This window comes from Glaciibacter superstes DSM 21135, assembly GCF_000421145.1.
Classification (GTDB): Bacteria; Actinomycetota; Actinomycetes; order Actinomycetales; family Microbacteriaceae; genus Cryobacterium; species Cryobacterium superstes.
This window is the reverse complement of sequence record NZ_ATWH01000015.1, coordinates 1-57671: the sequence shown is the minus strand read 5'-3', so window position 1 is coordinate 57671 and position 57671 is coordinate 1. Positions and strand designations below refer to the sequence as shown.

At 63.0% G+C, this 57671-nt stretch carries 51 protein-coding genes (1 of these 51 running past the window's edge); 14 read left to right on the top strand and 37 right to left on the bottom strand.

Annotated elements, in window-relative coordinates; genetic code table 11:
• The 3 genes from K323_RS27440 to K323_RS0119610 form a co-directional block, all read left to right on the top strand.
• Nucleotides 1-284 carry the 3' portion of a DUF4395 domain-containing protein gene (locus tag K323_RS27440; protein WP_022886969.1) on the top strand. The gene continues 208 nt to the left of window position 1, outside the view, so the window shows 284 of its 492 coding nt (coding positions 209-492); the start codon falls outside the window, past its left edge; it ends in the stop codon at nt 282-284.
• Nucleotides 285-374: 90 nt separating this feature from the next.
• On the top strand, nt 375-800 hold the full coding sequence (locus tag K323_RS0119615) for an OsmC family peroxiredoxin (RefSeq protein WP_022886968.1): 426 nt from the start codon (nt 375-377) through the stop codon (nt 798-800).
• Nucleotides 801-816: 16 nt separating this feature from the next.
• Nucleotides 817-1710 carry a TIGR01777 family oxidoreductase gene (locus tag K323_RS0119610; protein ID WP_022886967.1) on the top strand — a complete coding sequence of 298 codons (894 nt, stop codon included), beginning with the start codon at nt 817-819 and terminating at the stop codon, nt 1708-1710.
• Here K323_RS0119610 and K323_RS0119605 read toward each other — a convergent pair.
• Nucleotides 1707-2147, bottom strand: a complete 441-nt coding sequence (locus tag K323_RS0119605) for a hypothetical protein (protein ID WP_022886966.1) — start codon at nt 2145-2147, stop codon at nt 1707-1709. The genes K323_RS0119610 and K323_RS0119605 overlap by 4 nt on opposite strands.
• A complete protein-coding gene (dapB, locus tag K323_RS27435) occupies nt 2144-2911 on the bottom strand; it encodes a 4-hydroxy-tetrahydrodipicolinate reductase (protein WP_022886965.1) in 768 nt (255 codons plus the stop codon). The genes K323_RS0119605 and dapB overlap by 4 nt, the downstream gene beginning before the upstream one ends.
• A 56-nt stretch (nt 2912-2967) precedes the next feature.
• On the opposite strand from dapB, the gene K323_RS0119595 reads away from it, so the two are divergent.
• On the top strand, nt 2968-3567 hold the full coding sequence (locus K323_RS0119595; protein WP_022886964.1) for a GNAT family N-acetyltransferase: 600 nt from the start codon (nt 2968-2970) through the stop codon (nt 3565-3567).
• Nucleotides 3568-3586: 19 nt separating this feature from the next.
• Here the strand turns inward: K323_RS0119595 and K323_RS0119590 are convergent, their stop codons facing one another.
• Together K323_RS0119590 and K323_RS0119585 are read right to left on the bottom strand one after the other, a co-directional pair.
• Nucleotides 3587-4189, bottom strand: a complete 603-nt coding sequence (locus K323_RS0119590; protein ID WP_022886963.1) for a histidine phosphatase family protein — start codon at nt 4187-4189, stop codon at nt 3587-3589.
• Between the two features lie 47 nt (nt 4190-4236).
• Entirely contained in the window at nt 4237-5592 is a 1356-nt protein-coding gene (locus K323_RS0119585) for a M16 family metallopeptidase (RefSeq protein WP_022886962.1), read from the bottom strand.
• A 300-nt stretch (nt 5593-5892) separates the two neighbouring features.
• On the opposite strand from K323_RS0119585, the gene K323_RS0119580 reads away from it, so the two are divergent.
• Complete coding sequence (locus K323_RS0119580) at nt 5893-6483, top strand: TetR/AcrR family transcriptional regulator (protein WP_022886961.1); 591 nt, start codon at nt 5893-5895, stop codon at nt 6481-6483.
• Nucleotides 6484-6495: 12 nt separating this feature from the next.
• On the opposite strand, the gene K323_RS0119575 is transcribed toward K323_RS0119580, so the two are convergent.
• Complete coding sequence (locus K323_RS0119575; protein WP_022886960.1) at nt 6496-7503, bottom strand: aldo/keto reductase; 1008 nt, start codon at nt 7501-7503, stop codon at nt 6496-6498.
• Nucleotides 7504-7671: 168 nt separating this feature from the next.
• Here K323_RS0119575 and K323_RS0119570 point away from each other — a divergent pair, with 168 nt between their 5' ends.
• Nucleotides 7672-8172, top strand: a complete 501-nt coding sequence (locus tag K323_RS0119570; RefSeq protein WP_022886959.1) for a glutathione peroxidase — start codon at nt 7672-7674, stop codon at nt 8170-8172.
• A 129-nt stretch (nt 8173-8301) separates the two neighbouring features.
• Here K323_RS0119570 and K323_RS0119565 read toward each other — a convergent pair whose 3' ends face one another.
• From K323_RS0119565 to K323_RS0119535, 7 genes are read right to left on the bottom strand one after another with little or no spacing between them, the layout of a single operon-like run.
• The gene (locus tag K323_RS0119565; protein ID WP_022886958.1) at nt 8302-9108 is read right to left on the bottom strand and encodes an HpcH/HpaI aldolase/citrate lyase family protein; all 807 of its coding nucleotides are present in this window, start codon (nt 9106-9108) and stop codon (nt 8302-8304) included.
• Nucleotides 9105-9638, bottom strand: a complete 534-nt coding sequence (locus K323_RS0119560; protein WP_022886957.1) for a MaoC family dehydratase — start codon at nt 9636-9638, stop codon at nt 9105-9107. Before K323_RS0119560 ends, K323_RS0119565 begins: the two co-directional genes overlap by 4 nt.
• Nucleotides 9635-10285, bottom strand: a complete 651-nt coding sequence (locus K323_RS0119555; protein ID WP_022886956.1) for a CoA transferase subunit B — start codon at nt 10283-10285, stop codon at nt 9635-9637. Before K323_RS0119555 ends, K323_RS0119560 begins: the two co-directional genes overlap by 4 nt.
• 2 nt (nt 10286-10287) lie before the next feature.
• Nucleotides 10288-11049, bottom strand: a complete 762-nt coding sequence (locus tag K323_RS0119550) for a CoA transferase subunit A (RefSeq protein ID WP_026851879.1) — start codon at nt 11047-11049, stop codon at nt 10288-10290.
• A 49-nt stretch (nt 11050-11098) separates the two neighbouring features.
• Nucleotides 11099-12370: an acyl-CoA dehydrogenase family protein gene (locus K323_RS0119545; RefSeq protein WP_022886954.1), complete on the bottom strand. Its 1272-nt coding sequence runs from the start codon at nt 12368-12370 to the stop codon at nt 11099-11101.
• Nucleotides 12367-14460, bottom strand: a complete 2094-nt coding sequence (locus tag K323_RS0119540; protein WP_022886953.1) for an acetyl-CoA carboxylase biotin carboxylase subunit — start codon at nt 14458-14460, stop codon at nt 12367-12369. The genes K323_RS0119545 and K323_RS0119540 overlap by 4 nt, the downstream gene beginning before the upstream one ends.
• Before the next feature lie 8 nt (nt 14461-14468).
• Nucleotides 14469-16076 carry a carboxyl transferase domain-containing protein gene (locus K323_RS0119535; protein WP_022886952.1) on the bottom strand — a complete coding sequence of 536 codons (1608 nt, stop codon included), beginning with the start codon at nt 16074-16076 and terminating at the stop codon, nt 14469-14471.
• Nucleotides 16077-16176: 100 nt separating this feature from the next.
• On the opposite strand from K323_RS0119535, the gene K323_RS0119530 reads away from it, so the two are divergent.
• Both K323_RS0119530 and K323_RS0119525 read left to right on the top strand, forming a co-directional pair.
• Complete coding sequence (locus tag K323_RS0119530; RefSeq protein ID WP_022886951.1) at nt 16177-16788, top strand: SACE_7040 family transcriptional regulator; 612 nt, start codon at nt 16177-16179, stop codon at nt 16786-16788.
• Nucleotides 16789-16973: 185 nt separating this feature from the next.
• Nucleotides 16974-17222 (top strand): SCO4226 family nickel-binding protein, encoded by a 249-nt coding sequence (locus tag K323_RS0119525; protein ID WP_022886950.1) that lies wholly within the window; start codon nt 16974-16976, stop codon nt 17220-17222.
• A gap of 62 nt (nt 17223-17284) precedes the next feature.
• Here K323_RS0119525 and K323_RS0119520 read toward each other — a convergent pair whose 3' ends face one another.
• The 5 genes from K323_RS0119520 to pdhA form a co-directional block, all read right to left on the bottom strand.
• On the bottom strand, nt 17285-18106 hold the full coding sequence (locus K323_RS0119520; protein ID WP_022886949.1) for an MBL fold metallo-hydrolase: 822 nt from the start codon (nt 18104-18106) through the stop codon (nt 17285-17287).
• Between the two features lie 30 nt (nt 18107-18136).
• Complete coding sequence (locus K323_RS27430) at nt 18137-18472, bottom strand: 4a-hydroxytetrahydrobiopterin dehydratase (RefSeq protein ID WP_022886948.1); 336 nt, start codon at nt 18470-18472, stop codon at nt 18137-18139.
• Between the two features lie 77 nt (nt 18473-18549).
• Nucleotides 18550-19962 carry a dihydrolipoamide acetyltransferase family protein gene (locus tag K323_RS0119510; RefSeq protein ID WP_026851876.1) on the bottom strand — a complete coding sequence of 471 codons (1413 nt, stop codon included), beginning with the start codon at nt 19960-19962 and terminating at the stop codon, nt 18550-18552.
• Between the two features lie 2 nt (nt 19963-19964).
• Entirely contained in the window at nt 19965-20936 is a 972-nt protein-coding gene (locus K323_RS0119505; protein ID WP_022886946.1) for an alpha-ketoacid dehydrogenase subunit beta, read from the bottom strand.
• Nucleotides 20933-22105: a pyruvate dehydrogenase (acetyl-transferring) E1 component subunit alpha gene (gene pdhA, locus K323_RS27425; RefSeq protein WP_245571031.1), complete on the bottom strand. Its 1173-nt coding sequence runs from the start codon at nt 22103-22105 to the stop codon at nt 20933-20935. Before pdhA ends, K323_RS0119505 begins: the two co-directional genes overlap by 4 nt.
• A gap of 149 nt (nt 22106-22254) precedes the next feature.
• On the opposite strand from pdhA, the gene K323_RS0119495 reads away from it, so the two are divergent.
• On the top strand, nt 22255-22728 hold the full coding sequence (locus K323_RS0119495; protein WP_022886944.1) for an Lrp/AsnC family transcriptional regulator: 474 nt from the start codon (nt 22255-22257) through the stop codon (nt 22726-22728).
• 17 nt (nt 22729-22745) lie between these two features.
• Here the strand turns inward: K323_RS0119495 and K323_RS0119490 are convergent, their stop codons facing one another.
• The 4 genes from K323_RS0119490 to K323_RS0119475 form a co-directional block, all read right to left on the bottom strand.
• A complete protein-coding gene (locus tag K323_RS0119490) occupies nt 22746-24410 on the bottom strand; it encodes a SulP family inorganic anion transporter (protein ID WP_026851875.1) in 1665 nt (554 codons plus the stop codon).
• On the bottom strand, nt 24407-24763 hold the full coding sequence (locus K323_RS27420) for an ArsR/SmtB family transcription factor (protein ID WP_022886941.1): 357 nt from the start codon (nt 24761-24763) through the stop codon (nt 24407-24409). Before K323_RS27420 ends, K323_RS0119490 begins: the two co-directional genes overlap by 4 nt.
• A gap of 168 nt (nt 24764-24931) precedes the next feature.
• Nucleotides 24932-27223 carry a polyribonucleotide nucleotidyltransferase gene (locus K323_RS0119480; protein WP_022886940.1) on the bottom strand — a complete coding sequence of 764 codons (2292 nt, stop codon included), beginning with the start codon at nt 27221-27223 and terminating at the stop codon, nt 24932-24934.
• Nucleotides 27224-27612: 389 nt separating this feature from the next.
• On the bottom strand, nt 27613-28923 hold the full coding sequence (locus K323_RS0119475) for a citrate synthase (protein ID WP_022886939.1): 1311 nt from the start codon (nt 28921-28923) through the stop codon (nt 27613-27615).
• Nucleotides 28924-29093: 170 nt separating this feature from the next.
• Between K323_RS0119475 and K323_RS29925 the strand changes: the two genes are divergently transcribed.
• Nucleotides 29094-29273: a hypothetical protein gene (locus K323_RS29925; protein ID WP_211219878.1), complete on the top strand. Its 180-nt coding sequence runs from the start codon at nt 29094-29096 to the stop codon at nt 29271-29273.
• Between the two features lie 23 nt (nt 29274-29296).
• Here the strand turns inward: K323_RS29925 and K323_RS0119465 are convergent, their stop codons facing one another.
• From K323_RS0119465 to K323_RS29115, 5 genes are all read right to left on the bottom strand, one after another.
• Nucleotides 29297-29740, bottom strand: coding sequence for an SRPBCC family protein (locus K323_RS0119465; protein ID WP_022886937.1), 444 nt, complete (start codon nt 29738-29740; stop codon nt 29297-29299).
• A gap of 58 nt (nt 29741-29798) precedes the next feature.
• The gene (gene dapC / locus K323_RS0119460) at nt 29799-30899 is read right to left on the bottom strand and encodes a succinyldiaminopimelate transaminase (RefSeq protein ID WP_022886936.1); all 1101 of its coding nucleotides are present in this window, start codon (nt 30897-30899) and stop codon (nt 29799-29801) included.
• Nucleotides 30900-30902: 3 nt separating this feature from the next.
• A complete protein-coding gene (fdxA, locus tag K323_RS0119455) occupies nt 30903-31226 on the bottom strand; it encodes a ferredoxin (RefSeq protein ID WP_022886935.1) in 324 nt (107 codons plus the stop codon).
• A 79-nt stretch (nt 31227-31305) separates the two neighbouring features.
• Complete coding sequence (locus K323_RS29120; protein WP_022886934.1) at nt 31306-32298, bottom strand: hypothetical protein; 993 nt, start codon at nt 32296-32298, stop codon at nt 31306-31308.
• Nucleotides 32299-32336: 38 nt separating this feature from the next.
• Nucleotides 32337-33116, bottom strand: a complete 780-nt coding sequence (locus K323_RS29115; RefSeq protein WP_022886933.1) for a M23 family metallopeptidase — start codon at nt 33114-33116, stop codon at nt 32337-32339.
• Nucleotides 33117-33336: 220 nt separating this feature from the next.
• Between K323_RS29115 and K323_RS0119440 the strand changes: the two genes are divergently transcribed.
• On the top strand, nt 33337-33795 hold the full coding sequence (locus tag K323_RS0119440) for a PRC-barrel domain-containing protein (RefSeq protein ID WP_022886932.1): 459 nt from the start codon (nt 33337-33339) through the stop codon (nt 33793-33795).
• Nucleotides 33796-33824: 29 nt separating this feature from the next.
• Here the strand turns inward: K323_RS0119440 and K323_RS0119435 are convergent, their stop codons facing one another.
• Genes K323_RS0119435 through K323_RS0119425 form a run of 3 tightly spaced genes read right to left on the bottom strand, consistent with a single transcriptional unit; the run spans nt 33825 to nt 36642 of the window.
• Entirely contained in the window at nt 33825-34130 is a 306-nt protein-coding gene (locus K323_RS0119435) for a metal-sensitive transcriptional regulator (protein WP_026851873.1), read from the bottom strand.
• Nucleotides 34131-34183: 53 nt separating this feature from the next.
• Entirely contained in the window at nt 34184-36433 is a 2250-nt protein-coding gene (locus K323_RS0119430; RefSeq protein ID WP_022886930.1) for a heavy metal translocating P-type ATPase, read from the bottom strand.
• Entirely contained in the window at nt 36430-36642 is a 213-nt protein-coding gene (locus K323_RS0119425; RefSeq protein WP_022886929.1) for a heavy-metal-associated domain-containing protein, read from the bottom strand. The genes K323_RS0119430 and K323_RS0119425 overlap by 4 nt, the downstream gene beginning before the upstream one ends.
• A gap of 239 nt (nt 36643-36881) precedes the next feature.
• On the opposite strand from K323_RS0119425, the gene efeU reads away from it, so the two are divergent.
• The 3 genes from efeU to efeB are packed head-to-tail and all read left to right on the top strand — an operon-like array spanning nt 36882 to nt 40244.
• Nucleotides 36882-37742: an iron uptake transporter permease EfeU gene (gene efeU / locus K323_RS0119420; RefSeq protein ID WP_022886928.1), complete on the top strand. Its 861-nt coding sequence runs from the start codon at nt 36882-36884 to the stop codon at nt 37740-37742.
• A gap of 31 nt (nt 37743-37773) precedes the next feature.
• Nucleotides 37774-38943 carry an iron uptake system protein EfeO gene (efeO, locus tag K323_RS0119415; RefSeq protein WP_022886927.1) on the top strand — a complete coding sequence of 390 codons (1170 nt, stop codon included), beginning with the start codon at nt 37774-37776 and terminating at the stop codon, nt 38941-38943.
• Nucleotides 38944-38957: 14 nt separating this feature from the next.
• Nucleotides 38958-40244 (top strand): iron uptake transporter deferrochelatase/peroxidase subunit, encoded by a 1287-nt coding sequence (efeB, locus tag K323_RS0119410; protein ID WP_026851872.1) that lies wholly within the window; start codon nt 38958-38960, stop codon nt 40242-40244.
• An 8-nt stretch (nt 40245-40252) separates the two neighbouring features.
• On the opposite strand, the gene K323_RS27405 is transcribed toward efeB, so the two are convergent.
• From K323_RS27405 to K323_RS0119365, 8 genes are all read right to left on the bottom strand, one after another.
• Complete coding sequence (locus K323_RS27405) at nt 40253-40702, bottom strand: hypothetical protein (RefSeq protein WP_022886925.1); 450 nt, start codon at nt 40700-40702, stop codon at nt 40253-40255.
• 78 nt (nt 40703-40780) lie between these two features.
• Complete coding sequence (typA, locus tag K323_RS0119400; protein WP_022886924.1) at nt 40781-42691, bottom strand: translational GTPase TypA; 1911 nt, start codon at nt 42689-42691, stop codon at nt 40781-40783.
• Between the two features lie 178 nt (nt 42692-42869).
• Nucleotides 42870-43877: a 2,3-diaminopropionate biosynthesis protein SbnB gene (sbnB, locus tag K323_RS27400; protein WP_033373706.1), complete on the bottom strand. Its 1008-nt coding sequence runs from the start codon at nt 43875-43877 to the stop codon at nt 42870-42872.
• 67 nt (nt 43878-43944) lie between these two features.
• Nucleotides 43945-44973, bottom strand: a complete 1029-nt coding sequence (sbnA, locus tag K323_RS27395) for a 2,3-diaminopropionate biosynthesis protein SbnA (RefSeq protein ID WP_022886921.1) — start codon at nt 44971-44973, stop codon at nt 43945-43947.
• 68 nt (nt 44974-45041) lie between these two features.
• The gene (locus K323_RS27390) at nt 45042-45932 is read right to left on the bottom strand and encodes a threonine ammonia-lyase (RefSeq protein WP_022886920.1); all 891 of its coding nucleotides are present in this window, start codon (nt 45930-45932) and stop codon (nt 45042-45044) included.
• Nucleotides 45933-45945: 13 nt separating this feature from the next.
• Nucleotides 45946-51000 (bottom strand): non-ribosomal peptide synthetase, encoded by a 5055-nt coding sequence (locus K323_RS0119375; RefSeq protein WP_022886919.1) that lies wholly within the window; start codon nt 50998-51000, stop codon nt 45946-45948.
• Nucleotides 51001-51060: 60 nt separating this feature from the next.
• Nucleotides 51061-51975, bottom strand: a complete 915-nt coding sequence (locus K323_RS0119370) for an ornithine carbamoyltransferase (protein WP_022886918.1) — start codon at nt 51973-51975, stop codon at nt 51061-51063.
• Between the two features lie 119 nt (nt 51976-52094).
• A complete protein-coding gene (locus K323_RS0119365; RefSeq protein ID WP_281170179.1) occupies nt 52095-57668 on the bottom strand; it encodes an amino acid adenylation domain-containing protein in 5574 nt (1857 codons plus the stop codon).
• Nucleotides 57669-57671 lie beyond the last annotated feature (3 nt).

Sequence of the window (57671 nt, the reverse complement as noted above, 5' to 3'; positions counted from 1 at the left end):
ACGGCTGGCTCTTTGCACGGCTGGTTCGCCCACGACTTGCACCGCCCACAGAACTCGAGGATGCCGCCCCGCCCACGTTCGCGCAGGGTGTGGGCCTCTTCGTGACGTTCGTCGGTGTTGTGCTGGGGCTCGTGGGGCTTCCGGTTGCCGTCGTGATCGCGGCCACCGCTGCGTTCCTGGCCGCGTTCCTCAACTCGGTGTTCGGCTACTGCCTCGGCTGCCAGTTGTACCTGCTGCTGGTGCGCGCCCGTGTTCTCGGCCGGGGTCGCACCATCGCCGCGTGATCGTGGGCTCCCTGCACCTTCCCAGTGACCACCCCTAGCCAAAACAGGAGCGCTAGCTAGGCTTGAACCCTCAACTCAGGAGGGCTCATCATGGCACTGACCAGCGAAGCAACCACCGTTTGGAACGGCGATCTCGCCACCGGAAGCGGCACCACAACGCTCGACTCGTCGAAGTCAGCGGAGTTCAGCGTCAACTGGAAAGCCCGCACGGAGGGCGACTCCGGCGTGACAAACCCGGAAGAACTTCTCGGCGCCGCACACGCCACCTGCTACTCGATGTCGCTCTCTCTCGCGCTCAGTGAAGGCGGGCACAAGCCGGAGAGTATCCAGACCACCGCGGCGGTCACGTTCGCCGCCGGCACCGGTGTTGTCGGCAGTCACCTGCTTGTCAGTGCGAACGTGCCGGGAATCACGGAGGAGGAGTTCCTCGCTTTTGCGAATGACGCGAAACTGAACTGCCCGATCTCGAAGGCGCTGGCCGGCATCCCGATCACCCTCGAGGCCGAGCTCGCCTGAGACTGCCCGGCCCCCGATGCGCGTTCTGATTGCCGGCGCTTCCGGACTGATCGGCACGGAGCTGCGCCGCCAGCTCGCTGCGGCGGGCCATACTCCGCTGCGGCTGGTGCGCCGACCGGCGGTGACAAGCGACGAATTCCGCTGGGATCCGTCGACCCTCGGCATCGAATTGGCGGTGATCGACAGCGTCGATGCCGTGGTGAACCTCTCCGGGGCATCGCTGGCGCGGCTGCCGTGGACCCCTGGCTACCGGCGCACGATCCTGCGCTCACGGGTGCACGCGACCCGCACGCTGACGGATGCCATCGGTCGCGCCGCGACGCCGCCGGCGGTTTTGCTCAATGCGTCCGCCGTCGGCTTCTACGGCGACCGCCCGGGAGCGGAGCTCACGGAGGGCTCACCGTCCGGCACCGGATTCCTCGCCACGCTGGTGCGAACCTGGGAGCGTGAGGCCACGCGCGCCGCCGATGTGACGCGTGTTGTGAGCTTCAGAACCGGACTCGTGCTCGCCCGCACCGGCGCCCTTGCGCCGCTTCTGCCGATCACGCAGCTCGGCTTGGCCGGACCGCTTGGCGCCGGCGCTCAGCATTGGCCGTGGATCGGCCTGCACGATGAGGCTGCGGCGATCATGCACCTGCTGGAATCGACGCTGTCCGGTCCGGTCAACCTCGTCGGACCGACGCCGGCGACCGCCGCCGAGGTGATGAAGGACCTCGCGGATGCGCTGCACAGGCCGTTCTGGCTGCCGGTTCCGAAGGTCGTGCTCACGCTGGCTCTGCAGGATGCCGCGCGAGATCTTCTGTTGTCAGACCAGAGAGTGAGCTCGGCCGCGCTGCAGACCGACGGGTTCGAGTTCACGCATCGGACCGCACGCGAGGCGATCGATGCCATGCTCCACTCCGACGGCTAGGCGGCGCGCTCCAGGTCGATGGCGCGGCGGATCGCACCGCGGGCGCGGCGACGGTCACCGGATGCGTCGTAGGCCAGGCCCAGCCTGAACCAGGCGCGCCAGTCGTCTGGCGCGGCATCCACCTCGGACTTGTACTTCGGAAAATCCGCGTCTGCTGCATCGCGAAGCGGCCGACCGCTCGCCCGCACCGGCAGTTCCTCTACCGGCAGCGCCCCCTCCGCCTCAAGCAGGCGCACCAGTCGCTCAGAGCGGATTCCGAACAGAATCTCGCGAACCAGCGCCCACACGCCGATCAGCGGGAGCACCAGCAACGCCACCCCGATAACGATCCCGACCGGCTCACCGCTCTGCACGAACAACACCGCACGCCAGCCGACCAGCACCAGGTACAGCAAGAGCAGCACGGCCATCACGACAACGGCGGTGCGACCCTTCATTCGGCGCCAGCCGAGCCGGCGAGACCGCGATCAAGGCCGAGGTCGATGAGCTGGTCGAGTCCGACGGTCACACCGGTCACCGTTCTGGCCGCGTCGAGCGCCAGCAGGATGCCGCGTTCATAGGCGTCCGCGGAGATCGTGGTGTGCGTGATCGTGAGCGTCTCCCCCGCCCCGCCGAGGTGCACGTCCTGCCGCGCAGACACCCCCTCGAGCCGCAGGCTGTGCACCGGGATACTAGAAACCTGCTGTCCACGTGCGCGCTGGTCGGTGTGCGGCGCCGCCACCGGGCCGCGTTCGCCCCTGGCCGCTCCGATGAGTTCAGCGGTGCGCACGGCGGTTCCAGACGGCGAATCCACCTTGCTGGCGTGATGCGTCTCAACGATCTCGATGGAATCGAAGAATTTCGAAGCCAGCGCGGCAAAGGCACTGCCGAGCACCGATCCCACCGAGAAGTTGGGGATGATGACAACCCCGGTGTTGTCCCTCCCGTCGACCTGCCTGGCCAGGGCATCGATGCGGTCCTGCGACCACCCAGATGTACCCACCAGAACCCGGATGCCGTTTTCGACGGCAAATTCAACCACGCGCTCCGTGACGCCCGGCATGGTCACGTCGACCGCGACATCCGCCCCCAGCATCTCGCTGAGCTCGCTCGAGGAATCGAGCGACGCAACAAGTTCGTAGCCATCGGCCTCTTCGACCAGCCGCGAAATGAGGCGCCCCATCTTGCCTGTTGCGCCGACGACGGCCACGCGTGTAGTCATGCTGCCAATCTATCAATCGCCTGCGTCACGCTCGGCACGGGTCGTAGTCTGGAGGCATGCCAGAGACCGTGCCCGACATCCTTCCCGAGTTCACGACCGTGTCGGTGACGGATGCCGGTGCGCTCACCCTGCTGACGCAGTATTTCAGCGATCGCGAGACCTCGTTTCCCAGCGTGCAGGGGGCCTACCGCACCACATTTCCCTCGCCAGAGCAGTTTCTGCCGCCACTCGGTGTCTTCTTGCTGGTGAGCGCATCGCGAAGCAGCGCCTCACACAGCAGGGCCTCACACAGCAGCGCCTCACACAGAAGCGCGGCCGAAAGCGGCGAGTCGACGGATGGACGATCTGACGCAGACGGCAGCACATTCGTCGGCTGCGGCGGCATCCGGCGGATCGAGGATTCTTCGTCTGGTGTTCGGTTTGAGGTCAAGCACCTGTTCCTCCAGGCCCAGACGCGCGGACGACGATGGGGACGCCTGCTGCTTGCCGAGCTCGAGCGCCGCGCCGCAGAGTTCGGTGCAGACGAGGTGGTGCTCGATACCAACGCCAGCCTTGAAGCGGCGGGGGCCCTTTACCAGCGGGCCGGCTACGAGAACGTCGAACCGTTCAACGACAACCCGAATGCGACGAACTGGTATCGCAAACGGCTGAACTGAAAAGCGCCGCAGCACAACGCTAAACGAGCAGTTGCTCCGGAAGCCCGGTGCGCAACTCGACCGGGAGGTGCCCGAGGTCGTTGTGGGTGAGCAGCGTCCACGGTCGACCTGGCTTCTGCTGCAGCACAGTGAGCCCACAGTTCGCCTGGTTGATACTCACCCAGCGCCAGTCGGGAGCACCGAGAGCTTCGCGCACGAACCAGGCGATCACAAAGTTGTGCGTGATCAACAGGTCATGGCGCTCACCGCGGCGAGACTGCAGAAATTCGGCCGTCGCATCCGCCATCTGGGCACTGCCGGCCTCAATCTCCGCCTCCGTCACCGAACCGAAGAACGGGTCGTAGGCTGACGGGGTCTCTGGCGCCTTGCCGGAGGGAACACAGTCGAACAGCAGCGGAGAAGGCTCCGGTGTGAGCGCGGGCAGCCGGTCGGCGATGATGGCCGCCGTCTCCGCCGCACGCTGCAACGGCGAATGCCAGGCTCCGGTGAACGGAACTCCGCCGAGTCGCTCTGCTAGCAGCTGCGCCTGCCGTTTGCCGCGTCCGGAGAGCGGGCCGTCTGGCATGCCGTGTTCAGCATCCTGCTGCTCGCCGTGACGCACGAGGTAAATATAATGGGGCATCGTTGTCCCTTTCGGTGTGATGCGGAGGGGCTGGGGCGAAGGTGCGGCTACGGTCGAACGCCACTCGGGAGAATGCCCGAGAATGCGTCGGCCGGCAGCGCCCCGACGGCCGAGACCGAAATCGGCCCGGTGAGGTAGTCGGCGGCAAGCGCCTGCACGTCGTCTGGCGTGACCAGGGCAAGCCGTCGCAGGGATTCGTCGAGGTCGACGAATTCCCCCAGCGTGATCTCTGAACGGCCGAGGCGCGACATCCGGGTGTCTGAGTCTTCAAGCGCAAGGGCGGATGCCCCGGAGAGCTGTCCGGACGCCCTCCGCATCTCCTCTGGAGTGACTCCGTGCCGAGCGAGTCGGTGCAACTCCGAGAGCATCAACTCGGCGACCTGGCCGGCCTTCGCCGGTGTGCAGCCGGCGTACATGCCGAAGAGTCCCGCATCGGAATAGCCGGGCGCAAAGGAATAGACAGAATAGGCGAGGCCGCGTTTCTCGCGCACTTCCTGGAACAGGCGCGATGACATGCCGCCACCGAAGATCGAGTTGAGCACGCTCGCGGTGACCCTGCGATCATCTGTTGCCACCAAGCCGGGCATGCCGATCAGCATGTTGACCTGTTCGAGCGGGCGCAGGGCGATGCTGAGCGCCTCTCCCTGGGTGATCTGGGCCGCCCCGCCGGTACGCCGCTCGACCGGGGTCGCGAGCGTCTCCGGGTCCCAGCCTGCCTGCGCGAGGGAGCGGGTGACCTGCGCAACCAGGACGTCATGGTCAACAGCGCCGGCGACGGTGATCACGAGGTCTTGCGGCCGGTAGTTTGCCTGGAAGTGCTCCCACACAGCTGCGCGCGACGCACTGCGAATCGCTTCAGGGCTGCCACCGATGGCGCGGCCGAGCGGATGCTCGCCAAGCACGGCTTCAAAGAAGCGTTCGTTTGCAACGTCTGCCGGGTCGTCGTCCGCCATCGCCAGCTCTTCGAGAATGACACCCCGCTCGGTCTCGAATTCGTCAGGGTCGAGCAGCGAAGAGGTCACCATGTCGGTGAGCACGTCAACGGCCATGGCCAGGTCGCGGTCCTGCACCTTGGCGTAATAGCAGGTGTACTCCTTGGCCGTCATGGCGTTGTGCTCGCCGCCGACGGAATCGAACGCAATCGCAATGTCGAGTGCCGACCGCGTCGGGGTTCCCTTGAACAGCAGGTGTTCGAGAAAGTGGGTGGAGCCGAAGTGCCCCGGCAGTTCGTCGCGCGAACCGACCGCGACCCAATAGCCGATGGTCAGGCTCCGCGAACCGGGTACGTGCTCGCTCAGGATTCTCACCCCACTCGGGAGCACGCTCCGCCTGACCAACGCATCGCCCGCTGCCCGGAAAGACAGTTCGGCCAGGTCCAGGGGAAACTCAACTGCGCCGTCCATGTCACCCACAACCTTACGACACGCCCTCGTGCCGAGTCGCATCCGACATGAGGACAACAGACTGGTCTGTCTATTTCTGTGCTACAGTCTGGATGTTGGAATCGATGCCCACCCCCAAAACATCGATTCCGGTGTTCGGCTCACCGACGCATCCGTGCGTCACAGAGTCACTAATTCCCCATCCGGCCCGAACCCGGAAGAAGTCACATTCTGAGAGTCCCGACTCTCTGGGAGTCACAAAACAGGGTGTCCCTAGCACCCTCTGCACCGGGACCTGGGTCCCACAAAGGAGTTGGCCGGATGGTCGAGCTGAAGGATTCGACTATCCGGCCAACAACTCACGCAAAAGTGCGCATCCTCGACACGGCCAACGAGTTGTTCTACAACGAAGGCGTGCACACCGTCGGCGTCGACCGGATCATCGGAGAGTCGCACGTCACCAAAGCGACCTTCTACAAGTACTACCGGTCGAAGGACGCTCTGATCGTCGCCTACCTGCAGCGTCGAGACAGGCGCGCGCGCGACTATCTCTCGGCATTGAACGTGGACCATGACACCCCTGAGCAGCGCCTGCGGGCGTTGATCGGAGGCATCTCACACGAGATCATGTCGTCCGACTTCCATGGCTGCCCCTTCATCAACGCCGCCGCCCAGTTCACGGACCCGGCGCATCCGGTTCGCACCGCCGTGACTGAACACCGCGACTGGTATGTCGCTTCGGTTGAGGGCCTCTTCCGCGGGCTCGGCCATCCCCACCCAGGCGACGCCGCAGACGACTTCTTTCTCGCGCGCGACGGTGCGTTCGGCAGCGCCCACCTCGGAGATCCCGTCGCCGCCCACGCTGCCCTCCTGCGCGCACTGCAGCGCATTCTCGACGAAGCAACACACTGAGAGAAACGAACCTCACACCAGCGAGACGCGGTCGAGTTCAATCAGTTCAGCCCGAGAGAGACGGATGCCGGCGGCAGCCACCAGCGCTTCGACCTGTTCCGGGCTGCTTGCGCCGGTCACCGGAGCCACAACGGTGCTGCGGGCCAATAGCCAGGCGAGGGCGATGGTGGCCGGTACGACCCGGTGATCGGATGCGACTCGCTCGACGGCACGCAATACTCGCAGCGCCTTGCGATTCAGATAGATCGCGGCTCTGGCACCTCGTGCCGTCGCCGATGTGTCGGACTTCGACCGGTACTTGCCGCCGAGGAACCCGTGCGCGAGGGCGAAGTAGGGCATCATCGCGAGTCCTTGCGCCTGCGTGACGAGCGCAAGGGACGATTCGAACTCCGCTCTTCTCACCAGGTTGTAATGGCTCTGCAGCGCGACAAAGCGCGGTAGTCCATTGGCGGCGAGTACCCGTGCCTCCATCAGGCGCTCCGCCGTGAAGTTCGAGGCGGCGAGGTAGCGCACTTGGCCGCTGCGCAGGAGAACGTCGACGGCGCCCAGGCTCTCCTCGAGCGGAACTGCCGCGTCGTCGAGATGAAAGTACAACAGGTCGATGTAGTCGGTCTGCAGCCGTTGGAGCGACGCCTGCACCGCCCCGATGATGCTGCGCGGGCTGAGCCCTGGATTGTCAAGGTTGCGGCCGATCTTGGTGGCGATGACGACGTCGGCTCGTGCGTGACGGGAGTGCAGCCAGCCGCCGATGATCGTTTCGCTGCGACCGGCCGCGTAACTGTCTGCAGTATCGATGAAGTTGCCGCCGAGTTCACGGTGTCGGTCGAGAATGCGTGTGCTGGTATCGCCGTCTGCCGTCCAGCCGAAGACGCTCCCACCCAAGGCCAGTGGATGCACACGCAGATCGGTGTCGGGTATCAGTCGGCGTGCGCTGGACTCACGCGGCGACAGCAGTTCGGGTGCCGGCGCGGTGTTCTGCACGGCGACGGGCGCCGGACCGGGAGCAACCAGGGGTTCCACGTGGTCCTCCCTCCTCCGTTCTCCAGAGGATATGCCCGACCACCGAAACTCGGCGGCGAACCGCCGAAGCGACGCCAAAATGCATCCGAAACGCCGCACCGATCGGGGATTCGAAGACAGATCCGTCGTTCGCAGCGCGCATGTAGGGCGCGGGCATAGATTCGTACTATGACCGACCTCTATGACATTCCACTCACCATGATCGACGGGACGGAGACCACCTTCGGCGAGTTCCGTGGAAAAACAGTTCTGGTGGTGAATGTGGCATCAAAATGCGGCTTCACTCCCCAGTACGCCGGGTTGCAGGCGCTGTTCGAAAAATATCAGGACGACGGTTTTGTTGTACTCGGTCTCCCGTGCAACCAGTTCATGAACCAGGAACCGGGCACGGACAACGAGATCGAGTCCTTCTGCCAGGTGAACTTCGGCGTGACCTTCCCTCTGACCGCGAAGGTCGACGTGCGGGGAAAGCACCAGCATCCGCTCTACGCCGAGTTGACGAAGTTCAAGCACGGCGTGCTGCCAGGGCTGGTGAAGTGGAATTTCGAGAAGTTCCTGGTGGGCGCCGGCGGGAATGTCGTCGAGCGATTCGCGTCGAAAGTCGAACCGGGCTCTGAAGAGATCGCGAGCGCCGTCGAGCGCGCCCTCGCCACGGCGCGCACGGCCTGAGCCCAACCCGGTCCTCGGGCTGAGACCCGACGACGCGCCACTTACGCGCGCATGCACCACGCACGCATGGCGCATCCGCGCGCGAATGGCGCGTGGGAGGTGTGTGCGTGCGAAACGGCGACGCGTGGGTCAGCGGGCAGCGCGGCGGAGAACAGCTTCGGCGTGGCGCAACACCGGGCCGTCGACCATGCGCCCCCGATACTGGAAGACGCCGCGCTCGGTGGCAGCGGCAGCCAGGAGCGCCTCAGCGTGAGCGACCTCGTCGTCTGCCGGGCGATACGCGTCACGGATGACCGCCACCTGGCTGGGGTGGATGCAGGCGGTGGCCGCGAAGCCACTCGCCACCGCGTCCTGGGCTTCCTCTGCCAGAGCTGCAGAATCGCCGATGTCGAGGAACACGCTGTCAATCGCCGCCTTCCCTGCGGCGCCCGCGGCCAGGAGCACCGACGACCTCGCGTGCCGGGCAACCTCCCGATACCGGCCGTCTGGGAACCTGCTGGAACTACCGCCGAGCGACGCGACCAGGTCTTCTGCTCCCCACATCAGAGCGACCACGTTCGGCGCGGCCGCGATCAACGGCGCGGCGAGCACCCCCGCCGCGCTCTCGCAGAGACCGATGACGCCGAAGCCGTCGAGGGCCGATGCCTGCTCCGCACCCTCGATCTTCGGCAGCATGACGGTGCGATATGACGTCTGCCGCAGCGCGGCCAGGTCGAGCCCGAAGTCATCGGTATCGGCGGCGTTGACCCGCACGATGGTGCGCGCCGGATCGAGTCGGCTGGCGACCAGTGCCTCCCTGGCACCGTCGCGGGCCGGCGGCGAAACGGCGTCTTCGAGGTCGATGATCACCGCGTCGGCGCGTTCAGCGGCCTTCGCGTAACGCTCCGGCCGATCGGCGGGGCAGAAGAGGAGGGCCGGGCCCATCGCGAAGGTCACGACTTGCCCTCGTGCGCGCTCTGGCACCACACCAGCGTCGATCGGGCGGCCCTCGCCACAATCACACCATCCTGATTGCGGCCGGTGTGCGCGAGGGTGACGATGCCCTGGCCGGGCCGCGACTCCGATAGCCGCTTCTCGGTCACGAGCGTCTCAGAGTAGAGGGTGTCGCCGTGATAGAGCGGGTGCGGGAACGACACCTCCGTGAACCCGAGATTGGCCACGATGGTGCCCTGGGTGAGCTGGGCGACGGATGCCCCGACGAGCGTCGACAGGGTGAACATCGAGTTCACCAGGCGCTGCCCGAATGGTTGTCCAGCAGACCAGGCTGCGTCGAGGTGCAGGCTCTGCGTGTTCATGGTGAGCGTGGTGAACAGCACGTTGTCTGCCTCGGTGACGGTGCGCCCAGGGCGGTGCAGGTAGGTGGTGCCCGGTTCGAATTCCTCGAAGTAGAGGCCGCGCTGCAGCACGGTCCTGCCCGGTGGCGTGGAATCGGCAGGTGGCGTGGAATCGTCAGGGAGTGCGGTCATGCGTGCACCACGTCGTCTGCCACGGTGAGCGGGGCCCCGGTGGCGGCAACGACCTCTTCGACGCTCACGCCCGGTGCGACCTCCCGCAGAACCAGTCCGGCATCCGTCACCTCGATCACGGCGAAGTCCGTCACGATCAGGTCGACGCAGCCGCGCCCGGTCAGGGGGAGGCTGCATTCTGAGACGACCTTGGGGTTCCCGTTCCTGTCGACGTGCTCCATCATGATGATCAGTCGCTTGGCCCCGAAGACGAGGTCCATCGCACCGCCCATGCCCTTGACCATCTTGCCGGGGATCATCCAGTTCGCCAGATCACCGTTGGCCGCGACCTCCATCGCCCCGAGCACGGCGACGTCGACGTGTCCGCCGCGCACCATTCCGAAGGAGGTGGCTGAGTCGAAGTAGGCCGCGCCCTGGTTGACGGTGACGGTCTCCTTGCCGGCGTTGATCAGGTCTGGATCGAGATTCTCCTCGGTCGGGTACGGCCCGACGCCGAGTATTCCATTTTCGGAATGCAGGACCACCTCGATGTCATCAGGGATGTAGTTCGGGATCAGCGTCGGCATTCCGATGCCGAGGTTCACGTATTGTCCGTTCTCCAGTTCCTGCGCCACGCGGGCGGCGAGTTCAGTGCGTGTGAGTGCCATGGTTATGCTCCCTGCCTGTCGCTGACTGTGCGCCGCTCGATGCGCTTCTCCGAGTCGCCGACGACGACGACCCGCTGCACGAAGATCCCCGGCGTGTGCACATCAGCCGGATCGAGTTCTCCGGGTTCGACGAGTTCTTCGACTTCGGCAATGGTGATGCGACCGCAGGCTGCGGCGAGCGGGTTGAAGTTCATTGCGGCGGCGTGGAAGACCAGGTTGCCGTAGCGGTCGCCCTTCTGCGCGTGAACCAGTGCGAAATCGGGCCTCACCGAACGCTCGAGCACGTAGTCGTTACCGTCGAAGTCGCGCACCTCGCGCGGCTCTGACGCCTTCTCGATTCCCCCGGCACCGTCGTAGCGTTGCGGAAGGCCCCCTTCGGAGATCTGGGTTCCCACCCCCGCGGGGGTGTAGAAGGCAGGGATCCCGGCTCCGCCCGCGCGCATCCGTTCGGCCAGCGTGCCTTGCGGTGTGAGCTCGACCTCGAGCTCACCGGAAAGGAACTGACGGGCGAACTCCGCATTCTCGCCGACATAGGAACTGACCGTGCGACGGATGCGGTGGTCGGCCAGCAGTATCCCCAGCCCCCAGTCGTCGACGCCGCAGTTGTTGCTGATGGTCTCGAGGTCGCCGATGCCAGCATCGTGTAGCGCCTGGATGAGCGTTGCGGGAATCCCGCACAGGCCGAAGCCGCCGACGGCGAGGGATGCCCCGTCCGGGATATCAGCGACCGCCTCTGCCGCACTGCTGACAACTTTGTCGATCATGCCGTTCTCCCGTCGATTTGCCGCGGCGTTGCCCATGGCACTGAATCCATTAGAGCGTGTCGAGACCCAGTTCGCGAGAGATCACCATGAGTTGCACCTCTGTCGTGCCCTCGCCGATCTCGAGGATCTTGGAGTCGCGGTAGTGACGGGCGACCGGATTCTCGTTCATGAAGCCGTACCCGCCGAAGATCTGGGTGGCGTCGCGAGCGTTGTCCATCGCGGCTTCGCTGCCGATCATCTTGGCGAGGCTGGCTTCCATCTTGAACGGCTGGCCCGCTACCAACTTCAGAGCTGCGTCGTAGTACGCCAGGCGGGCGGCGTGCACTCGCGCCTGCATCCTGGCGATGGTGAACGCGATGTGCTGGTTCGAGCCGATGTTGCGGCCGAACACGTTGCGGGTCTTTGAGTAGCGCAGTGCCTCCTCGAGGCAGCCCTGCGCCGCGCCGGTGCAGAGAGCCGAGAAGGCAACGCGCCCCTCATCGAGCGTCTGGATGAAGTTCGCGAATCCGCGCCCGCGCTCCCCGAGCAGGTTGGCCTCCGGAACACGCACGTCGGTGAGCGTCAGCGGATGCGTATCAGACGTGTGCCAGCCGACCTTGTCATAGCTGGGTTCAACGGTGAATCCCGGCGTGTCCGTCGGCACCAGGATGGCCGTGAGTTCCTTCTTCACCGAGCCGTCCGGCCGGGTGGATTCGCCGGTGACAGCGGTGATGGTGACCAATTTGGTAATCTCGGTGCCCGAGTTGGTGATGAACTGCTTCGTGCCGTTGATCACCCACTGGCCGTTCTCGAGGTTGGCCGTGGTCTTCGTGCCGGCGGCATCCGAACCCGCGTCGGCTTCGGTCAGGCCGAATCCGGCGAGCGCCTTGCCCTGGGCGAGCATCGGCAGCCATTCGCGCTTCTGTTCCTCGGTACCGCTGCGCCAGATCGGCATCGCCCCGAGTCCAACACCGGCTTCGAGGGTCACCCCGATCGACTGGTCCGCACGGCCAAGCTGCTCGACGGCGAGGCACAGGGAGAGGTAATCCTTGCCCTGGCCGCCGTACTCCTTCGGGAAGGGCAGGCCGAACAGCCCCATCTCCCCCATCGCCGCGATGATGTCGTACGGCAGCTCCCGCTTTGTGTCGTACTCATAGGCAGCGGGGGCCACGACGGAGTCGGCGAAGTCGCGTACCTGGTCGCTGAGTTTCTGATGCTCATCGCTCAGCTGGTAGGTGGTGAGGCCGCGGGTGCTGTGGTCGACGGTGCGGCGCCTGGCTGCACCACCTTCACGGGTTGTCGGGGGCGCTTCGACCGTTGAGGTGGTTGCGGTGGGGTTCATGACTCTTCTCCCTGGAGTGATGGTGAGGGTGGTGTGGTGCCATCGGCCGACGTCGGGTCTGACGGGGTGATGGTGGCGACGATCTGGTCGAGTTTGACCAGGTCGCCTGGTGTGACGGTGACGGTGACGATTCCGGGTAGCGTCGCGGTGAGACGGTGCTCCATCTTCATCGCCTCGACGGTGAGGATGGTGTCGCCCACAGCCACCGTGTCGCCGGTCGTCTGGCTGAGCGCGATGACGGTTCCCGGCATGGGAGACCGCACCTGGGGGCTCGCTGTTCCGAGCTCATTCCGGTCGATGCCGGCGAGGCGCTCCTCAAGCGCCTGGGCACGGGAGCGGTGCACGATGCCGACCGAGAAGCCGTCATTGCCGAGCCAGAGACGGCCGGTCGCCTTGTCGAGAGCAATCTCGACGGTTCGCACCTCCCCTCCGTAGTCGACGCTGTAAGTATGCGGACGGCCTGGCAAACGCCGGATACCGGCCTTCTGCACCGGTGAGTCGCCGACGGTGACGGATGCGACATCCGGTCCGCCGTCGATCAGCACGTCGACCGAGGCGGTTGGGCCGGTTGCCAGGCTGTACCTGGTCGCGCGATGCGGACCGATCCGCCAGCCGGTGGGTCGCGACCAGACCGGGCTCTGCGAGCCGCGTGGCTCCCACTCGCGCAAACGAAGAAACAGCGCGGCGGCGGCGAGGGTGTTCTCGTCCGCTCCGCGGAAGGCGAGTTCTGGGAGCCTGCGTTCGATCAGCCCGGTGTCGAGGCGGCCGGCCTGCACGTCGGGGTCTTCGACCAGCAGGCGGAGGTACTCGATATTCGTGGCGACACCGAGCACAACCGTGTCGGCGAGCGCTCGGTCGAGCCGGCCGAGCGCCTGCTGCCGGTCTTCGCCCCAGGCGATGACCTTGGCGAGCATCGGGTCGTAGTCGGATCCGATCGTGAAACCTTCGACGAGCGCGCTGTCGACGCGGATGCCGTCGCCGGTTGGTTCTTCGAGTACCAGCACCGTGCCGGCAGCAGGCAGGAATCCGTTCTCCGGATTCTCGGCGTAGATTCGTGCCTCGATGGCGTGCCCGGTGAGCACAACGTCGTCCTGGCCGAGCGTGAGCCGCTCTCCCGCCGCGATGCGCACCTGCCAGTCGACGAGGTCGATGCCGGTGACCATCTCGGTGACCGGATGTTCGACCTGCAGGCGGGTGTTCATCTCCATGAAGAAGAACTCATCTGGTGCGTCGTCAGACACCAGGAACTCGACCGTGCCTGCTCCTGCATAGTCGACGCTGCGGGCAGCAGCGCAGGCAGCTTCTCCGATGCGGGCGCGGGTGGTCTCGTCGAGAAGCGGAGACGGCGCCTCTTCGATGACCTTCTGGTGTCTGCGCTGCAGCGAGCATTCACGTTCGCCGAGGTGGATGACGTTGCCGTGCGTGTCGGCCAGCACCTGCACCTCGATGTGGCGCGGCCGGTTGACGAGTCGCTCGAGGAAGAGTGTGTCATCACCAAAGGCCCGTGCTGCGACGCGGCGTGCGGTGACCAGGGTCTCGGCGAGGTCTTCCTGCCGTTCAACGACGTGCATGCCTTTGCCGCCACCACCGGCCGACGGCTTGATCAGAAGGGGGTAACCGACCTTTGTGGCAGCAGCAATCAGCTGATCATCGGTCAGCCCGGGTTCCGCGATGCCGGGGATGGTGGGCACTCCGGATGCGGCGACGTGGTTCTTGGAGCGGATCTTGTCGCCCATCACGCTCAGCGCGTGCACGCTCGGGCCGATGAAGACGATGCCCGCCTCTTCGCAGGCGCGGGCGAACCCCTCGTTCTCGCTGAGGAAACCGTAACCGGGGTGGATGGCGCCGGCTCCCGTTTGCCTCGCCGCAGCCAGGATCGCATTCGCACTGAGGTAACTCTCGGTCGGGGCCGCCGGTCCGATGCGCACGGCGGCATCCGCCAGCCCGACGTGCTTCGCTCCCCGGTCCGCGTCGCTGTAGACCGCGATGGAACGGATGCCGCGCTCACGCAGCGTGCGGATGATGCGGCAGGCGATCTCGCCCCGGTTGGCCACCAGAACGGTGTCGAAGGTAATGGCGTTTGTCCTCATGGCAGCCCTCACATCCGGAAGAGACCGAAGGCGGTCTCCGGTAGGGGTGACTGCGCACAGACGTCGAGCGCGAGGCCGAGCACCGTGCGCGTGTCGGCCGGATCGATCACGCCGTCGTCCCAGAGCCGCGCGGTGGAATAGTACGGGCTGCCCTGCTGCTCATATTGCTCGGTGATCGGCGCTTTAAACGCGGCCTCGGCATCCGTCGACCATTCTTCGCCACGGCCCTCAAGCTGTTCCCGCTTCACGGTGGCGAGCACCGAGGAGGCTTGCGGGCCGCCCATGACCGAGATACGGCTGGCCGGCCACATCCAGAGGAAGCGCGGCGAGTATGCGCGGCCGCACATGGAGTAGTTACCGGCGCCGAACGAACCGCCGATCACCACGGTGAGCTTCGGAACCCGCGTGGTGGCGACAGCGGTGACCATCTTGGCGCCGTGCTTGGCGATGCCGCCGGCTTCGTAGTCGCGGCCGACCATGAAGCCAGAGATGTTCTGCAGGAAGACCAGGGGAATGCCACGTTGGTCGCACAACTCGATGAAGTGCGCGCCCTTCTGGGCCGATTCGCTGAACAGCACGCCGTTGTTGGCGACGATGCCGATCGGATGCCCGTGCAGCCGGGCGAAGCCGGTGATCAGGGTGGTGCCGTACTCACGTTTGAACTCGTGGAACTCACTGCCGTCGACGAGCCGGGCGATGACCTCGTGCACGTCGTACTGTCCCTGCACATCGGTGGGAACGGCGCCGTAGAGTTCGCTCTCGTCCACGACCGGGTCGACCGTCGGCAGCACGTCCCAGGGTGCGGCGGCCGGCCGCGGAAGGGTCGACACGATGTCGCGCACGATCTGCAGGGCGTGATTGTCGTTTTCTGCAAGGTGGTCTGTGACGCCGGAAGTGCGCGCGTGCAGGTCTCCCCCGCCGAGTTCCTCTGCCGTGACGATCTCACCGATCGCTGCTTTCACCAGCGGAGGGCCACCGAGGAAGATGGTGCCCTGGTTCCGCACGATCACGGTTTCATCGCTCATCGCGGGCACGTAGGCGCCGCCGGCCGTGCACGATCCCATCACGGATGCGATCTGCGGAATCTTAGCCGCAGACATCCGTGCCTGGTTGTAGAAGATGCGGCCGAAGTGTTCGCGGTCGGGGAAGACATCGTCTTGCATGGGGAGGAAGGCCCCACCGGAATCCACCAGATAGATGCAGGGCAGACGGTTCTCAAGGGCGATCTCCTGGGCCCGCAGGTGCTTCTTGACGGTCATCGGGTAGTAGGTGCCGCCCTTGACCGTCGCATCGTTCGAGATGACAAGCACCTGTCGGCCGTGCACGAGGCCGATGCCGGCGATCACGCCCGCGCCTGGGCTGTCGTCGTTGTACATGCCGTTGGCGGCGAGCGGCGCAATCTCGAGGAACGGGCTGCCCGTGTCAAGCAGCTCGTCGATGCGTTCGCGGGGCAGCAGTTTGCCGCGTGCGATGTGACGCTGGCGTGATTTCTCCGGGCCGCCGAGGGTGGCGACGGCGAGCCGCTCGTGGAGGTCGTTGACAAGCGCGCGCTGGGCGGCGTCGTTCGCGAGGAACGACGAACTGGCGGAGTCGATCTGGCTGGCGAGTGTCTCCATCGACGGCTTCCCTGGTTGGTGTGCAACGAGTACAGTTAGGGATTACTAACTCAATTAGGTTAGTCGTTGTTAACTGAAATGTCCAGAGAACGGATGCGGCATGGCCGACACGGCACCCGGTGCGATCGCCCCCGCCACCCCGCGCAGTCGCGCGAAAGCCGACCGACGAGAGGCCCTGCTCGCTGCCGCGGCGGCGCTGTATGCACGTTCGGGCTTCAACGGTGTGTCGATCGAGGATCTCGGCACCGCTGTCGGCGTGAGCGGACCCGCGGTGTACCGGCACTTCACCGGCAAGCAGGCCGTGCTGGCGGCACTGTTGGTCGGCGTGAGCGAGGACCTGGTTTTCGGCGGACGCGCGGTCGCAGACCAGGCCGACGACGCGGCATCCGCTCTTCGTTCCCTGATCGCATTCCATGTCGACTTCGCCCTGTCGAATCCCGACGTGATTCGCGTGCAAGACCGCGACCTCGACCAGCTGGCCGACGAGGATCGCCACCGGGTGAGGGCGCTGCAGCGCAGTTACGTCGAGCTCTGGGTCGACGTGCTCGGCCGTGCGCACCCCGGTGTGGATGCCGCGTCGCTGCGCATCCGCGCTCACGCCACGTTCGGCCTGATCAACTCCACGCCGCACAGCGCGGCCGCGTCACCGACATCGGCGGTGCGCGCCCTGCTCGAGGAGATGGCGCTTGCGGCTCTGACTCCGGCCCGCTGACCCCGACCCCGTGACGCCGACCTCCTGACATCCCGCGCGTGCGGCTGAATCGTCGGTTTGGCGTCGCTCGAAGGGACGACATGAGCGCACGCGCGCAAGAAAACTCAGTCCTTGACGCCTCGGCCGGGCAGGCCTAGCCTCAGCATGAGAGACTCTCAGATTCACAGGTGAATAGAGGTCAGATCATGCCACAGTTCATGGATATCCACCGCAATATGTCCGGATTGACCGCAGACGACCTGCTCGCGGCACACAACGCCGACCTGGAGATTCAGGACACCGAAGACGTCGTCTTCAAGCAGGCGTGGGCCAGCCCGGAAGACGGCGTGATCTTCTGCCTGTCAGACGGACCGGACGCCGAGGCAGTGAAGCGCATCCACGAGCGCGCAGGACATGCAACCAACGAGATTCACGAGGTTCCGCTCGTCGTCTGAACCCGGGCACCGCGATCGCCAACGGCGACCGTCATGGGCCCTCGACGACGGTAGTGCCAACATCAGTAGTCGCCGACATCGCCGCGCACCCAGGCGATGTAGCGTTCGAGCGAGCGCTTCACCAGGTTCTTCGCGCCGGCGTCGATGACCTGGCCGAATGAGCCGTACGCCCGGTCATACTCCAGCGGCTCCAGTCGATCGAGAATCTGACGCACGGCACGCTCAGGCAACGGGATGCGGTTCGGGTACGAACGCATCGTGCTCACTGATTTGTTGTCAGGCCCGATGAAGATGGTGTCACCGGTCAGGATGATTCCGCGATCGTGTTCATCGCCCGACCAGTGCAGCACGCTGCTTCCGGGAAAATGACCACCACACTGCACGAGACGGATGCCGGGCAGAGGAGTCGCTTCATCGCTCCAGTGGGCGATCACCGGGTCGGGCCGCCTGGTCCAGTGCTTGTCCGCCTCGGCCACGTAGACGGGGGCATTGTCGAAGGCGTGGCTCCAGCTGACCATCGCGCCCATCAGGTGGGGGTGGCTACCGGTGATCGCAGCCAGCCCGCCCAGCCTCTGCACCTGCGCGACGGCATCCGGGTCGATGTATCCCGGCGGTTCCCAGAGCAGATTGCCGCCGCCGGTCTGGATCAAAAGTGACTGGTGGCCGATTCCGACGCTGGGCTCCACGCGCATCCGGTGCAGCCGGGGTTCGACGTCAATGACGGTCGCCGCGGTGCCCGCCTGCCCCAGCCGCTCCGCAGTCGTCCAGCCCTGTCCGGAGATCGGCACATACTGCCGCTCGTCATCGCAGATCACACACCGGGAGGGCGACACGGGTGTGTCTTCGTGCTCGAGTCCGCAGGCGGTGCAGATCCACAGTGTCATTTCACATCCAGTGTCATTTCACATCCAGTGTCATTTCGACTCGTCGGGATTCTGCTCGGCGTCCGTCGCTCCTGCGGCATCCGCCAGCTGCTGGATTCGCAGCGCAAGGGTGACATCCCGGTCGGTGACCCCTCCGGCGTCGTGCGAGCTGAGTTCGAATGAGATGCTTCCGTAGCCCACCTGCACGTCGGGGTGGTGATTCAGTTCGTCCGCCACAACGGCCACCTGGTCGAGAAGACGCACGGCACCGCCGAAGTCGCCCGTCGAATAGGAGGCGGCCAGGTGCCCCAAACCGTGCGTGAAGGCGGTTGGTTCGAGATCTGCCGCGGTATCGGTCGGGGACAGCAGTGCGGGAAGGGCATTCATGTCCCCACTCTCCACCCGCACCGCACCCCGGTCAACCCCCTCGCGTGACCATCGAAATCGACCGCCGCGCGCGGAGGTCACACCATCATGAGGACCCTGCCGGGGTTGGCCAGGATGGCGCCGATGTCGGCGAGGAACCGCGACCCCTGTTCGCCGTCGACCAGCCGATGGTCGAACGAGAGGCTCAGGGTCATCACGTCGCGCAGGGCGATCTCACCGCGGTATTCCCACGGCAGACGTCGGATTGCGCCCATCGCCAGGATCGCCGCTTCCCCCGGGTTCAGGATGGGGGTCCCCGCATCGATGCCGAACACGCCGATGTTCGTGATCGAGATCGTTCCGCCCGCGAGCGCCGACTGGCTGGTCGTCCCGGCCCTGGCCGCCTCGGTGAGGGCCGACAGCTCAGCAGCAATCTCCGCGAAGCCGAGCGCGTCGGCGTCTTTGATGTTCGGCACGATCAGACCGCGCGGAGTGGCCGCGGCGATACCGAGGTTCACGTAGTTGAACTGCACGATCTCGCCCGCCGCTTCATCCCAGCGGGTGTTCAGCGACGGATTTCTCCTGACGGCGATGCACAGCGCCTTCGCAATGATGGTGAGGATGTTGATGCGCACACCGTCGAACGCTTTGTCGCCCTTCAGCGTTCCAAGCAGTTCGATCGTCGGCGTGACATCCACTGTCAGGAATTCCGTGACGTGTGGCGCCGTGAACGCGCTCTGCACCATCGCCGCCGCCGTCAGCTTTCGCAGGCTCTTGATGGGGCTCCGGGTCTCGCGTTCGCCCGGCGATGCCGAGACAACGGATGCCGCCGGCGCAGTCTGCTCGTGTGCGGCACCCTGCCCCTCGCCAGAAGCCTGCGCGCGAACGTCGTCACGGGTAATGAGGCCGTCTGGGCCGGTGCCGGTGACGGTGACGAGCTCGATGCCGAGGTCGCGGGCGAGGGCACGAACGGGCGGCGTGGAGCGAGGGCGCTCGGCCGTGGCCACTTCGACGGGCTCAGAACGGCGCTCCGACGAATCAGGCGCGATCGACGATGCCCGTTTGGCCGGCGAAGCGGGCTCAGCAGACGCAGCAGGGTCAACCCGAGCCGGTCGCGGTCGACGCTTCGGGCGACCGCCGCGCTCGGCTGCCGCCCCATAGCCGACCAGAACCGCCTCGCGAACAGCGGGCTTCGCAGCATCCGTTGTCACCTGGCTCTCGACTGGAGTGGCGTCACCCTCACCAGCTGCGTCGTCGCCGATTGCCGAAGCGTCTTCGACCTCGAACGACACGATCGGTTCGCCGACGTGCACGACGACGCCCGGCTGTTGGTACAGCTCGGTGACCACACCGGTGAACGGCGACGGCAGTTCGACGACGGCCTTGGCGGTTTCGACGTCGGCGATGTGCTGGTTGAGTTCGACCGGGTCACCCGGCTTGACGTGCCAGGCCACGATCTCCGACTCCGTGAGGCCCTCACCGAGGTCTGGCAGCGCGAATACCTTGAGCATGGTCATCGTCCCATCACCCGGTCGACACCGTCGAGAATCCGGTCGAGGTCTGGCAGAAAGTGTGTCTCGAGCTTTGCCGGCGGGTACGGAATATCCCAGCCGGTCACGCGCACGGGCGCGGCTTCGAGGAACGGGAAGCAACGTTCGGTGATGGCGGCGATGATTTCGCCGCCGATGCCGCCGGACTGCGCGGCCTCGTGCGTCACCACAAGACGGCCGGTCTTCCGAACGGATGCCTCGATGGTCGGGTAGTCGATCGGTGCCAGCGAGCGCAGGTCGATGACCTCGATCGACACACCCTCATCTGAGGCGGCCACCGCGGCATCCGCTGCCGTCGTCACCAGCGGGCCGTAGGCCAGGAGCGTCACGTCTGTGCCGGCCGTGACGACGGTCGCGCTCTCCATGGATGTGCCGAGTTCCTCTGCGACCTCCCCTTTCACGTGGTAGCGGCGCTTGGGCTCGAAGTAGAGCACGGGGTCGTCGTTGGCAATGGCCTGGCGCAGCAGACTGTAAGCGTCTTGCGGGTTCGACACGGCGATCACACGGAGGCCGGAGGTGTGCGCGAAATACGCCTCCGGCGACTCAGAGTGGTGTTCGGCAGCGCCGATGCCTCCCCCGAACGGCACCCGGATGGTGATCGGCATCTTCACGGCGCCGCGGCTTCTGTAGTGCAACTTGGCGACCTGGCTGACGATCTGGTCGAATCCGGGATAGATGAAGCCGTCGAACTGGATTTCGCAGACCGGCCGGTAGCCGCGGTAGGCGAGGCCGACGGCGGTACCGATGATGGCTGACTCTGCCAGAGGGGTATCGATGACCCGGCGCGCACCGAACTCGGCCTGCAGGCCGTCGCTCACGCGAAAGACGCCGCCGAGCGCACCGATGTCTTCGCCGAGCAGCACAACCTTCTCGTCGTCCTGCATGGCCCGGCGGAGCCCGGCGTTGATCGCCTTGGCGAGGGTGAGGGTGCTCACAGTCGTCCCCCTCCGGCAGTGACGGATACAGCATTGACGGATGCAGCTGTGACGGATGCGGCATCCGTCACATCGTCTGAGTTCTGCCCATCGCGCGCCTCAAAGCTGGCGAGATAAGCGGTGTATTCGGCCTTCTGACGGTCGAGGGTGGCGTTCGGTGTGGTGTAAACGCTGTCGAACACGCTGAGTGGTTCCGGGTCTGGCAGGGTGATGCACCCGTGGCGAAGTTCAGCTGCAACGGCGTCGGCCTTCGCCTTCACCCCGGCCTGGAATTCAGCAGTGAACAGCCCCAGGGAATCGAGCAGGCGTTCTACCCGGAGGATCGGATCTTTTGCCTTCCACTCCTCGAGCTCTGCGGCGTCGCGGTAGCGGGTCGGATCGTCCGCCGTGGTGTGCGGACCCATGCGATAGGTGACCGCTTCGATGAAAGTCGGCCCATTGCCGGAGCGCGCCCGCTCAAGCGCGATGCGGGTGGCGGCCATGACGGCGAGGATGTCGTTGCCGTCGATTCTCATGCTGGGCACGCCGAAGCCAGGGGCACGGTCGGCGAGGGGCCGAATCGCCTGGAGCCCGACGGGCTCGGAGATGGCCCAGTGGTTGTTCTGGCAAAAGAAGACAACCGGTGCCTTGAAGGCGGCGGCGAACACCAGTGCCTCATTCACGTCACCTTCGCTGGTAGCGCCGTCACCGAAGTAGGCGACGGAGACAGAGTCCACGCCGTCTTGCTGACATCCCATGGCGTAACCGGTGGCGTGCAGTGTCTGGGCTCCGATGATGATGGCGGGTACTGCCATGCCGATGTCATACGGATTCCAGCCGGACTGCGCGTTGCCACGCCAGACCCGGATGATGTCTGTGAGGTCGACTCCGCGACAGTAGGCGACGGCATTCTCGCGATAGCTGGTGAACACGAAGTCGTCACCTCGCAGGGTGCGTGCTGAACCGATCTGCGCTGCCTCCTGGCCGAGAAGAGGTGGCCAGAGGCCGAGCTCCCCCTGTCGCTGGAGGGCTGTGGCTTCGGTGTCGATGCGCCGCACCACCACCATGTCTTCGTACAGTGAGGCCAGTTGCGGGGCGTCGACATCGCTCACCCACTGATCAAAATCAGGGGACGGCGTTCGCACTCCTTCTGGTGTGAGGAGTTGCACGAAGTCCGAAACGGTTTCCACCACTGAAGCTCCCAGCGTCATTGCCTAAGTAATCTGTGCCCAAGTTGTGTGTGAGCGTACGTCGATACGACAGTGAGCACAACTGGCGCGCACAATACTGAGCATTATGCCTTCTCAATGCCCGTCACGTGCTGCTAGTCTCTTGCAGTATGCACAGCGTCGACAAAACGGATACCCAGCTTCTCCTCGCACTCTCTGAAGACCCGCGCAGCACGTTTGTCGCCCTCGCCCAGCGCCTGCAGCTGTCGCGCAATACGGTGCAGGCTCGCATGGCCAGACTCGAAGAGTCGAACACGTTCCTGTCGTTCGACCGCCGCATCAACACGCACACCCTCGGATACCCGCTGACGGCTTTCATCGAGGTGCACGTGCAGCAGAAACGGCTTGCTGAGATCGTCACCGAACTCGCCCGCATTCCCGAGATCGTACAAGCGCACGGCATGAGCGGCGAGGCAGACCTGCTGGTGCGGGTCGTCTGCACGGATGCCGATGACCTGTTCCGCATCGATGCCACGATCCTGGCCTGTGACGGTGTAGAGCGCACCGAGACGTCGCTCGCGATGGGTGAGCTCATCCCCTACCGCCTGCATCCCCTGCTTGAACGCGGTCTCGGCGCGGAATAGCCGGAGCTGACAGACCGCTACGACGGCATCGCAATCAGGGTGCGGGCATAGACGATCGCTTCCGGGGTGTCGACGAAGACGCGACCCTGTTCGCGCAGGTGCGGTGCAACGCCGAGCCGGCGGAGCATGTCCCGGTGCCTGTCGGTGATTCCGGAGACGAGCACAATGATGCCTTTCGCCTCGAGTCGATTGACAACGTCATCGATCATCAGTCCGCCGGTGACATCGAGCGTCGTGATCCTGCTCATGCGCAGAATCACGACAGACACTTCGCTCACCTCGGTCAGCTCAAGCAGAAAACGGTGGGCCGCCCCGAAGAACACCGGGCCGTCGAAACGATAGGCAACGATGTGTTCGGAGAGGAGCTTCTGCTCCTGTTCCCCGTGGTCTGCATCATCGAGTGGCACCTGTTCCACGCGAGCGCTTCGCGATACCGCACGCAGGGCCAGCAGGGCGGCGACCGCAAGGCCGACGACGACGGCGGTGACCAGGTCGACGGCGACAGTGACGACGAACGTCAGGATCAGGACGACGGCGTCGGCGCGAGTGGCCCTGACCATCGCCTTGATCGCGCCGATCTGCACCATTTGGATCGTCGTCGCGAGAAGCACTCCGCCGAGGGCCGCGAGCGGGATGAAGCCGACAACGGGTGCCAGGGCGAGCACCACGGCCAGAAGCACCAGCGAGTGCGAAATGGAGGCCATTCGCGACCGCGCGCCGCTGCGCACGTTGACCGCTGTGCGAGCGATCGCCGCCGTGGCGGGCACGCCACCGAAGAAGGGGACGACCAGGTTCGCGATGCCTTGGCCGAAGAGCTCGCGGTCTGGGTTATGACGCTCGCCCACGCTCATTCCGTCTGCGACCGTTGCACAGAGCAGGCTCTCGAGGGCCGCAAGTGCGGCAACGGCAAGCGCAGAAGGAAGCAGCGCCGCCAACAGCGAAGGGTCGAGGAATCCCGCGGACGGTGCTGCCAGCCCACTCGGCAATTCACCGATGACGGGGAGCCTGCTTCCCGTCAACGCCGTGAACGCCGTCACCAGCACGATCGCGGCGAGCGACAGCGGCAGTGACGGCCGCCAGCGTGCACCGAGCAGGATCACCGCTGCCACACCGAGTGCGATGGCGGGGGCAATCGGGTCAGGCGCCTGAATGAAGCCAAGGATGGCATCCCACGCCAGTGCCCAGACCTGTTCCTGGTCGCCCGGCGCAACACCGAGCATGTTCGGCACCTGCTGCAGCGCGATGACAACGGCGATCCCAGCGGTGAACCCCTCAACGAGTGAGGCAGGGAGGTAGCGTACGTAGCGGCCCATCCCGGAGAACGCCAGAACCAGCAGGATCACGCCGGCCATCACACCAACCTGAAGAACCCCCGCCCCTCCGAACTGATGCACGACCGGAACCAGCACCACGGTCATGGCGCCGGTGGGGCCGGAGATCTGCAGGTTGCTTCCGCCGAATACGGCCGCGAGGATGCCGGCGATGATGGCCGTGACGAGTCCGGCCTCAGCCCCCATGCCGGAGGCAACGCCGAATGCCAGGGCAAGCGGAAGTGCGACGACGGCAACGGTCAGGCCTGCTAACAGGTCCCGGCCAGGGGACCTGCGCATGGCGGTGACGTCCGACGCCTGCGGGAGGAGGGTTCGGACGAAGCGGAGGGCGGCACGTGTGCGGGTCTTCACCGCGAGCGCATTCCGGCATCGTTTTCCATGGTGTGCAGCAGCGCACGCGAATCCTGGAGATTGGCCACCAGCATCCGTTTGGCCACCGCGAGCAGCTCGACCATGCCTGGGTCACGGAGGGAGTAGTGGATGGTGTTTCCAGCGCGTCTGGTCACCACGACCCCGGCCCGGCGAAGCACACCGAGTTGCTGCGACAGGGCGGAGAGTTCGATGCCGAGGGCATCAGCCAGACCGCCGACCGACCGCTCCCCTTCGACAAGTTGCTCGAGTACCTGAACCCGCACGGGATGCCCGAGTGACTTGAACAGCTCCGCCTTCAACTGGGCAACGGGCAGTTCGTCGGCTAACTTCATTACTTCACTATATAGCTATTCTGCAAGCTACTCAACTAGTTGACAGTGTTGGGGAACGGATGACGCGGCGAGGCCGCGCGCAAGCGAAAGGGCCCGCCCTGCCGAAGCAGGACGAGCCCTCCGTCTCACCGGCGGCCTGGCGAGAGGCGCACCGGGAGATCTTTCTGACTAGCCTTCGGCAGGAACGTCAGCACCGACGGGTGCGTCCACACTGCTGTCGGCGGTAGCGGAATCTTCCTCTACCACCGGGGCGAGCGAGAGCTTGCCGCGGTCGTCAATCTTGGTGATCTCGACGAGGATCTTCTGGCCGACGCCGAGCACGTCTTCGACGTTCTCGACACGCTTGCCACCGGCGAGCTTGCGCACCTCAGAGATGTGCAGCAGGCCGTCCTTGCCGGGGAGCAGCGAGACGAAGGCGCCGAATGCGGCGATCTTCACGACGGTTCCGAGGAACTGCTCGCCGACCTCGGGGTTGGTCGGGTTCGCGATGGCGTTAACCTGCGCACGCGCAGCCTCTGCCGACGGACCGTCGACGGCGCCGATGTACACGGTGCCGTCTTCCTCGATCGAGATGTCTGCGCCGGTCTCGTCCTGGATGGAGTTGATCGTCTTGCCCTTCGGGCCGATCAGCTCGCCGATCTTGTCGACCGGGATCTGCACGCTGATGACGCGCGGCGCGGTCGGCGCCATCTCGTCAGGAGCGTCGATCGCGGCGTTCAGCACAGCGAGGATGGTCGTACGAGCATCCTTCGCCTGGCTGAGCGCGCCGGCCAGCACGGATGCCGGGATGCCGTCGAGCTTGGTGTCCAGCTGGATCGCCGTGACGAACTCGCTGGTTCCGGCAACCTTGAAGTCCATGTCGCCGAGGGCGTCTTCCGCACCGAGGATGTCAGTGAGCGCTGCATATCGGGTCTCACCGTCAACGGTGTCGGAGATGAGGCCCATGGCGATGCCGGCAACCGGTGCACGCAGCGGTACGCCGGCGTTCAGCAGCGACAGGGTGGATGCACAGACGGAACCCATCGAGGTGGAGCCGTTGGACCCGAGGGCCTCAGACACCTGACGGATTGCGTACGGGAACTCCTCGCGCGTCGGCAGCACGGGAACCAGGGCGCGCTCTGCGAGCGCTCCGTGGCCGATCTCGCGGCGCTTCGGCGTGCCAACCCGACCGGTTTCACCGGTCGAGTACGGCGGGAAGTTGTAGTTGTGCATGTAACGCTTCTTGGTGACCGGGCTCAGGCTGTCGATCGACTGCTCGAGCTTCAGCATATTCAGCGTTGTGACACCCAGGATCTGGGTCTCACCGCGCTGGAAGATGGCCGATCCGTGAACGCGCGGGATGACCTGCACTTCGGCGTCGAGCGGGCGGATGTCGGCCAGGCCGCGTCCGTCCATGCGAATACCCTCATTGAGCACGCGCGAGCGCACGACCAGCTTGGTCACCGACTTGTATGCGGCTGACACCTGGTTGTTGGCGCCGACCGGCAGGGTGCCGGCTTCGACCTTGGCCGCGATGGCTTCCTTGACGCGGGACTTCAGTGCGTCATCGGCGTTCTGGCGCTCGATCTTGGCTGCGATCTGGTAAACGCCCTTAAGCTCGTCGTAGGCGAGTTCTGCGACGGCGTCGTATGTGGCCTGCTCGTACGGCGGGAACAGCGGGAACTGGGCAGTTTCCTTCGCCGCAGATGAGGCAACCTTCTGCTGGGCCTCGACGAGCTGCTTGATGAACGGCTTCGATGCGTCGATGCCGCCCGCGATGGCCTCTTCGTTCGGCTTGATGGCGCCGCCCTTGATGAGGTTCCAGGCGTTGTCGGTGGCCTCAGCCTCGATCATCATGATCGCGACGTCCTGGCTGCCATCGGCATCCGTCACAACGCGGCCCGCGACGACCATGCTGAACACGGCGTCTTCCAGCTGCGAGTGCTTCGGGAAGGCGACCCACTGGCCGCCACCGTTCTTTTCCGGAACGAGCGCGACGCGCACGGCGCCGATCGGACCGGAGAACGGCAGGCCGGCGAGCTGCGTCGACATGGATGCCGCGTTGATCGCGAGCACGTCGTACAGTTCGTCTGGCTCGATGGCCAGCACGGTCACGACGACCTGGATCTCGTTGCGGAGACCGTCGACGAACGACGGGCGCAGCGGCCGGTCGATCAGGCGGCAGGTCAGGATGGCGTCGGTCGACGGGCGACCTTCGCGACGGAAGAAGCTGCCGGGGATGCGGCCTGCTGCGTACATGCGCTCTTCGACGTCAATGGTCAGTGGGAAGAAGTCGAAGTTGTCCTTCGCGTTCTTGCTGACGGATGTCGCCGAGAGAAGCATGGTCTCTTCGTCGATGTATGCGGCGGCAGAACCCTGCGCCTGCTGGGCGAGACGCCCGGTTTCAAAACGGATGGTGCGCTTGCCGTACTTTCCGTTGTCAATAACGGTTTCGGCGAACGTGATTTCTGGACCTTCCAAGAGGTCTGTCTCCTTTGTTTAGACTCGTTTGCCCGTGTGGCGCGCGAGTGGATACAACGGAGCAGGGGAACAGGCAGAATGTGGGCGTCGTGAACGGTGCTTGTGCACTACTCACCGGCTTGTGCTGGCCACCAGTAGAAATTCACCAACCCGATCATGCTCCGGTTGGGAAACCACCACCGAGGACCAGCTTCCTGCCAGCCTGCTCCGTGCGGCGTCAAAGCTGACGCCGTGCAGGGCCGGTCGTGAAACCAGCCTCGGCGATTCTAGCAGAGGGCTCCCAGAAATGGCTGGCCGTGCACCCCGTCCTGCGCGCCGAGCCGTGAGAAAAGCACCTTCCCTGGCAGGCGAAGGTGCTCAAATCACGGCTCGGCGCCGAAGTCGATGGCCTAGCGGGCCGGGAAGTCACGGGCAGGCGAACCGATGTAGAGCTGCTGCGGGCGACCGATCTTGGTGGCCGGGTCTGAGTTCATCTCGCGCCAGTGCGCGACCCAGCCGGGCAGCCGGCCGATGGCGAACAACACGGTGAACATTCGAGTCGGGAACCCCATCGCCTTGTAGATGACGCCGGTGTAAAAGTCGACGTTCGGGTAGAGCTTGCGCTCCTGGAAGTAGTCGTCGTTCAGCGCGAAGTGCTCAAGTTCCATGGCGATGTCGAGGAGGTCGTCCTGTACGCCGAGGGCGGCGAGCAGCTCGTGGGCGCTCTCCTTGACCAGCCGGGCGCGCGGGTCGTAGTTCTTGTACACCCGGTGGCCGAAGCCCATCAGGCGCACGCCGTGCTCCTTGTTCTTGACCCGTTCGACGAACTTCTCCACGCCCTCACCAGACGCCTTGATGTCGCCGAGCATGGAGAGCACAGCCTCGTTCGCGCCCCCATGGAGCGGCCCGAAAAGGGCGTTGATGCCAGCAGAGACGGATGCGAACAGGTTCGCCTCCGTCGAGCCGACGAGGCGCACAGTCGAGGTGGAGGCGTTCTGCTCGTGGTCTTCGTGCAGCATGAGCAACCGCTCGAGCGCCTTGCTCACGACCGGGTTGACCTCATACGGCTCCGCCAGCGTGCCGAAGTTGAGCTTCAGGAAGTTGTCGACGAAGCTCAGCGAATTGTCTGGGTAGAGGAATGCCTGCCCAACGCTCTTCTTGTGCGCGTACGCGGCCATCACCGGCAGCTTCGCGAGCAGGCGAATGGTCGAGATCTCGACCTGGGCCGGGTCTTTCGGACTCAGCGAGTCCTGGTAGTAGGTTGACAGCGCCGAAACACCGCTCGACAGCACAGACATTGGGTGCGCGTTTGTCGGGAGCGCGTCGAAGAAACGACGCAGGTCTTCGTGCAGCAGCGTGTGACGACGGATGCGCGTGTCGAAGTCCGCGAGTTCGCTTGCGCTCGGGAGTTCGCCGTAGATGAGCAGCCAGGCGGTTTCGAGGAAGCTCGAGTTCTCGGCAATCTGCTCGATCGGATACCCGCGGTAGCGGAGGATACCCTCTTCGCCGTCGATGAAGGTGATCGCGGAGCTCGTTGCCGCGGTGTTCACAAAGCCCGAGTCGAAGGTCGTCAGGCCCGTCTGGCGGGTCAGGGTGCCGATATCGATGCTGTCGGCACCGTCGACGCTTTTCAGGATCGGGAACTCTGCGGTTCCACCCGGGTAGCTGAGGGTGGCCTTCTGCGGTTCGCTGGATGGTGTTTGCCGCGCGACGTCGCCCACGGAGCCTCCTGAAGTAGTTGTGCCGACTGCTGGCTGCTTGCTGGTTTGTGGCGGTACGCCACGGCACTGATGGTGCGAAACGGCGTCAACCCGAATACAGCCTAATCGGCCCAGCCGCCTACTGTGGCATCCACCAAGGGTCCCGCCGGTTCGTTAGGCCTTGTCCACAGTTGGCTAGGATCGCCCTGATGGTGACGGATGCGACGGGCGCTCCGTTCCCGCCCGTTGCGGCTATGCGTGCAGGAAGGCTCGGCGTCTGGACCGACGAGAGGCAGTTCGTCGTGATCATCCCTGGCAGTGGTGACGAGTCGGCCCTTGCGCACTTCACGCTACCGCCGGCCGACGACTGAACCGCCGGTCGGGAAGGCCCGCGTCACCAACCCGGGGACGGCTGGGCGGTGCTGATCATCCGTTCTTCGAGCTGGTCGAGAACGAGAGGCCAGGCCAGTCCATGCTGGTCGGCAAGCGCGGCATCCGTGAACCCGGAGTGTGTCAGCCGGAGCAGCGTGCGGTCCTCGAGCAGCTCGAACTCGACCAGAACCCGCGTCTCGGCGCCGGCCGTGCCGGCGGTGACCCAGGTCAACTCGACGAGACGGTCGGCCTCCAACCGGAGAAACCGCCCATAGTGCGGGTGCCGTGTGCCATCGAACTCGGTCTCGAAGAAGAACGGCTCGTGCACCTGGGCGCGCATCACCACTGACCCGGCCGCAGCAAACCACAGGTCGAATCGATGTGTCCACGCGGTGTACAACTCGGCAGGCGACGACGACATCACGCGCTCGGCGGCACAGGAGAACATCTCTGCTGAATCGGTCATGCGCCCCTCCTTCGATTCACCCTACGCCGACCCCAGGCGCCTCGGGTCGGCAAGCGTTTCAGAGCCGCAGTCGCTCGGCAGCGGCCGCGATGCGTTCGTCGGTCGCGGTCAGCGAGAAACGTACGTGCTCAGGATAGAAATCCCCGTAGAAGTGCCCCGGTCCGGCCAAGATGCCGAGAGCGGCCAGTCGATCGATCGACTCCCACGCGTCGACGCCCTCCGTTGCCCAGAGATACAGCCCGGCCACGCTGTGATCCACGCGGAAGCCGGCATCGGCGAGCGCCGGAAGCAGCACATCACGCCTGGCTCGATAGCGTTCCTTCTGCACGGCGACGTGTTCGTCGTCGCCGAGGGCTACCACCATCGCCGCTTGGAGAGGCGCAGGAACAATCAGGCCGGCGTGCTTGCGCATCGTCAGCAATGGTCCGATGACTCCCCCGCAGCCGGCCGCAAAGGCGGCCCGGTAGCCGGCCAGGTTCGATTGTTTGCTCAGCGAGTAGATCGCGACGACGTTGTGCCGGCTGTCGCCGATGACGCGCGAGTCCAGGATGCTGGGAATCGCCTCGTCTGCCCAGGGCCCGTCCCAGCCGAGCTCGGCATAGCACTCGTCATTGACGATGACCGCACCGAGTTCCCTCGCCCGTTCGACAGCTGCCCTCAGCTCGGTGACGCCGAGCACTCGTCCGTCAGGGTTTCCCGGGCTGTTCAGCCACACAAGCCTGGTGCCCTCAGGCCACTCGGCCGGGTCGTCGGACGGAAACGGCGTCGCCCCGGCCAGGGCGGCGCCGATCGCATAGGTGGGGTAGGCGGCACGCGGGTGCACGACGATGTCTCCCGGCCCGACACCGATCATCATCGGCAGCAGGGCCACCAGTTCTTTCGAGCCGATTGTCGGCAGCACGTTCCGGTCAGTGAGTCCGAACACCCCACGGCGTCTCTCGTACCACGCGATGATCGCGGCCCGCAGTTCCGGCGAGCCGGCAGTCTGCGGGTAGGCGTGCGCATCCGTCGCCTCAGTCAGTGCGCGCCGGATGATCTCTGGGGTCGCATCGACCGGGGAACCGATCGACAGGTCAACGACCCCGTTCGGGTGAGCGCGAGCGCGCTCCGTGAACGGCGCCATCTGGTCCCACGGGTAGTCAGGAAGCTGCGCCACCATGGGCTAGTGCTGCACCTGGGGCGGCAACGCAGCGATGATCGGGTGATCCTTGGGGATTACCCCGGTCTTGGCAGCGCCGCCCGGAGAACCGACGTCGTCGAAGAACTCGACATTCGCTTTGTAATAGTCGGCCCACTGCTCTGGAAGGTCGTCTTCGTAGTAGATCGCCTCGACCGGGCAGACCGGTTCGCAGGCACCACAGTCTACGCATTCGTCTGGGTGGATATAGAGCGAACGCTCACCCTCGTAGATGCAATCGACCGGGCATTCATCGATGCAGGCGCGGTCTTTCACGTCGACACAGGGAAGTGCGATGACGTACGTCACAGTGTAGGAATTCCCTTCACGAGCGGAGTATTCAGTCTATGCCTTCGCCACCGGAGGCACCTCCGCGCGGCGATTGCTCTCACTGCAGTTGCCCTCCGTGCGCCTGCAGCCGGTGCGCGTGCAGTCGAGGCCAGGCGACGGCGACCGCCGCGACGAGTGCCGGAACAATCGTCCAGACCGTGCCTGGGACTCCCTGCGGTATGAGCACGGAACCGCCGGAACTCTGCAGCGACAGCAGAAAGATCGTTCCGAGCAGACCGACCGCCGCGGCCAGTACGACCAGGCGATCGGCCAGGAGCATCCGCAGGGCGATGAGAAGTGCACTCGCGCCCGTCACCGCGAGGATGAGGCCAACGGGTATCGTGACGGCACCGACGGCAATCGTCGACTGGTGCGCGATAGTGCCGAGAAGTCCGAAAGCGATGCCGGCGAGCATGCCGGCCACCGCGGCCGTCACCCTGCCGGTGACGGTCGGCGCGACGTCGATGGTCGATGATGCCGGAGGATCGACCCGCAGATACGACTCCGTGCCGGTGACCGCGAGAAGGGATCCGTCGTCTCGAACGAGAGCCGTGCCCTTCACCGTCCACCTCGATCGGTATGCGGCCAGAGCCAGCAGCTTCTGTTCGACCTGCGCGCTCACGTCGATCGCACTCACGCGCGCTCCAGCTGCACCGGTGACCCGAGTACTGACATAGGCCGGAATTCCGTGATCGGCTGCGGCGTCGATGGCTGCGCCCTGAAGCACTTCATCGCCGGTACCGATGACAACCGCGCTCGCGCGATGCTCGGAGAGTACCGAACTCAGGTCGGCGACCGGGTCTGCGGATGCCGCGGGCAGGCTCCGCCAATCGATGCCATGCCACTCTCGGCCGTTCCCATCACCGCCGCCGAGCGCAGCGAATGCTGCGTCGATCTCGCCGGGGACAGCCGTGCCGACAGACCGATACAACACCCTCACATCGGCACCAGCAGAGCGCAGTCTCGCGATTGAACCGCCGGTGACCAGGGATTCGTCACCCGGCTCAGCGAGCACAAAAACGACGCGCTCATCACCACCGGACATCACCATCCCAGATAGCTTAGCCGCGCTGGACGCCCCGGCCAGCGTCAGCCGGCGTGCGCGGTCAGCCAGGCGTACGGGTCGAACCGAACCCCGTCTGCACCGAACAATTCGAGGTGCAGGTGCGGCCCAGTGGCCTGGCCCGTGCTGCCGACCAACCCCACCAGGGTTCCGGCGGCGACCTGGTCACCGACCGAGACGCCGATCGAGCCGTTCTGCATATGCGCATACAGGCTCGTGATCTTCTCTCCACCGATCTGGTGCTCGATCTCCACATATGAGCCGTATCCGCCGCCATCGTCGGTTGCCGTCACCACGACGCCGTCGGCCATCGCCTGGATGGTTGCCCCGTCACCGGCGTTCAGGTCGAGGCCGTCGTGGTCGGTCGAACACCCGTCGCACGGCGACGACCTGGGGCCGAATCCGCTGCTGATGCGAGTGTCGCTGGGAACCGGCCACATCACCAGACCGGTGGCCGATAGCGCGGCAACGGATGTCTCGGTGGGCGGCGGCGGCGCGGCGGCCGCGGAGCTGTAACCATCGCGCACAACGCTCAGTCCGCCGTGGTCGACGCTCTCCAGCGTCTGGGGGCGGTCAGCTGCAGCAGTCCCGGTTTCGGGGAGCACACTCTGGGTGTCGGCTGCGCCGAGAGTTGTTGCTCCGGAATCGGCACTGGTCGCTGCGATTGCCGCTGGGAGCATCGGTGTGGCAGCAAGTGCACCGACGAAGAGGATGGAAGCAATCGAGGTGGACAGGGAAGCAAGGGGGCGACCCGGCGAACGGGTCTGCCGCACGGCATGACGGCCGTGACGTGAAGATGAGGGCATAGGCAATTCGGGTTATGCGGGGGTTGACCGGGCAAGCCGGTGAAAGGACAGATGACGAGCAACAGCAGATCGCAAAAGGCGAAAAACTCTCAAGAACCTAGCCCGCGCTCCTTGGAGAAGCCCGCATATCGCCCGGGTAACCCCTGAACCTGTTCCAGCGGAGCCGAGGCTGTCTAGGCTGGACCACAGTGATCCCTACACGAAGCGATCCGCTACAGCGATGAAGGTGAGGCGCAAGGCCATGGAGACTCCGGATACCGGAAAGCTCGTGAAGCTCAGCTCGACAGACGAGACGGTCAGCATGTCTGACGAAGACGTCAGGGGCCGTACTGTCAAGGACAAGGACGGCGAAAAGATCGGTTCTGTGCATGATCTTCTCATCGACCCAGACCTGAACAAGGTGCGTTTCCTGCTGGTTGAGTCAGGAGGATTCCTCGGGATCGGCGAGACCAAGTCGTTCATCCCCGTCGACGCTGTGACCCGGGTCACCGAAGATGAGGTGACCATCGACCAGACCCGCGACGCCGTAGCCGCTGCACCGGGCTACGACCCCGCGCTCGTTACGGATCCGACGTTCCACGAGAGCGTGTACAACCATTACGGGTACACGCCGTTCTGGGCACCGGGATATTCCTATCCCGCCTATCCGACCTACGGGGACTACCCGGCGGCCCGCTGAGACAGACAGCGACCCGCCGTTCCCTCCATTCAGGAACAGACGAGGCGGGCGATGGCGTCTGAGGCTTCCTTGATCTTCGCGTCGCCCGCTTCCCCTCCCAGCTGAACGGCGTCTGCGACGCAGTGCGACAGGTGATCGTCGAGCAGGCCGAGCGCGACATTCTGAAGCGCGGAGGTGATGGCGGAGATCTGCGTCAGGATGTCGATGCAGTACTGCTCCTCATCGACCATCCGGTGGATGCCCCGCGCCTGGCCTTCGATGCGCTTCAATCGCGCCAGGTACTTGTCTTTGTCGCTGATGTAGCCGTGGTGCGCGTGTGTTGCCGAGACGTCCATGGTTCTTCCCTCCTGTTGGTTCGGACTGCGTGTGGATAGATTCTGACGTGGATTCACGAGTACGCGCGCGCCCCGGAACGGAACCGGCGCAGGCGCAGACTGTTGCCGACGACGAAGACGCTGGAGACGGCCATCGCCGCCCCGGCCAGCATCGGATTCAGCAGGCCGAATGCGGCCAGCGGGATGGCCGCCACGTTGTAGGCGAATGCCCAGAACAGGTTCGCCTTGATCGTGCGAAGCGTCTTCCGTGCCAGGCGGATGGCGTCGGCCGCTGCTCTGAGGTCGCCGCGCACCAGGGTGATGTCCGCCGCCTGCATTGCGGCATCCGTACCCGTGCCCATCGCCAGGCCGAGGTCCGCCTGGGCGAGGGCGGCAGCATCGTTCACGCCGTCGCCCACCATCGCAACAACGCGTCCTTCCGACTGGAGGCGGGTGATGACGTCAACCTTGTCGTGCGGGAGCACTTCGGCGATCACCCGTTCGATCCCGACCTGTGCCGCCACCTGCTCGGCGACAGCCCGGTTGTCACCGGTCAGGAGCACCGTCGCCAGGCCCAGGGCGGTGAACTGCCCAACCGCCTCTGCACTGGCGCCCTTGACGGCATCCGCCACAATCAGAACGCCCCGGGCGGTTCCCTCCCAGGCAACCATGACGGCGGTTCGTCCGGCCTTCTCTGCTTTTGCCTTCGCAACGGCCAGCATCGGGTCCACCGTGATCGACCACTCCGCGAGCAGCGCCTCACGCCCGGCCAGCACGAGGCGGCCAGCAACCACCCCGTGCACGCCCGTGCCACCGATGCTCGTGAACGCGTCAACGTCTGGGAGCGCTCCGAATCGTCCGGCGGCCGCCTGAGCAATTGCCACAGCGATCGGGTGCTCTGAAGCATCCTCGAGCGCACCGGCGAGACGAAGCACCTCGTCCTCGGTGGTGCCGTGGGCCGTCACGACCTCGACGAGCGTCATCCTGCCGGTTGTCACGGTTCCCGTCTTATCAAGGACGATGGTGTCGACCCTCCGCGTCGATTCCAGCACTTCAGGGCCACTGATCAGGACTCCCAGCTGTGCGCCGCGACCAGTGCCCACCAGGAGGGCAGTCGGCGTGGCCAGCCCGAGGGCACACGGGCACGCGATGATCAGCACGGCGACAGCGGCGGTGAAGGCGGCCGACGCCGGGAACCCGAGGCCGAGCCAGACCACCAGGGTGACAAGTGCGATGCCGATCACGATCGGTACGAACACGCCGGACACCGTGTCGGCCAGGCGCTGCACCTCTGCTTTGCCCGACTGGGCATCCTCGACGAGCCTGGCCATCTGCGACAACTGCGTGTCGGAGCCCACCTGTGTTGCGCGAACAACTAGTCGGCCCCCGGCGTTCACCGTCGCACCGACAACAGGGTCGCCGATCGTGACCTCGATCGGGACCGATTCGCCGGTGAGCAGCGACGTATCGACTGCTGATTCTCCTTCGACGACGACGCCGTCTGTAGCGATCTTCTCGCCCGGCCGGATCACGAACTCGTCGCCTACGACAAGTTCCGCGGCAGGGATGCGAATCTCGTTGCCACTTCGACGCACGGCGACATCCTTCGCTCCCAGTTCGAGAAGTGCTCTGAGTGCCGCACCGGCCTGGCGCTTGGACCGCTTTTCGAAGTAGCGCCCTGCGAGCACGAACATCGTCACTCCGGCGGCGACCTCCAGGTAGATGTTCGACGCGCCGTCGGACGGAGCGATCGTGAACTCGAAGGGATGCTTCATCCCCGGCATGCCCGCCGTGCCGAAGAACAGGGCGTAAACAGACCACAGCAGTGCGGCAGAGGTGCCGACAGAGATGAGCGTGTCCATGGTCGCCGCACCGTGCCGCAGATTGGTGAATGCGGCCCGGTGAAATGGCCAGGCCGCCCAGACCACCACCGGAGCGGCAAGTGTGAGCGACAGCCATTGCCAGTAGGTGAACTGCCATGCGGGCACCATGGCGAGGATGATGACCGGGACCGACAGCACGATGCTTCCGACGAGGCGACCTCGAAGAGTAGCCAACTCCGGATCCGCAGCCTCGGCGGCCGTCTCCGGCATCGATGCGGGAAGCATCGCGGTGTAGCCGGTCTTCTCGATCTCGAGAATCAATGCGTCGGGGCCAAGCCCGGACGGCGCCCTCACCCGCGCCTTCTCCGTTGCGTAGTTCACTGTCGCAGAAACGCCATCGAGCTTGTTGAGCTTCTTCTCGATGCGCATGGCGCAGGAGGCGCAGGTCATGCCGCCGATCTCGAGTTCGACATCAGCAGTGGTCCCTGTAACGAGGTTCATCTCAGGATCGTCGCCCGGTATCCGGCCTCTGTGACAGCGGCAAGCACCTGCGCTTCGTCGATCTCTGCCGAGCTGGCGACAATGAGGGTACCGGCCTCGGCGGAGACAGTGACGCCGGTGACGCCCTCGATCTGCGTCACTTCCTCGGCCACAGAGCGTTCGCAGTGGCCGCACGTCATGCCGGTTACGCGGTAGCTGGTCGATGTCATGAATTCTCCTCTGTGGGCAAATCTGTGGGCAAATCTGTGGGCAAATACCTACCCGGGGTATCAAGGCACTGCGATCACAATATACCCCATGGGCGTATGCGGACAAGTCCATGGGGGACGGATGTCTGGCCATACGGCCAGCCCGTCAACCGAGCAGTGGACAGCGTCGACCTGGGACGCTACAGTCGAAATGTAAGGTTAGCCTTACCAACCCCCCGCCGCCTCACCCAGGAAGACCCGTGCTCGCAAACTATCTGATCGGCCTGCGCGAAGGTCTCGAAGCCGCCCTGATCGTCACGATACTGATCGCGTACGTGGTCAAGTCCGGTCGACGCGACGTGTTGCCGCGCATCTGGAGCGGAGTCGGGCTCGCGGTGCTGCTGGCCCTGGGAATCGGTGCCCTGCTCACCTACGGAACACACGGTCTCTCGTTCGCCGCCCAGGAGACCATCGGCGGACTCCTCTCAATCATCGCCACCGGTCTCGTCACCTGGATGGTGTTCTGGATGGTGCGCACGGCCAGAGACCTGAAGGGTCACCTGCACGGACATATCGACCGTCATCTCGCGGGCGGCGCGCTCGGCCTGGTGCTGGTCGCATTCCTGGCGGTCGGTCGAGAGGGCATCGAAACAGCACTGTTCATGTGGGCTGCAGTACAGGTCACCGGAGAGACGACGCTTCCCCTGGTGGGCGCCAGCCTCGGCATCCTGACCGCCGTCGCCCTCGGCTGGCTGATCTACGCCGGAATGCTGCGCATCAATCTTGCGCGTTTCTTTACCTGGACGGGTGCGATTCTGATCGTTGTTGCTGCCGGCGTGCTGTCGTACGGAGTACATGACCTGCAGGAGGCCGGCGTGCTGCCTGGCCTGGGGGCACTGGCCTTCGACGTCAGCGCAGCGATACCTCCGGACAGCTGGTACGGCACGCTGCTCAAGGGAACTCTCAACTTCTCTCCGGCCACCACCTGGCTGGAACTCATCGCCTGGCTCGGGTACCTGGTGCCGACGATGACCCTCTTCATCGCGAAGAGCAGGAGCCGGCGCCAGCCGTTGCCGACGGCTCCGCAGCACTCCTCCGCCCCAGCATCCGTTACCGCCTGACCCTCGTTCGCCCTCTCCCGGAAAGACCGCTATGCTCACCCGCCTTCCCCTGATCCTGCTCGTCACCGCCATCGTTCCGCTCGGGCTGTCGGGGTGTGTGGCCAACACCAGCGCCGCCGACACCACGCACGAGGCCCTGACCGTCGACAGCAGTTCGGAAAGCTGCACCGTCTCCGCGTCAGATGCACCAGCAGGCAACGTCAGCTTTACCGTCACGAACTCGGGGAACCAGGTCACCGAGTTCTATCTCCTGGGCGACGACCAGTTGCGGATCGTCGGCGAGGTGGAGAACATCGGCCCCGGCCTCACTCGCGACCTCGTCGTTCAACTCGGCGCCGGTGATTACTTCACCTCGTGCAAGCCGGGTATGGTCGGCGCAGGAATCGGCACAGCACCGTTCACAGTGACGAAGTCCGAAGCGGCCAGGACAGTGGACACCGACCTCGCCGCCCAGGTGGAGAGCGCCAACGCGAACTACGCCTCCTATGTGAAGGATCAGGTCGCCCAACTCGTCACCGGCACGGATGCCTTCGCTTCCGCCTACCTCGCGGGCGACGACGATGCCGCACGCACGCTGTACGCGCCCACCCGCGCCCACTGGGAGAGGGTCGAGACCATCGCGGAGTCGTTCGGCGATCTCGACCCGAAACTCGACCTGCGCGAAGCAGACCTCGAGGAAGGCCAGGAATGGACCGGCTGGCACGCGATCGAGAAAGACCTGTGGCCCGCCGAGGCCGAGCCTGGTTTCGCGGCGTACACCCCACTGAAGCGCCAGCATCTGGCCGAGCTCCTGGTCGCAGACACGAAGACGCTGCACTCGAATGTGCAGGACCTGTCGTTCACCCTCTCCGAGCAGACCAACGGTGCCATCGGGCTGCTCGACGAGGTGGCGACAGGGAAGGTCACCGGCGAAGAAGAGTTCTGGTCGCACACCGACCTGTGGGACTTCCAGGCGAACGTCGACGGAGCAAAGGTGTTGTACGCCGGCGTTCGCGAGATCGTCATCGAGACGGATGCCGATCTGGCCGACACGCTCGACGCCGAGTTCGATGAACTCCAGGCGCTGCTCGACACACAGCGCGTCGATGACGGCTTCGCGTTGTACACCGAGCTGACCCCGGCAGAGATCAAGGCGTTCTCCGACCAGGTCAACGCGCTCGGGGAGCCGCTGAACAAGCTCACCGCAACGCTCGTCCTCTAATGGGCGAGGTTGTAATGGGCGTAGATGCGGGAGCGACGCCGTCGCGGGGCATGTCTCGGCGAGGTCTGCTCGGTTTGGCCGGTGCCACCGCCGCGGGCATCGGGCTCGGCGTCGCCGGCGATCGGGCCGCGATCGCGGCAACGGGTGGTACTGAGCCATCGGTCGCGGCGACTTATCCCTTCTATGGGGAGCACCAGGCCGGCATCGTCACACCGGCTCAGGATCGGCTGCATTTCGCAGCGTTCGACCTCGCTGCCGATGCCGACACGGCCGACCTCACCGCGCTGTTGAAGGACTGGACGGCCGCCGCCGCGGCAATGTCCGCCGGCAAGGACATCGGGGACTTCGGGGCCGTCAGCGGACCGTACGACGCGCCGCCGGAGGACACCGGCGAAGCCCTTGGCCTCGCGCCCGCTGGCCTGACCATCACCTTCGGGTTCGGCCCGACCCTCTTCGAGACGACGGATGGGGTCGATCGTTTTGGGATCGCCGACCGGCGCCCGGCCGAACTGGTCGATCTGCCGCACTTTCCCGGCGACCTGCTGGAAGACGGTCGCAGCGGAGGCGACCTGTGCATCCAGGCCTGCTCGAACGACCCGCAGGTCGCCGTGCACGCCATCCGCAACCTGTCTCGCATCGCTTTCGGGCGAGCGGTGCTCCGTTGGTCACAGCTCGGGTTCGGGCGAACGTCCTCGACCAGCACAAGTCAGGCCACGCCACGCAATCTCTTCGGCTTCAAGGACGGCACGGCCAATATCAAGGCAGAGCAGCCGAGCACCGTTGACGAACAGGTCTGGGTATCGAAGGAAGACGGAGCCGCCTGGCTGGCCGGTGGTTCCTACTTGGTGGCCCGTCGCATCCGGATGACCATCGAGACCTGGGACCGTACAATCCTCAGCGAACAGGAGAGCATCTTCGGTCGTAACAAGGGAGAAGGTGCTCCCCTCTCGGGCGGAACCGAATTCACCGAGCCGGATTTCCACCTGGCCGGGCGCGGAGATGCACCGCTCATCGCCGACACCGCACACATGCGCCTGGCACACCCGAGCCACAACGACGGGCGAATGCTCCTCCGCCGCGGCTACAACTTCGTCGACGGCAATGACGCGCTCGGCCGCCTCGACGCCGGCCTGTTTTTCATCAGCTTCCAGCGATCACCAGAGCAATTCACGCGGATACAACTGAATCTCGCCAGGCACGACGCGTTGAACGAATACATCCGTCACGTCGGTTCAGCGCTGTTCGCCGTTCCGCCCGGCGCCAGTGCCGGCGGCTTCGTGGGCGAGACTCTCCTCGATTAGCCGTGCAGCTACTTCGTGACACCCACGGTATAGAGCACGCCGTCCGCGTTTCCGGCAACCAGTACCGTGAAGTTCGCATTCTTCATGGCGACCGCTCCCGCGTCGCCTCCCGATGCCTTGGCCTCAGCGTCGCTGCTGAACCCGGCCTCTTCCAGCTGCTTCCTGGCATCGGCCAGAGGGTCGGCGGATGCCGACTTGATCGTGACGACCCACCCCTGCTCGCCCTCGGCAGATCCGCCACCACCGAAGAGGATTTCGCCATCAACGACAGGAACCTCCGCCGGCCAGCCTTCGGGCAGTTCGCCGCCCAGGCTGACGCTGCCACCTGTCGCTTCCTTGACGGCGCCGTTGACGAGGCCTTCAACGGGGTTGCCGACGCAGCCAGACAGCAGCGGAGCCGTCCCAAGGGCGATCAGAATCGCGATCGGAACACTGATCGCTCGAAAACGCCTGTTCATGTCAGAACCCTTCGTGCCACGTGCTGAGGAATTATCAGGATAGCCCAAACCGGACTAGCCGGGCGCGATCGCGCCAGACTAGACCTGATCCTGCTTCTTCAGCCGCGACGTCGCTCGCGCACGCGTCGATGCTGCGAGTTCGACCTTGCGGATGCGCACGATAGCCGGTGTGACCTCGACGCACTCGTCTTCGCGGGCGAACTCCAGGCACTCCTCCAGCGTGAGCTGGCGCGACGGCGTCATCGACTCGAAGGTGTCGGAGGTGGACTGACGCATGTTGGTCAGCTTCTTCTCCTTGGTGATGTTCACGTCCATGTCGTCTGCGCGCGAGTTCTCGCCGATCACCATGCCCTCGTACACCTCTTCGGTCGGATTGACGAAGAACGTCATCCGTTCCTGGAGGGCGATGATGGCAAACGGAGTCACAACGCCTGCGCGGTCTGCCACGATCGAGCCGTTGCTGCGGGTGACGATCGCACCGGCCCAGGGCTCGTAGCCGTGCGAGATGGCGTTGGCGATACCGGTACCACGGGTCATCGTGAGGAAGACGGTCCTGAAACCGATCAGTCCGCGCGATGGAACGATGAACTCCATGCGCACCCAGCCGGTGCCGTGGTTCGCCATGTTCTCCATGCGACCCTTGCGGGCAGCCATGAGCTGCGTGATCGCGCCGAGGTATTCTTCGGGCGCGTCAATGGTCAGGTGTTCGAACGGCTCGTGAACCTTGCCGTCAACCTTCTTCACGACCACCTGCGGCTTGCCGACGGTCAGCTCGAAGCCTTCGCGGCGCATCTGCTCGACGAGGATCGCCAGGGCAAGTTCTCCTCGTCCCTGCACCTCCCAGGCATCCGGACGACCGATGTCGAGGACCTTGAGCGACACGTTTCCGACCAATTCGCGGTCGAGGCGGTCCTTGACCATGCGTGCGGTCAGCTTGTGGCCCTTGACCTTGCCGACCAGCGGGGAGGTGTTGGTACCGATGGTCATGGAGATGGCGGGCTCGTCGACCGTGATGGTCGGAAGCGGGCGCACGTCGTCGGGGTCGGCGAGGGTCTCACCGATCGTGATGTCGGCAAACCCTGCAACCGCAACGATGTCACCGGGGCCGGCGCTCTCCGCCGGGTAGCGGTCGAGCGCCCTGGTGATCAGCAGCTCGGTGACCTTCACGTTGTGCACGGAACCGTCGTGCTTGACCCAGGCAACGGTCTGGCCCTTTGTGATCGTGCCGTTGAAGACACGCAGCAGCGCAAGACGACCGAGGAACGGTGACGCGTCGAGGTTCGTGACGTGCGCCTGGAGCGGGTGCTCGTCGTCGTACGTCGGCGCGGGGATGTGCTCGAGAATCGCCTCGAACAGCGGTTCGAGGTCGTCGTTGTCTGGGAGTTGACCGTTGCCAGGCTTGTTCAGGCTGGCGGCCCCATTGCGACCGGAAGCGTAGACGACGGGCACGTCGAGCACCGAGTCCAGGTCGAGGTCAGGCACGTCGTCTGCCATGTCGCTGGCAAGCCCGAGGAGCAGGTCCTGGCTCTCGCTGACCACCTCGTCGATACGGGCATCCGGTCGGTCGGTCTTGTTGACCAGGAGGATGACGGGGAGCTTCGCTTCGAGTGCCTTGCGTAGCACGAACCGGGTCTGCGGGAGCGGTCCTTCGCTGGCGTCGACCAGGAGCACAACACCGTCGACCATCGACAGGCCTCGCTCGACCTCACCGCCGAAGTCGGCGTGGCCTGGGGTGTCGATCACGTTGATGGTGATCGGGCCGTCTGCTGCGTGCTTGCCCTTGTAGGAGATCGCCGTGTTCTTGGCGAGGATGGTGATGCCCTTTTCGCGCTCGAGCTCGTTCGAGTCCATAGCGCGCTCTTCAAGGTGCGAGTGTTCTGCGAACGAGTTGGTCTGCCTGAGCATGGCATCGACCAGTGTGGTCTTGCCGTGGTCGACGTGAGCAACGATCGCCACGTTCCGGAGGTTGGTGCGCGTGGCAACCGCCATTGAGAGATTCCTTACGGAGTTGGGATGCCGCGCACGAGGGGCACGGCGAAGAGTGAAGCCGGCCGAATGAGTCCGGCCCGACGGAATATCTTACCGCACTCGCCTCGTGCGCCGGATTCCACCACAGAGCATTTCTACTGGCTGCCCACGAGCATTTCTCTTGTGGCCATTGACACAGTTAGAAGAAATCAGGTATAAAAATGCCCGCATCCTTAGCCACTGTTTTGTCAAAGACCATCTTGGCTATGGCCAGGTCCAGCACCCCAAGCCCGAAAGGGGAAAAGATCCTTGGCTTATCATGATCGGCCACGACCTTCCCGACCAAAAGATCCGCAATTGTTCCAGCGATGAAGTCCGACCGTCCTTCTCGGCGCTGCGTCAGATCCAGAGACGTGTTTTCACGGAGGGCATGATCTTGGTCGTCCGTAAAGTTCTGTGCTGCCAGGATCATCGACGGACCCAAGTCCCTGAGCGACAAATGCAGAACCACTGGGTTACCGTCGAGCAGTTCGGGATCATCAAGATGCGGCTCACTCGCAACTGTGGTGATCAGGATAAGATCGCTTCCTTGAAAAACCTCAGCGGCACTCGACGCGATGTTGACACCAACCGCACCCTCACCCTCAAGGAACGTTCGAAAACGGAGAGCGGATGAAGGGGAAAGGTCAAAAAGGCAAACGCGCGGAATCTCCCAACTTAGATCCTGCAGAAACCTCCAAACATGGCTCGCAATCACGCCTGTACCAATAATGCCAACCTGCCGCACCCGCCGAGACCCGATGAAAAGTTCGGCAGCTAGAACCGCGGAAGCCGCCGTTCGTGTTGCTGAGATAGTGGACGCTTCTAAAACGGCGTACGGATATCCGGTGTCGATATCGTTGAGGATCAAGGCTGCGGCTGCTCGCGGTAAACCAACTTCGCTATTCGACGGGAAACTTGAGATCCACTTGATCCCTGCAATTTCAAACGCGCCACCGAGATATGCGGGAAGAGAAATTAGTCGGCTGCCAGGCCTATTGGGGATTCTTAAGAACGAGCTTTCCGGGTTTGAACTGTCACCTCGAGCGTGTGTTCGATAGGCATCTGCGACTAACCCGACGCATTCTTCTCGAGAACGATCGATGGCGTCAAGAGCATCTTTTGTTGTGAAGATCTGTATTGCTGGTTTCGGAGTTTGCTGAACCACTGTGACTCCCTGATTTCTGTTGGTGATGAGTTACGTTAGGATCCGGCGTGTGCGTCACGCGCAAGCACTACCGGCCGGCGTATATGCCTGGCTCGTCGTGCGCTTTGGCATGTTCTTCGCTGCAAGTGTTTGCGTATGCAGCCTCAGCTTCCGCAGGAAAAGAGGAATCTCTCCACTCGTCGTCATAGATCGTGTCGGTATAGTTCCACCCCATGTCCGGAGCAATAGCTGCTGAGATCACTGATGCATCGAACTGCGACGCCTCCAGCCAATCGATGGCTCCCCTAACGACGGTTCCAGTAGACCCGCCGAATAGAAACCCATGACTTGCAAGCGATCGGCACATCTCGATAGAGCGTGCCTCACGCACGTGGATGACGTCATCCACGAACGATTCGTCGAAAATACCGGGCACAACGCTCGTCCCAAGGCCTGGGATGAGACGAGGTGCCGCCGGTGTCCCGAAGGTCACAGAGCCCACTGTGTCGACGGCCACGATCTTCACTGACGGACGTTCAGCTCGAAAGTATCGCGCACAGCCCATCAGCGTTCCAGTTGTCCCGGCTCCAACGAAAAGCACCTGAAGATCAGGGATAGCCTTGGCGATTTGTGGTCCCGTTGTCCGGTAGTGGGCCTCCCAATTAGACGGATTCGAATACTGGTTGAGCCACACATAGTCATCATTGTCACGGCAGAGATCACTCACCTGGTCGAGTCGGGCGCCGAGGAATCCACGCACGCTGTCGGCAGTCCGGACAATGTGCACTTCGGCGCCGAGCGCAGCCATTGCCTTCTCCGCCCCCTTTGTGCATCTAACGTCCGTTACGCAGACGAAATGGTAGCCTTTATAAGCTGCGGCCATGCTGAGTGCGATTCCCATATTGCCTGATGACGATTCAACGATAGTTTGACCGGGGGCCAACCTCGATGTGCGTTCCATCGACTCCACGATCTCCATCGCAGCTTTCAATTTGATTGAGCCAGCGAAGTTGAAACCCTCGCATTTCAATAGAAGTCGACGTCCAGTGATTTCGGCGAGGTCGACGTAGAGATCGCGTACGTTGAAGTCCAGTGGGTTGGACACGATTGTTGCCATTATTTGGTTTCCCTTTAACGAGCTGCGACGGATCGAGGTACTTGGTGTTGGCCACCTGTTTGTTATGGTCAGGCCATGTTCCCTCCGGAAACCAGTGCCACCGGGACTGGTCCTCTGCCGGGGTCGGTTAACAGGCCCGCCAACGCGAGCGCCCCGGTGATCTCAGAGCGCACTCCGGAATGGGCCAAAATCTTGAGCGCGCTGACCACGAGCAAATCGTCGACGACAATCATGTGGTCGACCAAGTCCCAGGAGGTTAGCAAAGCGAGTTCTCCAGGCTCTCTGGCTCGAACGCCGTCGCATATTGTGTTCACGACTGCCAACCGTGTTCTTTGACCAGACGCGAACGATTGAGCGAATCGATTTCCCCCCATTGGCTCAACCCCCACTATTCGGGCAGGTGCGTCACCCCTTGCTGCACAGACGCCGGCGAGTAGTCCTCCGCCGCCGACTGGCACGTAGATGTCGCTGGCATTCGGCAGCTGGCGCAGGATTTCGAGGCCCACGGTGCCCTGACCAGCGATAACCGTGGGATCGTCATGCGACGAGACAAAGATGGCTCCGCGATCACGTGCAAACTTCCGGGCGCACATATCACGCCACTCGTTGTCCCCATCGCAAAGGATGACGACTCCCCCTTGTTGCCGGATACGGCTCCTCTTGTATTCGATAGAAGTCCGTGTCATGTACACAGTGCATTCAATGCCTCGGGCCGCCGCAGCGCAGGCGATCGCAATGCCGTGGTTGCCCGACGAGCCGGTTACGACGTGGTCTGGTTGTAGAACTTTCAAAGCGTTGAAAGCGCCACGAAACTTGAAGGAACCGGACGTCTGAAGCGATTCCGCCTTGACATGGATATCACTGACACCGAGAGGAATCATCGGTGTCTCAATGACGGACTGATCCATGCGTGCGTCGGCAGCCAGCACGTCAGACAGTCCGACGGGAAAAAGTTGCATGTTAGTCGCCAGCTCAATCGGCCCGGGAGCCAGTCTCTGACGAACTAAATAACGCGGCGATCCGGGACGCATGCGCGCTTGCCATTAGTCGCGCAAGTGCGGCAATAGTGGGATTAGACAAAAACTCCAGAACACCGATACCGACCGAAAAGGTTGAACGCAAGCGTGAAACTGCGCGCACTGCAAGCAATGAGTGTCCACCCACTTCGAAGAAGTCTTCGTGAACTCCAACGCGGTCGATGTTAAGAAGGTCGCACCATATCGCCGCGATCTGCACTTCGGCAGCTGTACTTGGAGCAATGTACTCAGATGCGGATGTGGACCGCGGCTTGAGGCTCGGCAGCGACTGCCTGTCTATCTTGCCGCTAATCGTGGTTGGAAGCGATGACATATACAGGAATGAGGCGGGGAGCATGTACTCAGGGAGTCGATCTGCGAGGAACGCTCTAATGGTCCTTACGTCCAATCCGTCTCCGCCCGTAGATTCGGCCTCGATAAACGCAAGAACAACCGGATCAGGTCCTTCGCTCAGCTTCACTGCGCACCTAGCAACGCTTCTGTGACTCTCGATCACGCTTTCAAGCTCACCCAGTTCAACTCGATTTCCCCGAATCTTGATCTGGCGGTCTGAGCGACCGAGCAAGCAAAGCTCTCCGTTCTGCGTCCACTTGGCCCGATCCCCAGTCTTGTACATGACTGTGCCTGGTTCGACGGCAAATGGATTCGGGAGGAAGCTCTCAGCCGTAGCTCGCGACGCATTAGCGTACCCGCGAGCGACCCCCGCTCCCGCGATGAACAGCTCGCCGACAACTCCGATCGCACAACGTCGCATTCCCTTGTCGAGCACCAGTACCTGGGTCCCTGCAATTGGATAACCCACAAGGTCCGACCCGCCAGGAGCAACCGGATGTCCCAGCCCAACTGTGGTGGTCATCGCGCATTCGGTGGGACCGTATTGGTTGAGCACTCTCGTCGTGCTCGTCTTTGCCTTCCATTCTCCGGCCGAACGCATGCTCTCGCCGCTGCTGACGATGAGCTTTAGAGAGTCGAAGATCCGGAATCCCGGATAGCTGCCATATTCTCTCAGCATTGATGGAACCACGCTCAGGATGGCTGTCACATCGCAGGCACTAATCGCAGCGGCTACCGATTCGGGTGACTTGGCCACCGACGGGTGTAGAAATACGAGCGTGGCCCCGCTCGCCAACGGCAACAGCATGTCCCGCAGCGACGCGTCATATCCGCTTGACGCGAGCTGCAAAACACTGTCGCCGGGCTCTAGCCCGTATATTTCTCGGTTGGCAGCGACGTAGTTGCTCAATCCACGGTGAGTTCCGAGAACGCCTTTGGGCTTTCCGCTGGATCCAGAAGTGTAAATCAGGTAGGCAACGTTGTCCGCGTGGATACGGGGTGGGGTGGGTAGTGCGCCGCTCGCGGGAATCCGATCCATCGAAATCGTCCTGCTTGCGAACATTACCGTGCCAGCTTCGAGAGACGAGTCGGTCACAAGAAGCGATAAGCCTGCATCAGCTGAGATCGCGACAAGCCGTTCCTTAGGTTGTTGCATCGATAGGGGCACGTAGACGGCACCCGCCTTGAGTATCCCCAACATGCCAATCACCTGATTGATCCCCTGTGGGAGAAGTGTGGCAACTCTGTCCTCAACCTCGACCCCGCATGCAATAATTTCGCAGGCAAGCCTGTCTGCGCGCTCCACTAGTTCGGCATACGTAATGCTGTCCTGGCCGCAGACGACGGCGATCGCTGCTGGCGTTTCCCTGGCCTGCACTGCGACGTACTCATAGGTCATGAGCCACTGGCCAATCTGCTTTGGCGATTCCCATCCGCGTATAACCGCACGCTCAGGTTCTGCAACGAGTTCCAGCTGACCGATCGGCAAATGCGGGAATTCGCCGATCGAGTCAATCAACTGGACGAAGTTTTTGGCCATTCGTGACACGCTCGAACTCTCGAAAAGCGCCTTCGAATAGACGAAACGGCAGGTGAGACCGCCATTATTTGGTTCTGCATAGAAAGTCAAATCGAATCTCGCCGAGGCTTCGTCGATTGGGAAGCTCTCGATGTCCATAGCGGACAGCGACCAGTGCGGATCAGGAGCGTTGTCCAACACAAACATGACTTGGAAGACAGGATGACGGGAAGGATCACGTTTCGGGTTGATCCTCTCGACCACACGGTCGAACGGAACTTCCTGATAATCGATGCCAGCAACAGTCTTATTTCTTATCTGATGGAGCACATCGAAGAATGAATCTGCTGGATCGATTCGAGACTGAAACGCAACGGTGTTAGCAAAGAATCCGATCAAATGTTCTAGTTCAGGACGCGGACGGTTCGCTACAGGCGAGCCCGTGACTATGCGTTCGTCTCCGCTATAACCTGCCAAAAAGATATGGAAGGCGCTCAGCAACGTCATGTAAAGAGTCGCGTTCTCGTCGCGACCGAGGTCTTTCAAGTTGGAGACTTGAACAGCGGAAAGTGCGAAATGCATCGTACCGCCTGCAGTTGAGCGCTGGGCTGGGCGTGGGAAGTCTGATGGGAGCCGTAGGGGCGACAGATTTCCTAACTCCGATTCCCAAAAATCCAAGCCTTTGTCGATCGCGCCGCTGGATTCGACACCCAACTGCCACGCAGCAAAGTCAGCATAGTGAATATCCAGCGGTGCCAAGGTGACCGGCGTACTTGATACTTCTTCCGAGTAGAACTGCGCGAGCTCTGAAGCCAAAATGGCTATCGACCATGCATCAGCTGCCAAGTGATGAATGGCCAGCATGAGCACGTAATCCTGCTCCTGCAGCCGGACTAACTGAAGGGTCATCATCGGAGCGAAGCGCATATCGATGGGCGTTCGCGCCAGGTCCACCGCCAGTTCTGTGGCGCGCTCCAGGCGCCATTCGAGACTGCCTCCATCACGAAGGTCTGTCTTCATTACTGAAACTTCGGAGTGCCGCTCGACCAACTGTTTTGGTTCACCATGGGCCGCAACGATCCGCGTTCGGAGCACTTCATGTCGCGCGATAATCGAGCCGAACGCCCTTTCCAATGCGGCGTCGTCAAGCTCGCCCCGAAGCCTGAGCGCATAGGGAATGACGTATTCCGCCGATTCGGGTTCAAGCTGTTCCAGAAACCACAAGCGCTTCTGCCCAGAGGATAGGCCTAGAGGAGCGCCTCTCTCAAGGCGAACTATCGGCTCGCTCGCGATTCCAGCAGTGGCGCAGGCGGCGGCCACCTGTCGAACGGTCGAACCCTCAAACATTGCCGACATAGACAAGTCGATAGCAAGTCGACTGCGTAACTGCGCCACGGCTCTCATGGCCAAAAGGGAGTCTCCGCCCATGTCGAAGAAGCTGCCAGCAAGTCCGATCGGACGCATATTGAGGAGGTTCTCGAATACCTCCACGACAACTAACTCCGTCGTCGTTCGCGGCGGCTCGTACTCAACTGCTAGGTCATCGACACTGGGAGCGGCGAGCGCTCGAATGTCCACTTTTCCATGCGGCGTGAGGGGCAGCGCGTCCACGATGATCACAGCGCTCGGCACCATGTATTCGGGAAGTCGCTTCGCTGCATCCTTTCTAATATTAAGGCCGGTCGACTCGCATGTTTCCTGGAGGACGACGTACGCAGCGATCATGCGGTGTCCGGGCGTATCTTCTCGCACTCGCAGCGCCACATCCGCAACCCCATCACAGTCACGAAGGGCAGCGGAGATCTCCCCAAGCTCAATGCGAAACCCACGTATCTTGACGAGGTCGTCTGCCCGACCGATGAACTTAATGGGATCCGTGGACGATCGTGATGCCATGTCCCCAGTGCGGTACATCCGGGAACCAGGAGCGCCCAGCGGATCGGGGATGAAACTAGCCGCCGTTTGCCCTGGGCGCTTTAGATATCCCCGAGCGATACCTGATCCTGCTATAAATATCTCGCCGGCCTCGCTTTCGTCTGAGGGAGAAAGTAGGCCGTCAAGGATGTAAACGGTCTTGTCACGGAGCGGGATTCCAACGGGCACTTCCATATCGCGCGGAGGGGGCTCTACGATTTGATGAAACGTTGTGAATGTCGTCGCTTCTGTCGGGCCGTACCCGTTGACGATCTTCGTGTCGGGTAGCCCTTTCAGAGCCTCCGCGATGAGCGGTCCGGATGCGCGCTCACCACCGCTCCACAAAGCGCGTAAACCTTTTAGTGACTCCAACTCCTCAGCTACCATGACGTTGAATAGTCCCGTCGTGAAAAACGCTCCGGTCACATCGTGCGTTCGGATGACGCGAGCGATCTCTCGAGGTTCTAGCTTTCCCGAGGGGGCCACCACGATGGTCACGCCATTCGCCAATGGCATCCACATCTCTAATGTTGAAAGATCAAAGGTATTCGCTGATTGCATGAGCACTCTGCTGAAATCGCAGCCCGACCACACCGCGTCCGTAACCAGACCTGTCACATTGCGATGCGTAAGAACGACACCCTTCGGCTTTCCCGTGGAACCAGACGTGAAGAGAACGACACACGCTTGATCAGAGTTAGCAAAATTGACGGCCTCTGAACGAGCAGTAACTTCCATGTCTGGACTCGAGCGCGAGTGTGAAGCGACGAAAGCTGGGACGTCGATTACTTGATACCGGCCGAGATCCGCATTGTCCAAGCTTGAGTCGTCCACTAGCAGGACGTTCGCCTCAAGATCAATCAACATACCGTGCAGGCGGCTCCATGGGTCTGCCGACGGCAACGGCGCGTAGGCTCCTCCGGCTTTCAAAACCGCGAGCGAAGCGATGATCTGCTCGACAGAACGTGTCATCAGGACGCCGACGAATTGCTCCGTACCGACCCCGAGCGAGCGAAGGTATCCTGCGAGCTTATCGGCGTCGCGGTTTAGTTCGGCGTAACTCCAACTCTTGGTTCCCGCTTCGACCGCGATCGCGTCTGGCGACCTTTGCGCCTGACGCTCAATCAGCAGATGGAGGGCACTACTAGGCGGTGCCGTGGTCGATCCTGAGTGCGCCTGTGCGCTCGCAAGGTGTCTATCTGTCTCTGCCTCTGGACCTTGCATATCTGCCCCTCCTTGTTGTGTCAGTTAATTGCGGCTCGTGAACGGACCTGTCGCTCGACGTCAATCGGACAGGAGGCACCATTCGAGGCAGGCCATCGCCCCAAAAAGTTTGAATTGGGCCTGAGTCAATGCGATGCTATTTGGGCCGTCCAATACCCCGGCTGTAACTTCCTCACCTCGATGCGCCGGTAGATCATGCATGAAAAAGGCATCGGGGTACTTCCCCATGAGTTCCTCGTTCGCTTGAAAGGGCAAAAAATCTTCGCGCCAGTTCGGATCGGATTTCACTGTTCCCGTCGTCTGCCATCTAGTCGTGTAAACGACATCCACGACCTGCGGAAGATCGTTCAAATCGTGTATTTGATGAATTCTGTTGGTCGAGGATATCTTGCGAGCCTGCTCGAGAATCTTCGTTGAAACGCCATAGTTGGAGGGGGTGCGGACTTCCAGTTCGATTCCGACTGCGGCGCATGCTAGGACCAAAGCCGCCGCGGTGTTGTTTCCTTCGCCGACGTAGAGAAGACTTAGGCCGGTGACCCGCCCGAATTTATGGTGCAGGGTGGCGAGGTCCGCTACTGCCTGGGTGGGGTGCTCCTCGTTGCACATAGCGTTGATGGCGGACATTGTGTCTGTCTTCCCATACAAGCTAAGTTCCGTCATAGGGATCGGGCCGCGAATTACCAATGCATCCAACATCGACCCAAGCACTTGTGTCGTGTCTTCGACAGTCTCTCCGGTGTTCAGCTGGAGATCGTTCGGGCCGTATGACACGATGGACGCCCCCAGTCGCAGTGCACCGCTGCTGAACGCGGTACGAGTGCGAGTGGACGTTTTCTGGAAGAAAATGCCCACCACCTTTCCCCGCAATGTCGGACTTACCCCGGGCAGGTCCGCGCTGATTTCGACGGCGCGTAACACCACTTTCATCAGCTGTTCACTGGTAAAGTCACCGATTGACGTGAGGTTTCTATTCATGTCGTTCTCGCATTCCTGTCTTGATTTCGGGCATGACGGATCACTAAAGCAGACCAAAAGATCTGTCCTCATCGGAGCCATAGTCGCCTAAGATGAGAGCACCTTTATCGCACAAGCGCTCACCGGCCTAAGGCGCTGCGCACCGTAGTTCCAGCTAGTAGTGCGGCCAGATGCTCTACGTGCGGCGGCTGGAGCACGCCAAAGTGGTCGCCGGGAGTGCGAGAAATCTCGACTGGTCCCATTACGAGGTCCTCCCAGCGCTGCGTGTATTCAGCTAGATTCTGGCCTCGGATGACCACATGCCGTTCCTCAGCGAGTTCGTCACCCACAACCAACCGCATGGTTCCCGGTAAACGTCGAAAAACATAACGCTCCCTCGCCTCTAGCAGTCTCCGCCAAACGATCACGCGTGGGTGCCACGAGGGATCGAAACTCGATGCCGTAATCGGATCCCCGCGGTCGTCCTCCACGACTGTTCGCATTATCCGAACGATCTCCTCCTGCACGTCACTCTTAGCGCAATAATCAATATCACCCTGTAGACGTTCGAACAATGCCTCACACTCTCGGAATAATTGGAGCTCGACCCTGAAGTTCTCCTCCATCCGAAGGTCGCCCACCGGATCGAGAAGAGTAAAATCAACCTCCTCTCCCGCGAGACGAAGCTGCTGCACCATCTCCCATGCAACGGGTGCTCCACCACACCAGCCCAGCAGCCGGTAAGGCCCGTGTGGGCGTTTCGCCCGTAAGTCGATTAGATACCGGGCCGCCATTTCCTCAATGGACCCCAACGGGATGGAGAATCCGTTTAGTCCCGGCCATTCGAACGCGGCAATAGGTTGATTGACGCCAACCGATACGGACAGTGATTTGTACCAGTGACCGCTCCCTCCTCCAGGGTGCATGCACAGAAGCGGTGTTAGACCACCAGTCTCCCTGTACCAGAGCAGCGAGTTGGCTGAATCGCGTGAGAGGGGTGCAGGCCGACCGGCCACTTCAGCGAGGAATGCGATAGTTCGGCCGACGACCAGATCATGGAGCGTCAGGGAAAAATCGTGCCGCCGGCGAAGGTCTCCAATGGCCTTGAGCGCTAACAGCGAGTGCCCGCCAAGTTCAAAGAAATCATCTTCAACACTTAGCACGTCGATGCCGAGCACCATTTTGAACACTGCTGATATCTTCTGTTCGATCTCGTTACGAGGCTGGACAATTTCGCGAGTTGAGTCGACTTCCGGTCGAGACGAATTTGGCAGTGCACCCACGTCGACTTTGCCGCTACCTGTGAGTGGAAACTCACTCAATTCGACCCACGCGCCAGGGAGCATGTAGAGGGGAACCTTTTGCTCCAAGTAGTTGCGTAAGCTCGCTGGGTCGAGTGATGCTCCGTCCCTCACCGTGACGTACGCGACCAGGATCTGGGAGGAGCCGTGACCCGAAGGCCGAAGAACTGCTTTGCGAATCGAGGGATGCGATGACAACACCGCCTCGATTTCGCCCAGTTCAATTCGGTGGCCTCGAATTTTCACCTGATGGTCCAACCGCCCGAGTATCTCCAGATGCGTATAAGGGCGTTGGCGAGCAATATCACCTGTGCGGTACATCCGGGAACCCTCCTTAGCGGAGAATGGATCAGGAGTAAATGTGGCGGCTGTGAGTGACGGCTGGTTGAGGTATCCGCGAGCTAGTCCTGTCCCGCCTATGTACAGTTCTCCAGCTACGTCCAGGCCAACTGGACGCAAGTCACGGTCGAGAACATGAATGGAGGTATTCGTCACCGGCGACCAGCGAGTGCCCCGCTCAGTTAGCCTCCCGGTAGCAGACCAGATCGTGGTTTCCGTTGGCCCGTACAGGTCCCACACCTCCGCGCACAAACTCGAGAGGTTCTCGCCCAGTCGCTCGGGCATTTTCTCGCCCCCACATAAGGCCACGAAGGATTTAGCCGGAACCCAACCATGGTCCAAGAGCATTTCCCAGCTGACGGGGGTGGCCTGCATGACAGTCGCATTCGATGCTGCAATGAGCGCCGAAAGCTCGGCACCATCGGTCGCCTGGGACTCGTTAGCGATGACTAACTGGGCACCAACAGCCAGCGGCACGAATATCTCCAACGCGGCAATGTCGAAAGAGATCGTCGTTATTGCAACAAATATGGAATCCTTCGACATGAACGGACGCGCGGAGAAGTCGGCCGTGAGGTTATCGAGTGATTGCCTGGAAACCAGGACGCCTTTCGGACGACCAGTGGAGCCCGACGTATAAATTACGTAGGCTGCCTCGTCAAGGTGCCACCCTTGTTCGAGCGAGTCGCTCGCATCTGCATCCCAGTCGATTTCCTCAAGGATCAGAGTCGTGGCCTCAGTATGGGGAACTTGAACGCACATAACCGAATCAGTGATAACGACCGACGCTTGCGAGTCCGTGATGACATAGTGGTTTCTGGTCGTTGGGTGGGTAGGATCCAGGGGTACATACGCACCACCGGCTTTCAAGATTGCCAGCAGTGCAACCACAAGGTCGATGCTGCGTGGGAGCAGCACCGCCACCAACTGCTCAGGGACCACGCCGATGGATTGCAAGTACCGAGCCAGATTGTTGACGCGAGCATCGAGCCCCCCGTAGCTGATCTCTGTTCCGGAGCACCTGATCGCGATCCGGTCAGGGTCTTCCTTCCCCCAGTAAGAGATCTTGTCCTGAATCTGGCGATGAGGGAGTGCCGCACCAGTGGCATTCCAATCGCGGATGCTTTCCGAAACGTCAATCCCGACGAACGACGTTGAAGTGTCAGAATTCGGATGTGCTGCCATCGTCGCGAGGATCCGTCGGTACTGGCTAGCGAGAGCCGCCAGTCGCTCCGGTGAGATGTGGATTGTGTTCGCAGTAAGCAGCAAGCTACCGGGCTCCGTGGTCACATGTAGTGCTGCTTCGTTCGGACTATAGTCTGCAGCCTGGCTCCGGTCAAAATGCGCGTCGTCGACCTCGTGGAAGTCGAGATAGTTGAATATCACGCTGGCGAAGGCGCTCCGATTCGGCCACAGACGTTTCATCGCGGGCATCGGGAAACGCCGATGCGGAAGCAAAGCGATTTCCTCTTCAAATACCCCGCGGACGAGGTCGACCCAACTCGTCGCGCGTAGATCGACGACGAACGGGAGCGTATTGAGAAACATGCCATAGACCTCGTCACCTCCTACGACCTCCAACCTCCCATTCGAAATCAACCCCGTTCGAAAGTTCCGTTGTCCGGTCATTTCACCGATCGCGGCGAGGTGGGCAGCGAACAGGACGCTCTTGAGCGGCGTGCCAGCGGTGCGCGCCAGCCGCTGGAGAGCCTCCAGGTCCGAAGAGAAGTCGACTACGACGTCGACGGACTCGCTGGCGTGAGGCGCCCCCCAGCCGGTGGGGATTGACAGCGAGTCGGGAGAATCGAACCGTGTTGCCCAAAAGCGGCGTTCGCTGTCGGACTCTTCCAATTGTCGCTCCAATGCGACAAAGTCGGCGTACCGGGTAGTGCTTGGAAGGATAGTTGAGCGCGCGGATAACTTGTTCTCGTTGAGCGAGCGATACTCTTCCATCAAGCTGCCAACCAGAGAGTGGTGGCTCCATCCGTCAAGAATTGCGTGGCATTCCGTAATTGTGATCCAGAACGAGTTCGAGTCCGCTTGGTGAAAATCGAACTCGATGAGGGGCGCGGCAGCGATGTCGAGGCGGCGCTGCCGCCTCATGTTGCCAAACCGTCTCATCTCCTCAGCTTGCTCAGTCTCATTGAGTTCCTTGAGGTCGTAGAAATTCTTAACTGCACGAACCTCTCCAACGACAAGCTGGAGAGGCTGCGCAAAGCTATCTAGGTCAAAGTAGGTTCGAAGGACCTCGTGCCGCGAGACGATGCAATCCGCCGCGTCGCTGAGTGCAACGGCGTTATACCCCGTTGTCTCTGTGAACTTCAGCGTCGTGACGTTGTGATACAAATTACGCGCGGGGTCCGCGAGCATCTCATAGAGCATGCCAAGTTGAACCGCTGTGATGGGGTAAGCGTCGGTTATGCTCTCGGGAAGAGCGGTCTGGACCTGCTGATCGACTAAAGCGAATGGTGCGACGCGCTGTTGGCCCAAGGAGGTCGTCGACTCTTCGCTAGCTGAACAGAGCGCGGCGACCGACTGGTGGGCAAAGATGCTCGCCACACTAACGTCAACTCGCTCTTCCCGTAGTTGGCCAACGAGGCGAACAGCCTTGATGGAGTCTCCTCCGAGGTCGAAGAAATTATCGTGCACTCCAACTTTGGATACGCCGATTATTGCGGCCCAAACCGTAGCGACTCTGGCTTCGAGATCGTTTCGTGGAGCGACGTAACCCTGGGCAAGTTGTGGGCGCGAGTCGTTGGGCGGCTGAAGAGAATCACGGTCGACTTTGCCACTGCTCGTAAGCGGCAAGCGGTCTAGCTCGACCCAGACCATGGGCACCATGTAATGCGGGATCCGCATTCGCAGAAACGCTCGAAGCTCCTCTACACGAATGCCTCTCGACTTGGGAACGACGTAACCCGCGATCTTCCGTTCTGAGCCGTCCCCGACGAGCTTGACGACGGACGCGGAAATACCGGGATGGCCACCGAGAGCGGCCTCGATCTCGCCGAGCTCGATTCGGAAGCCTCTTATCTTCACCTGGCGATCCAGACGTCCCAAGTATTCGAAGTCGTTCTCACGTCGGCTTCTCGCGAGGTCCCCTGATCGATACCTCCGCGCCCCGATATCTGGTGACAGTGGGTCTGGCAAGAAGCGTTCAGCGGTTAGCGCCGGTCGATTGAGATATCCGCGGGCCACTCCTGGGCCACCGACGTACAGTTCTCCCGTACCTCCCATTGGGACCAATTCGCCGTCGCGGTCCACAAGACTGAGAGTCAAGTCGGACAATGACCTCCCGATCATTGACCTCGGCTCAGCGCAGTCGATATCAGCGGGCTCGACACGTCGATAACTGGCGTGAACGGTCGTTTCCGTTATTCCGTACATGTTAATAAATGACGGTGCACGGGAATCCAGTGTACGGATCCAGGGCAACAGGGCATTGGGAGCGAGTGCTTCTCCCCCAAAGACAACCACACGGAGGCGTGGTTCGCTACCAAGGTTCTCACCGCGGTCAATCAGGGCAGTTAGTCCAGCGAAGGCCGAGGGAGTCTGACTCAACACGGTTACGTGTCGTTCTCGGAGGAGCCGCAGCAATGCCTCGGGGTCTCGGGCCGTGGGTGTGTCAACGATTAAGCATGTCGATGTCTTGACTAACGCACCCCAGGTCTCCCAAGCCGAAAAATCGAAGGCAAATGAGTGAGTGCAAGCCCACGTGTCAGCAGCGGAGAGATTCAGGTCGGCGGCCACGCTGCTGAAAAGTCGAGAAAGGTTGTTGTGGGTGATGGCAACGCCCTTGGGCTGCCCCGTTGAGCCCGATGTGTAGATGACGTAAGCCAGGCTGTCCGGAAGTAGTTCGACGTCCAGTGTGCTGTCGCTGAGCCGTGTGAAGTCTACTTCTTCGAGCACTACTACCCGGCCAGGGTATTCAGGGACGTGTGTCCGGGTCGCGGTGTCGGTGATGAGGACAGGCGCAGCGGTGTCTTCCAGGACATAAGATAAACGTTTGGTCGGATGCTGAGGATCGAGTGGAACATAAGCCCCACCAGCTTTCAGGATGGCGAGCCAAGTCACCAC

Bases quoted from the DNA above. Each gene is read 5' to 3' on its own strand.
- K323_RS0119375 (WP_022886919.1), bottom strand. From the start codon at position 51,000: ATGCAAGGTCCAGAGGCAGAGACAGATAGACACCTTGCGAGCGCACAG.
- K323_RS0119540 (WP_022886953.1), bottom strand. From the start codon at position 14,460: ATGAGGACAAACGCCATTACCTTCGACACCGTTCTGGTGGCCAACCGG.
- K323_RS0119440 (WP_022886932.1), top strand. From the start codon at position 33,337: ATGAAGGTGAGGCGCAAGGCCATGGAGACTCCGGATACCGGAAAGCTC.
- K323_RS0119570 (WP_022886959.1), top strand. From the start codon at position 7,672: ATGACCGACCTCTATGACATTCCACTCACCATGATCGACGGGACGGAG.
- K323_RS0119430 (WP_022886930.1), bottom strand. From the start codon at position 36,433: ATGAACCTCGTTACAGGGACCACTGCTGATGTCGAACTCGAGATCGGC.
- K323_RS0119530 (WP_022886951.1), top strand. From the start codon at position 16,177: ATGGCCGACACGGCACCCGGTGCGATCGCCCCCGCCACCCCGCGCAGT.
- K323_RS0119585 (WP_022886962.1), bottom strand. From the start codon at position 5,592: ATGGACGGCGCAGTTGAGTTTCCCCTGGACCTGGCCGAACTGTCTTTC.
- K323_RS0119535 (WP_022886952.1), bottom strand. From the start codon at position 16,076: ATGGAGACACTCGCCAGCCAGATCGACTCCGCCAGTTCGTCGTTCCTC.
- K323_RS0119370 (WP_022886918.1), bottom strand. From the start codon at position 51,975: ATGAATAGAAACCTCACGTCAATCGGTGACTTTACCAGTGAACAGCTG.
- K323_RS0119525 (WP_022886950.1), top strand. From the start codon at position 16,974: ATGCCACAGTTCATGGATATCCACCGCAATATGTCCGGATTGACCGCA.
- dapB (WP_022886965.1), bottom strand. From the start codon at position 2,911: ATGACTACACGCGTGGCCGTCGTCGGCGCAACAGGCAAGATGGGGCGC.
- K323_RS0119550 (WP_026851879.1), bottom strand. From the start codon at position 11,049: ATGATCGACAAAGTTGTCAGCAGTGCGGCAGAGGCGGTCGCTGATATC.
- K323_RS0119590 (WP_022886963.1), bottom strand. From the start codon at position 4,189: ATGCCCCATTATATTTACCTCGTGCGTCACGGCGAGCAGCAGGATGCT.
- K323_RS0119560 (WP_022886957.1), bottom strand. From the start codon at position 9,638: ATGACCGCACTCCCTGACGATTCCACGCCACCTGCCGATTCCACGCCA.
- K323_RS0119610 (WP_022886967.1), top strand. From the start codon at position 817: ATGCGCGTTCTGATTGCCGGCGCTTCCGGACTGATCGGCACGGAGCTG.
- K323_RS0119510 (WP_026851876.1), bottom strand. From the start codon at position 19,962: ATGCTCAAGGTATTCGCGCTGCCAGACCTCGGTGAGGGCCTCACGGAG.
- efeB (WP_026851872.1), top strand. From the start codon at position 38,958: ATGGGCGTAGATGCGGGAGCGACGCCGTCGCGGGGCATGTCTCGGCGA.
- K323_RS0119605 (WP_022886966.1), bottom strand. From the start codon at position 2,147: ATGAAGGGTCGCACCGCCGTTGTCGTGATGGCCGTGCTGCTCTTGCTG.
- K323_RS0119615 (WP_022886968.1), top strand. From the start codon at position 375: ATGGCACTGACCAGCGAAGCAACCACCGTTTGGAACGGCGATCTCGCC.
- K323_RS0119435 (WP_026851873.1), bottom strand. From the start codon at position 34,130: ATGGACGTCTCGGCAACACACGCGCACCACGGCTACATCAGCGACAAA.
- K323_RS0119425 (WP_022886929.1), bottom strand. From the start codon at position 36,642: ATGACATCGACCAGCTACCGCGTAACCGGCATGACGTGCGGCCACTGC.
- dapC (WP_022886936.1), bottom strand. From the start codon at position 30,899: ATGGTGGCGCAGCTTCCTGACTACCCGTGGGACCAGATGGCGCCGTTC.
- K323_RS29115 (WP_022886933.1), bottom strand. From the start codon at position 33,116: ATGCCCTCATCTTCACGTCACGGCCGTCATGCCGTGCGGCAGACCCGT.
- K323_RS0119465 (WP_022886937.1), bottom strand. From the start codon at position 29,740: ATGACCGATTCAGCAGAGATGTTCTCCTGTGCCGCCGAGCGCGTGATG.
- K323_RS27430 (WP_022886948.1), bottom strand. From the start codon at position 18,472: ATGAATGCCCTTCCCGCACTGCTGTCCCCGACCGATACCGCGGCAGAT.
- sbnA (WP_022886921.1), bottom strand. From the start codon at position 44,973: ATGGCAACAATCGTGTCCAACCCACTGGACTTCAACGTACGCGATCTC.
- K323_RS29120 (WP_022886934.1), bottom strand. From the start codon at position 32,298: ATGGTGATGTCCGGTGGTGATGAGCGCGTCGTTTTTGTGCTCGCTGAG.
- K323_RS0119545 (WP_022886954.1), bottom strand. From the start codon at position 12,370: ATGAACCCCACCGCAACCACCTCAACGGTCGAAGCGCCCCCGACAACC.
- K323_RS0119495 (WP_022886944.1), top strand. From the start codon at position 22,255: ATGCACAGCGTCGACAAAACGGATACCCAGCTTCTCCTCGCACTCTCT.
- K323_RS0119595 (WP_022886964.1), top strand. From the start codon at position 2,968: ATGCCAGAGACCGTGCCCGACATCCTTCCCGAGTTCACGACCGTGTCG.
- typA (WP_022886924.1), bottom strand. From the start codon at position 42,691: ATGGCGGTTGCCACGCGCACCAACCTCCGGAACGTGGCGATCGTTGCT.
- K323_RS27420 (WP_022886941.1), bottom strand. From the start codon at position 24,763: ATGAAGTTAGCCGACGAACTGCCCGTTGCCCAGTTGAAGGCGGAGCTG.
- K323_RS0119555 (WP_022886956.1), bottom strand. From the start codon at position 10,285: ATGGCACTCACACGCACTGAACTCGCCGCCCGCGTGGCGCAGGAACTG.
- K323_RS27405 (WP_022886925.1), bottom strand. From the start codon at position 40,702: ATGAACAGGCGTTTTCGAGCGATCAGTGTTCCGATCGCGATTCTGATC.
- K323_RS0119580 (WP_022886961.1), top strand. From the start codon at position 5,893: ATGGTCGAGCTGAAGGATTCGACTATCCGGCCAACAACTCACGCAAAA.
- K323_RS27390 (WP_022886920.1), bottom strand. From the start codon at position 45,932: ATGCAACTTTTTCCCGTCGGACTGTCTGACGTGCTGGCTGCCGACGCA.
- efeO (WP_022886927.1), top strand. From the start codon at position 37,774: ATGCTCACCCGCCTTCCCCTGATCCTGCTCGTCACCGCCATCGTTCCG.
- K323_RS0119520 (WP_022886949.1), bottom strand. From the start codon at position 18,106: ATGACACTGTGGATCTGCACCGCCTGCGGACTCGAGCACGAAGACACA.